At 57.8% G+C, this 57,141-nt stretch carries 52 protein-coding genes and 1 pseudogene (1 of these 53 only partly in view); 25 read left to right on the top strand and 28 right to left on the bottom strand.

Features of this window, described 5'->3' with window-relative positions; all coding sequences use genetic code 11:
• The 5 genes from F8562_RS00745 to F8562_RS00720 all read right to left on the bottom strand — a co-directional run.
• On the bottom strand, positions 1-219 hold the 5' portion of the coding sequence (locus F8562_RS00745) for an ABC transporter permease (protein ID WP_014838385.1). 588 nt of this gene lie to the left of the window's left edge; 219 of the gene's 807 nt are visible here — the first part of the coding sequence; it begins with the start codon at positions 217-219; the stop codon falls past the left edge of the window.
• Entirely contained in the window at positions 209-1,138 is a 930-nt protein-coding gene (locus F8562_RS00740; RefSeq protein ID WP_014838384.1) for an ABC transporter permease, read from the bottom strand. The genes F8562_RS00745 and F8562_RS00740 overlap by 11 nt, the downstream gene beginning before the upstream one ends.
• Before the next feature lies 1 nt (position 1,139).
• Entirely contained in the window at positions 1,140-2,150 is a 1,011-nt protein-coding gene (locus F8562_RS00735; RefSeq protein ID WP_014229231.1) for an ABC transporter ATP-binding protein, read from the bottom strand.
• 19 nt (positions 2,151-2,169) lie between these two features.
• Positions 2,170-3,315 carry a putative ABC transporter substrate-binding protein YdcS gene (gene ydcS / locus F8562_RS00730; RefSeq protein ID WP_014838383.1) on the bottom strand — a complete coding sequence of 382 codons (1,146 nt, stop codon included), beginning with the start codon at positions 3,313-3,315 and terminating at the stop codon, positions 2,170-2,172.
• A 440-nt stretch (positions 3,316-3,755) separates the two neighbouring features.
• Entirely contained in the window at positions 3,756-5,168 is a 1,413-nt protein-coding gene (locus F8562_RS00720) for a PLP-dependent aminotransferase family protein (protein WP_004850592.1), read from the bottom strand.
• A 784-nt stretch (positions 5,169-5,952) separates the two neighbouring features.
• On the opposite strand from F8562_RS00720, the gene F8562_RS00715 reads away from it, so the two are divergent.
• From F8562_RS00715 to F8562_RS00700, 4 genes are all read left to right on the top strand, one after another.
• Positions 5,953-7,350 carry a cytochrome ubiquinol oxidase subunit I gene (locus F8562_RS00715; RefSeq protein ID WP_014838381.1) on the top strand — a complete coding sequence of 466 codons (1,398 nt, stop codon included), beginning with the start codon at positions 5,953-5,955 and terminating at the stop codon, positions 7,348-7,350.
• On the top strand, positions 7,350-8,360 hold the full coding sequence (cydB, locus tag F8562_RS00710) for a cytochrome d ubiquinol oxidase subunit II (protein ID WP_014838380.1): 1,011 nt from the start codon (positions 7,350-7,352) through the stop codon (positions 8,358-8,360). The genes F8562_RS00715 and cydB overlap by 1 nt, the downstream gene beginning before the upstream one ends.
• The gene (locus tag F8562_RS00705) at positions 8,360-8,485 is read left to right on the top strand and encodes a DUF2474 domain-containing protein (RefSeq protein ID WP_004850587.1); all 126 of its coding nucleotides are present in this window, start codon (positions 8,360-8,362) and stop codon (positions 8,483-8,485) included. The genes cydB and F8562_RS00705 overlap by 1 nt, the downstream gene beginning before the upstream one ends.
• A 169-nt stretch (positions 8,486-8,654) precedes the next feature.
• Positions 8,655-8,888, top strand: coding sequence for a DUF2554 family protein (locus F8562_RS00700; RefSeq protein WP_014229225.1), 234 nt, complete (start codon positions 8,655-8,657; stop codon positions 8,886-8,888).
• 11 nt (positions 8,889-8,899) lie between these two features.
• Here F8562_RS00700 and F8562_RS00695 read toward each other — a convergent pair whose 3' ends face one another.
• Positions 8,900-10,864, bottom strand: coding sequence for a peptidase U32 family protein (locus tag F8562_RS00695; RefSeq protein ID WP_094909387.1), 1,965 nt, complete (start codon positions 10,862-10,864; stop codon positions 8,900-8,902).
• A gap of 166 nt (positions 10,865-11,030) precedes the next feature.
• Positions 11,031-11,643: pseudogene (locus tag F8562_RS00690) on the bottom strand (helix-turn-helix domain-containing protein).
• Between the two features lie 179 nt (positions 11,644-11,822).
• Between F8562_RS00690 and F8562_RS00685 the strand changes: the two are divergent.
• Complete coding sequence (locus tag F8562_RS00685; RefSeq protein ID WP_014838376.1) at positions 11,823-12,989, top strand: benzoate/H(+) symporter BenE family transporter; 1,167 nt, start codon at positions 11,823-11,825, stop codon at positions 12,987-12,989.
• Here F8562_RS00685 and F8562_RS00680 read toward each other — a convergent pair.
• On the bottom strand, positions 12,969-13,835 hold the full coding sequence (locus tag F8562_RS00680; protein ID WP_014229221.1) for an AraC family transcriptional regulator: 867 nt from the start codon (positions 13,833-13,835) through the stop codon (positions 12,969-12,971). The genes F8562_RS00685 and F8562_RS00680 overlap by 21 nt on opposite strands.
• A gap of 182 nt (positions 13,836-14,017) precedes the next feature.
• Between F8562_RS00680 and F8562_RS00675 the strand changes: the two genes are divergently transcribed.
• Positions 14,018-14,935 (top strand): DMT family transporter, encoded by a 918-nt coding sequence (locus F8562_RS00675; RefSeq protein WP_014838374.1) that lies wholly within the window; start codon positions 14,018-14,020, stop codon positions 14,933-14,935.
• A 75-nt stretch (positions 14,936-15,010) separates the two neighbouring features.
• On the opposite strand, the gene F8562_RS00670 is transcribed toward F8562_RS00675, so the two are convergent.
• Both F8562_RS00670 and F8562_RS00665 read right to left on the bottom strand, forming a co-directional pair.
• Positions 15,011-15,679, bottom strand: a complete 669-nt coding sequence (locus F8562_RS00670; protein WP_089046362.1) for a DUF3313 domain-containing protein — start codon at positions 15,677-15,679, stop codon at positions 15,011-15,013.
• A 139-nt stretch (positions 15,680-15,818) separates the two neighbouring features.
• A complete protein-coding gene (locus tag F8562_RS00665) occupies positions 15,819-17,411 on the bottom strand; it encodes an ABC transporter substrate-binding protein (RefSeq protein WP_014229218.1) in 1,593 nt (530 codons plus the stop codon).
• A gap of 113 nt (positions 17,412-17,524) precedes the next feature.
• On the opposite strand from F8562_RS00665, the gene pepT reads away from it, so the two are divergent.
• Complete coding sequence (gene pepT / locus F8562_RS00660; RefSeq protein WP_094909376.1) at positions 17,525-18,754, top strand: peptidase T; 1,230 nt, start codon at positions 17,525-17,527, stop codon at positions 18,752-18,754.
• On the opposite strand, the gene tehB is transcribed toward pepT, so the two are convergent.
• The gene (gene tehB, locus F8562_RS00655; RefSeq protein WP_014838371.1) at positions 18,751-19,347 is read right to left on the bottom strand and encodes a tellurite resistance methyltransferase TehB; all 597 of its coding nucleotides are present in this window, start codon (positions 19,345-19,347) and stop codon (positions 18,751-18,753) included. The two genes, pepT and tehB, sit on opposite strands and share 4 nt — an antisense overlap.
• Positions 19,348-19,349: 2 nt before the next feature.
• Positions 19,350-20,348: a dicarboxylate transporter/tellurite-resistance protein TehA gene (gene tehA, locus F8562_RS00650; protein WP_014838370.1), complete on the bottom strand. Its 999-nt coding sequence runs from the start codon at positions 20,346-20,348 to the stop codon at positions 19,350-19,352.
• A gap of 110 nt (positions 20,349-20,458) precedes the next feature.
• On the opposite strand from tehA, the gene ydcK reads away from it, so the two are divergent.
• Entirely contained in the window at positions 20,459-21,439 is a 981-nt protein-coding gene (ydcK, locus tag F8562_RS00645) for a YdcK family protein (protein ID WP_014838369.1), read from the top strand.
• A 122-nt stretch (positions 21,440-21,561) separates the two neighbouring features.
• Here ydcK and rimL read toward each other — a convergent pair whose 3' ends face one another.
• The 4 genes from rimL to F8562_RS00625 form a co-directional block, all read right to left on the bottom strand.
• Positions 21,562-22,146 (bottom strand): 50S ribosomal protein L7/L12-serine acetyltransferase, encoded by a 585-nt coding sequence (rimL, locus tag F8562_RS00640; RefSeq protein WP_014838368.1) that lies wholly within the window; start codon positions 22,144-22,146, stop codon positions 21,562-21,564.
• A 75-nt stretch (positions 22,147-22,221) separates the two neighbouring features.
• Positions 22,222-23,877 carry a glucan biosynthesis protein D gene (locus F8562_RS00635; RefSeq protein ID WP_004850560.1) on the bottom strand — a complete coding sequence of 552 codons (1,656 nt, stop codon included), beginning with the start codon at positions 23,875-23,877 and terminating at the stop codon, positions 22,222-22,224.
• Between the two features lie 330 nt (positions 23,878-24,207).
• The gene (locus F8562_RS00630) at positions 24,208-25,716 is read right to left on the bottom strand and encodes a carboxylesterase/lipase family protein (protein WP_014229212.1); all 1,509 of its coding nucleotides are present in this window, start codon (positions 25,714-25,716) and stop codon (positions 24,208-24,210) included.
• Positions 25,717-25,758: 42 nt separating this feature from the next.
• Positions 25,759-27,102, bottom strand: coding sequence for a VOC family protein (locus F8562_RS00625; RefSeq protein WP_004850554.1), 1,344 nt, complete (start codon positions 27,100-27,102; stop codon positions 25,759-25,761).
• A 239-nt stretch (positions 27,103-27,341) separates the two neighbouring features.
• On the opposite strand from F8562_RS00625, the gene pcaH reads away from it, so the two are divergent.
• From pcaH to F8562_RS00600, 5 genes are all read left to right on the top strand, one after another.
• Positions 27,342-28,082: a protocatechuate 3,4-dioxygenase subunit beta gene (gene pcaH, locus F8562_RS00620; protein ID WP_004850552.1), complete on the top strand. Its 741-nt coding sequence runs from the start codon at positions 27,342-27,344 to the stop codon at positions 28,080-28,082.
• The gene (pcaG, locus tag F8562_RS00615; RefSeq protein ID WP_004850549.1) at positions 28,079-28,699 is read left to right on the top strand and encodes a protocatechuate 3,4-dioxygenase subunit alpha; all 621 of its coding nucleotides are present in this window, start codon (positions 28,079-28,081) and stop codon (positions 28,697-28,699) included. The genes pcaH and pcaG overlap by 4 nt, the downstream gene beginning before the upstream one ends.
• Positions 28,700-28,871: 172 nt before the next feature.
• The gene (locus F8562_RS00610; RefSeq protein WP_004850547.1) at positions 28,872-29,795 is read left to right on the top strand and encodes a LysR substrate-binding domain-containing protein; all 924 of its coding nucleotides are present in this window, start codon (positions 28,872-28,874) and stop codon (positions 29,793-29,795) included.
• 292 nt (positions 29,796-30,087) lie between these two features.
• Positions 30,088-32,460 (top strand): membrane-bound PQQ-dependent dehydrogenase, glucose/quinate/shikimate family, encoded by a 2,373-nt coding sequence (locus F8562_RS00605; RefSeq protein WP_014838367.1) that lies wholly within the window; start codon positions 30,088-30,090, stop codon positions 32,458-32,460.
• Positions 32,461-32,624: 164 nt separating this feature from the next.
• Positions 32,625-32,900: a hypothetical protein gene (locus tag F8562_RS00600; protein WP_014229210.1), complete on the top strand. Its 276-nt coding sequence runs from the start codon at positions 32,625-32,627 to the stop codon at positions 32,898-32,900.
• Between the two features lie 52 nt (positions 32,901-32,952).
• Here F8562_RS00600 and F8562_RS00595 read toward each other — a convergent pair whose 3' ends face one another.
• The 3 genes from F8562_RS00595 to cybB all read right to left on the bottom strand — a co-directional run bounded on the left by F8562_RS00595 (position 32,953) and on the right by cybB (position 35,066).
• Entirely contained in the window at positions 32,953-34,071 is a 1,119-nt protein-coding gene (locus F8562_RS00595) for an S-(hydroxymethyl)glutathione dehydrogenase/class III alcohol dehydrogenase (RefSeq protein ID WP_014229209.1), read from the bottom strand.
• A gap of 22 nt (positions 34,072-34,093) precedes the next feature.
• Complete coding sequence (locus F8562_RS00590) at positions 34,094-34,369, bottom strand: metal/formaldehyde-sensitive transcriptional repressor (protein WP_004101746.1); 276 nt, start codon at positions 34,367-34,369, stop codon at positions 34,094-34,096.
• A 169-nt stretch (positions 34,370-34,538) separates the two neighbouring features.
• A complete protein-coding gene (gene cybB, locus F8562_RS00585; protein WP_014838366.1) occupies positions 34,539-35,066 on the bottom strand; it encodes a cytochrome b561 in 528 nt (175 codons plus the stop codon).
• A gap of 225 nt (positions 35,067-35,291) precedes the next feature.
• Here cybB and F8562_RS00580 point away from each other — a divergent pair, with 225 nt between their 5' ends.
• Both F8562_RS00580 and F8562_RS29205 read left to right on the top strand, forming a co-directional pair.
• A complete protein-coding gene (locus F8562_RS00580) occupies positions 35,292-35,534 on the top strand; it encodes a DinI family protein (RefSeq protein WP_151891880.1) in 243 nt (80 codons plus the stop codon).
• Positions 35,535-35,555: 21 nt separating this feature from the next.
• A complete protein-coding gene (locus F8562_RS29205; RefSeq protein WP_004850538.1) occupies positions 35,556-35,720 on the top strand; it encodes a hypothetical protein in 165 nt (54 codons plus the stop codon).
• A gap of 120 nt (positions 35,721-35,840) precedes the next feature.
• Here F8562_RS29205 and F8562_RS00575 read toward each other — a convergent pair whose 3' ends face one another.
• A complete protein-coding gene (locus F8562_RS00575) occupies positions 35,841-36,038 on the bottom strand; it encodes a hypothetical protein (RefSeq protein WP_014838364.1) in 198 nt (65 codons plus the stop codon).
• Between the two features lie 291 nt (positions 36,039-36,329).
• Between F8562_RS00575 and ydfZ the strand changes: the two genes are divergently transcribed.
• The gene (gene ydfZ / locus F8562_RS00570; protein WP_004850536.1) at positions 36,330-36,533 is read left to right on the top strand and encodes a putative selenium delivery protein YdfZ; all 204 of its coding nucleotides are present in this window, start codon (positions 36,330-36,332) and stop codon (positions 36,531-36,533) included.
• 65 nt (positions 36,534-36,598) lie between these two features.
• Here the strand turns inward: ydfZ and F8562_RS00565 are convergent, their stop codons facing one another.
• Together F8562_RS00565 and F8562_RS00560 are read right to left on the bottom strand one after the other, a co-directional pair.
• The gene (locus tag F8562_RS00565; RefSeq protein WP_151891879.1) at positions 36,599-37,570 is read right to left on the bottom strand and encodes a sensor domain-containing diguanylate cyclase; all 972 of its coding nucleotides are present in this window, start codon (positions 37,568-37,570) and stop codon (positions 36,599-36,601) included.
• Between the two features lie 132 nt (positions 37,571-37,702).
• Complete coding sequence (locus F8562_RS00560) at positions 37,703-38,626, bottom strand: LysR family transcriptional regulator (protein ID WP_162140808.1); 924 nt, start codon at positions 38,624-38,626, stop codon at positions 37,703-37,705.
• An 89-nt stretch (positions 38,627-38,715) separates the two neighbouring features.
• Between F8562_RS00560 and F8562_RS00555 the strand changes: the two genes are divergently transcribed.
• A complete protein-coding gene (locus F8562_RS00555) occupies positions 38,716-39,210 on the top strand; it encodes a GNAT family N-acetyltransferase (RefSeq protein WP_014838362.1) in 495 nt (164 codons plus the stop codon).
• 255 nt (positions 39,211-39,465) lie between these two features.
• Positions 39,466-40,464, top strand: coding sequence for a type I glyceraldehyde-3-phosphate dehydrogenase (gene gap, locus F8562_RS00550; protein WP_004850532.1), 999 nt, complete (start codon positions 39,466-39,468; stop codon positions 40,462-40,464).
• 169 nt (positions 40,465-40,633) lie between these two features.
• On the opposite strand, the gene aldA is transcribed toward gap, so the two are convergent.
• Entirely contained in the window at positions 40,634-42,073 is a 1,440-nt protein-coding gene (aldA, locus tag F8562_RS00545) for an aldehyde dehydrogenase (protein ID WP_094909374.1), read from the bottom strand.
• Between the two features lie 271 nt (positions 42,074-42,344).
• On the bottom strand, positions 42,345-43,136 hold the full coding sequence (locus tag F8562_RS00540; protein ID WP_089046361.1) for a YdcF family protein: 792 nt from the start codon (positions 43,134-43,136) through the stop codon (positions 42,345-42,347).
• A gap of 411 nt (positions 43,137-43,547) precedes the next feature.
• Between F8562_RS00540 and F8562_RS00530 the strand changes: the two genes are divergently transcribed.
• From F8562_RS00530 to F8562_RS00505, 6 genes are all read left to right on the top strand, one after another.
• Positions 43,548-44,822 carry a Glu/Leu/Phe/Val family dehydrogenase gene (locus F8562_RS00530; protein WP_014229200.1) on the top strand — a complete coding sequence of 425 codons (1,275 nt, stop codon included), beginning with the start codon at positions 43,548-43,550 and terminating at the stop codon, positions 44,820-44,822.
• Positions 44,823-44,997: 175 nt separating this feature from the next.
• Positions 44,998-45,429 carry a MarR family winged helix-turn-helix transcriptional regulator gene (locus F8562_RS00525; RefSeq protein ID WP_014229199.1) on the top strand — a complete coding sequence of 144 codons (432 nt, stop codon included), beginning with the start codon at positions 44,998-45,000 and terminating at the stop codon, positions 45,427-45,429.
• Complete coding sequence (locus F8562_RS00520) at positions 45,429-47,081, top strand: MFS transporter (RefSeq protein ID WP_014229198.1); 1,653 nt, start codon at positions 45,429-45,431, stop codon at positions 47,079-47,081. The genes F8562_RS00525 and F8562_RS00520 overlap by 1 nt, the downstream gene beginning before the upstream one ends.
• A gap of 22 nt (positions 47,082-47,103) precedes the next feature.
• Positions 47,104-48,189, top strand: a complete 1,086-nt coding sequence (locus F8562_RS00515) for an HlyD family secretion protein (RefSeq protein ID WP_014229197.1) — start codon at positions 47,104-47,106, stop codon at positions 48,187-48,189.
• The gene (locus F8562_RS00510; RefSeq protein WP_014838359.1) at positions 48,186-49,565 is read left to right on the top strand and encodes an efflux transporter outer membrane subunit; all 1,380 of its coding nucleotides are present in this window, start codon (positions 48,186-48,188) and stop codon (positions 49,563-49,565) included. Before F8562_RS00515 ends, F8562_RS00510 begins: the two co-directional genes overlap by 4 nt.
• Before the next feature lie 15 nt (positions 49,566-49,580).
• Positions 49,581-50,240, top strand: coding sequence for an O-methyltransferase (locus tag F8562_RS00505; protein ID WP_014838358.1), 660 nt, complete (start codon positions 49,581-49,583; stop codon positions 50,238-50,240).
• Positions 50,241-50,288: 48 nt separating this feature from the next.
• On the opposite strand, the gene hrpA is transcribed toward F8562_RS00505, so the two are convergent.
• On the bottom strand, positions 50,289-54,191 hold the full coding sequence (gene hrpA / locus F8562_RS00500) for an ATP-dependent RNA helicase HrpA (RefSeq protein WP_014838357.1): 3,903 nt from the start codon (positions 54,189-54,191) through the stop codon (positions 50,289-50,291).
• Between the two features lie 204 nt (positions 54,192-54,395).
• On the opposite strand from hrpA, the gene azoR reads away from it, so the two are divergent.
• The gene (azoR, locus tag F8562_RS00495; RefSeq protein ID WP_014229193.1) at positions 54,396-55,001 is read left to right on the top strand and encodes an FMN-dependent NADH-azoreductase; all 606 of its coding nucleotides are present in this window, start codon (positions 54,396-54,398) and stop codon (positions 54,999-55,001) included.
• A gap of 37 nt (positions 55,002-55,038) precedes the next feature.
• Here azoR and F8562_RS00490 read toward each other — a convergent pair whose 3' ends face one another.
• Genes F8562_RS00490 through paaX form a run of 3 tightly spaced genes read right to left on the bottom strand, consistent with a single transcriptional unit; the run spans position 55,039 to position 56,989 of the window.
• The gene (locus F8562_RS00490) at positions 55,039-55,449 is read right to left on the bottom strand and encodes a GFA family protein (RefSeq protein ID WP_086074107.1); all 411 of its coding nucleotides are present in this window, start codon (positions 55,447-55,449) and stop codon (positions 55,039-55,041) included.
• Between the two features lie 7 nt (positions 55,450-55,456).
• Positions 55,457-56,053 carry a phenylacetic acid degradation protein PaaY gene (gene paaY / locus F8562_RS00485; protein ID WP_014838356.1) on the bottom strand — a complete coding sequence of 199 codons (597 nt, stop codon included), beginning with the start codon at positions 56,051-56,053 and terminating at the stop codon, positions 55,457-55,459.
• A 9-nt stretch (positions 56,054-56,062) separates the two neighbouring features.
• The gene (gene paaX / locus F8562_RS00480; protein WP_014229190.1) at positions 56,063-56,989 is read right to left on the bottom strand and encodes a phenylacetic acid degradation operon negative regulatory protein PaaX; all 927 of its coding nucleotides are present in this window, start codon (positions 56,987-56,989) and stop codon (positions 56,063-56,065) included.
• Positions 56,990-57,141 lie beyond the last annotated feature (152 nt).

The raw sequence follows: 57,141 nt of genomic DNA, 5'->3' as shown, positions 1-57,141 counted from the left end.
CGCGGCAATTTTAAGTGACAACGTCACGGAATCGATAATATCCCCGCGCCCCGCCGCTTCGCTAAACCAGCGTAACGTCAGGCCCTGTGGCGGAAAGCTGAAGGCGGCATCTTCTGTATTAAACGCATAGAGCGCGATAATCAGCAGCGGGAAATGGAGAAAGATCACCCCTCCCCAGGTTGCCACTTTCAGGAGCAGCGGTGCGCGTTCAGAGTGCATCAAACGCTCCCAGACGTTTCACAAACGCCAGATAAAGGGCAATCAGCACGATGGGCACCAGGGTAAACGCCGCCGCCATGGGCATATTGCCAATCGCCCCCTGCTGGGAATAGACCATATTGCCGATAAAGAACCCCGGCGGCCCCACCAGCTGCGGCACGATAAAATCGCCGAGCGTCAGGGAGAAGGTAAAAATCGAGCCTGCGGCAATGCCGGGAATCGCCAGCGGCAGCACCACGTAGCGGAAGGTCTGGCGCGGACGAGCGCCCAGATCGGCGGAGGCCTGAAGCAATGATGACGGCAGGCGTTCCAGCGCGGCCTGCACCGGCAGGATCATAAACGGCAGCCAGATATAGACGAACACCAGGAAGCGCCCCAGTCCGGACGTCGATAACGTATTGCCGCCGACCGCCGGGATCGTCAGCACCATGCTCAGTACGCTTTCCAGGCCAAGATGGCGCAGGAACCACTGCGCAACGCCATCTTTCGCCAACAGCAGCGTCCATGCATAGGCTTTGACGATATAGCTTGCCCACATCGGCAGCATCACGGCGATGTAGAAAAACGCCTTCATCTTGCCCCGGGTATAGCGGGCCATGTACCAGGCCATAGGCAAGGCCAGAATCGCGCTGGCGACGGTCACCGACAGCGCCATCGTCAGGGTACGGATAATGATGTCGTAGTTCGCCGGGTTAAACAGCGCCTGCAGATTGGCCAGCGTCAGGTCGTGAGTGACCGACATGGTGAAATCGTCGAAGGTGTAGAAGCTTTGCCATAGCAGGGTCAGCAACGATCCCAGATAGACAATGCCAAACCACATGAGCGGGCCAAGCAGAAGCAAAAACAGGGCCAGCGAGGGTTTACGCCAGAACAGCGCGGATACGCGCCCGGTGGTGGCGGACGGAATCGCCATCGTCATATCAGCCTCCGCTCTCCAGCGGCACCATCGCCGCTCGCGACCACGAAGCCAGCACCGTTTGCCCTACCGGCGGCGCGTTTAGTGCGGCATGACCATCACTATTCGCCTGGCTCACCAACAGCTTCTCGCCATTCGCCAGCTTGAGTTCGACGCGGGTCGCGGCCCCCTGATACTGCACCGCCTGCACAACGCCCTCCGTCTGGATCTCCCCGGCAACGTTCAGCCGGATATGTTCCGGGCGCAGCGACCACGTTCCCGCCATCGCGCACAGCTTGTGCGCCTGCTCGCTGCTGAATACGTTGGCGGTGCCGACAAAGCCGGCCACAAACGCCGTTTTAGGCCGCAAATAGAGGTCCTGGGGCGCATCAACCTGTTCGATTCGCCCATTATTAAACACCGCCACGCGATCGGACATCGACAGGGCTTCGCCCTGATCGTGGGTCACAAAAATAAAGGTAATGCCCAGCGCCTGCTGCAGTTTCTTTAACTCCAGCTGCATCTGTTCACGCAGTTTTAAATCCAGCGCCCCGAGCGGCTCATCCAGCAGCAGGACGCGCGGCTGATTCACCAGCGCGCGGGCGATCGCCACCCGCTGGCGCTGGCCGCCGGAAAGCTGCGATGGCCTGCGCGCGTGGACAAACGCGAGCGCGACCTTCTCCAGCGCCTCCAGCGCGCGGGCATGCCGCGCTTTCTTACCGACGCCTTTGACCATCAGCCCGTAGGCGACGTTATCGAGGACCGACATATGAGGAAACAGCGCGTAATCCTGGAACACCGTATTCACGTCGCGCTGCCACGGCGGCAGTTCACTGGCCGCTTTACCAAAAATGCGAATGGCGCCGCCCGAAAGCTGTTCAAACCCTGCAATCAGGCGCAGGCAGGTGGTTTTGCCGGAGCCGGAGGGCCCCAGCATGGAGAAAAATTCGCCATCGCGAATGGCGATGCTGACGCCGTCCACCGCCCGCACGTCGCCGTACAGCCGCGAAACATTATCGAACTCTACCGCGTGCATGTTCTTCGCCTCCGGCGACTTAACGACCGCCCATAATCGCAATGTAATCCTGGGTCCAGCGGCTATAGGGAACAAATTTCCCGCCTTCCGCTACCGGCGTTTTCCAGAACGCGATTTTGGCAAATTCGTTGTAACCATTGGTCTCGCAGCCTTTGTCCCCCAGCAGCGCGCTGGCTTTGCACCCCTCGGGTACCACCGGTAGCGAACCAAACCAGGCCGCGACATCCCCCTGCACTTTCGGCGTCAGCGACCAGTTCATCCATTTATAGGCGCAAACCGGGTGTTTCGCGTCGCTATGCAGCATGGTGGTATCCGCCCAGCCGGTGACGCCCTCTTTCGGGAAAACGGTCGCAATCGGCTGACCTTCCGCCTTCAGACCGTTGGCCTGATAGGGCCAGGCGCTGGAGGCCACGACGCCTTCGTTTTTAAAATCGCTCATCTGTACGGTGGTATCGTGCCAGTAGCGATGAATCAGGGCGTGCTGATCGCGCAGCACCTTGAGTACCGCCTGATATTGCGCTTCGGTAAGCTGATAGGGGTCACTGATACCCAGCTGCGGCTGGGTGGCTTTGACGAACAGCGCGGCATCGGCAATATAAATCGGCCCGTCATAGGCCTGCACGCGGCCCAGGTTGGTTTTACCGTCCGGCAGGTTTTGTTTGACGAACACCACGCTCCAGCTGTCCGGCGGCGTCGGGAAGGTTTTCGTGTTGTACATTAGCAGGTTCGGCCCCCACTGGTAGGGAGTGCCGTAAACCTTACCGTTGACGTTGAACCACGCGCCATTTTCCACGCGCGGGTCGAGGGATTTCCAGTTGGCGATCAGCGCGGTGTCAATCGGCTGCACGCGCTTGCCCATAATCAGGCGCAGCGAGGCGTCGCCGGACGCGGTGACCAGGTCATAACCGCCTTTCGCCATCAGGCTGACCATCTCGTCGGACGTGGCGGCGGTTTTGACGTTGACCTGACAGCCGGATTCTTTTTCAAACTGGGTTACCCAGTCGTAGCTTTTATCGGTCTGTCCCCGTTCGATATATCCCGGCCAGGCGATAATATCGAGACGGCCTTCGCCTTTATCGAGAGATGTCGGCGGCTCGGCGGCCTGCGCCGTCAGGCATACCATACCCAGCACGCAAAGGCTGCCACGGGCAATTTTTTTGCTCATCAGGTCTTACTCCTGTCACAAGAAAATGAGCGGCAGCCATGCCGTAAAAATATCTCCCTTAATAACAGTAGACGGCGCGCTATGGCCTCCCGGGGAAATTTATTCAGGTTGTGACAAGGGGCGCATTACGCACAAAACGTGCGACACGGGCTAACTTTGCGGATTATAGACAAGCGGTTAGCGAGTTAATATGACTATGCAAATTTCATATGGTTTACCGCGGAACAATAATAACGGGCATGATATTCAGCCTGCGTCAGCGGCATATTTTTAAGGAAAGGGATAACCGCTGGATATAAAAAAACCGGATAAATGAAAAAAACGTTTTCTCTGCCGCCGCGGTTTTTTGCCGGGTGGCGGCCGGACCGGTCAGGGATATTCTGCGCTTGCCCGGGCGCCACTAAACTTCCCCTGCCCGGGCAAGCGGACCGCCATCCCAGCTACGCCAGCATCTCGCGAATCAGTTCGCCCAGCCGCTTAACCCCCTGCTCCTCTCTTTCTCCCCAGCCCCACGCGGTATTAAAGCGAAAAAATGCGGTCCAGCTGGCGGAGGTGGAGAACATTTTCCCCGGCGCAATGCTGATATTATACGCCAGCGCGCGGGCGCTCAGCTCCCCCGCGTCGCTCCCGGCGGGGAGCTCAAGCCAGAGAAAATAGCCGCTGTCGCTATGATGGATTTTCACCTCCGCGGGCAGATGGCGCAGCAGCGCCTGCCAGGCCAGCTGCTTGCGCTCGGCAAGCTGGCGGCGCAAACGCCGCAAATGGGCGTCATAGCGCTTGGTCGAAAGGTAATCCACCAGCGCCAGCTGCATGGGTGAACTGGTTGAGAGCGTGCTCATCAGCTGTAGCTGCTGAATGCGTCGGGCGTGCCTGCCCGCCGCCACCCAGCCAATACGGAACCCGGGGACCAGGCACTTGGAAAAAGAGCTGCAGTGCAGCGTCATATCGTCGCGATCCCAGTACTTTGCCGGCAGCGGTTTCTCGCGGCCGAAATAGAGCTCGCTGTAAACATCATCTTCAATCAGCATCACCTTGTAGCGCGCCAGCAGCGCGACCAGCTGCGTTTTTTTCTCCGCGCTAAGGGTAAAGCCGAGCGGGTTTTGCCCGTTGGTCATCAGCCAGCAGGCTTTAACCGGGTAATTCTGCAACGCCTGCTCCAGCGCGTCGAGGTCAATGCCCTCTTTGACATCGGTCGCCACCGACAGCGCCTTCAGGCGCAGCCTTTCCAGCGCCTGCAGCGCCCCGTAGAAGCAGGGGTTTTCCACAACGACCCAATCGCCCGGTTCAGTGACGGCCTGCAGGCTAAGGTTCAACGCCTCCAGCGCTCCGGCGGTGATGACGATTTCATCCGGCGAGATATTCATTCCCTGCAGCGCGTAGCGGCGGGCAATGGCATGGCGGAGTTCATCATTCCCCGGCGGCAGGTTTTCAATCACGCTCATGGCGGTGGCGGTTTTGCTGACCTGCGCCAGAGAGCGGTTAAGCTGCGGCAGTGGAAACAGGCGCGGATCGGGAAAAGCGGAGGCAAAGGGCAGCATGGACGCCTGACGGCTGGCCTGCAGCACCTCGAAAATGTAGGTGTTGATATCAACGGACTCATCGCGCGTCACCTGGGCGGGCGGCTCAGGCTGGCGCTGTTTGATCGGCTGCGGCGCGACATAATAGCCGGACTGCGGGCGGGCAATGATCCGGCCCTGGCTTTCCAGCAGCTGGTAGGCGTGACTGACGGTCATGAAACTCATCCCGCTGCTGACCACCTGTTCCCGCAGTGAGGGCAGCCGGTCGCCGGGTAACCACACCCCAAGGCCAATCTGTTCGGTAATCTGCTGCGCCAGCTGCTGGTACTTTTTCATATAACAATCCGCAAGAAAATGTCAGCACAATTGTATATCAGTTTATAAAATAGGCCAGTATTTATATACTGACCTATTTACAAAGATTGGCATTGGCGATAGCACGAATTACTTACAGCTAAGCCATTCGTTTATTGCTCATATATCCACCTGATGCAGAATAAACTCAAGTGATTAAACGATAAGCTATTATTTAAAATAGCATAACCATCCCACTAACAACCAGTATCCAGAAAAAAGTCATAATTAACAAAACAGTACACAAACTACGAAGTCCATTAGTCGACACAATCACATCCTCTGTAAAATATAATCAATAAATACACTATCCAATAACAACCCATAAGATTACGGGTATGTATTAAACATATCCTTAACTCAGCGCTCAAATCACGCTGAGTTAAAATCCCAGATTAAAATCCACAGCACACGAAACCAGCGTTAATGAAGGCGTACGTGCGCGCGGTAAAAACGGTCAATTATTTTATTATAGGATTGATACACAACTTATGAATTATTCAGGATATTTATACTTAAATTTAAAATATAAACATCGCTTACCCAAAGGAACGTTTAATTACTGGCTTGCAGCGCTAACGTCAAATTAAAATAACATACTATCTGCGGGTGTGAAATAGCTTGATTTTAGAAAAATAGGATTTATCACAAAAAACAGAAGCTCAAATCGACAACTGTTATAGATAAAAACAGGGTTTCTGTTCCTGCTATCCGCCATGGTGGAGGCCTAGAATTGCGCTGAATCAATTTTATTGCGGAGTTTTGCATGTTCGGTCTTGATGCATTCCACCTGGCGCGGATCCAGTTCGCCTTCACCGTGTCATTTCATATCATCTTCCCCGCCATTACCATCGGGTTAGCCAGCTACCTTGCGGTTCTCGAAGGCTTATGGTTAAAAACCAAAAACCCGACCTGGCGCTCGCTCTACCACTTCTGGTCGAAGATCTTCGCCGTCAACTTCGGCATGGGGGTGGTCTCAGGTCTGGTCATGGCCTATCAGTTTGGTACCAACTGGAGCGGATTCTCCGAGTTTGCCGGGAGCATTACCGGCCCGCTGCTGACCTACGAAGTTCTGACCGCCTTCTTCCTTGAAGCCGGATTCCTCGGCGTCATGCTGTTCGGCTGGAACCGCGTCGGGCCGGGCCTGCACTTCTTCGCCACCTGCATGGTGGCGCTGGGGACGATAATCTCCACCTTCTGGATCCTCGCGTCCAATAGCTGGATGCAAACGCCGCAGGGGGTTGAGATCGTCAATGGCCAGGTGGTGCCGGTGGACTGGTTCGCGGTTATCTTTAACCCGTCGTTTCCCTACCGCCTGCTGCATATGTCGGTGGCGGCCTTTCTCAGCAGCGCGCTGTTCGTCGGCGCATCGGCAGCCTGGCACCTGCTGCGCGGCAACAACACGCCCGCCGTTCGCGCGATGTTCTCCATGGCCCTGTGGATGACGCTGATTGTCGCCCCGGTTCAGGCCATGATTGGCGATATGCACGGGCTGAATACGCTCAAGCACCAGCCGGCGAAAATCGCCGCTATCGAGGGTCACTGGGAGAATATCCCCGGAGAACCCACCCCGCTGCTGCTGTTCGGCTGGCCGGATATGCAGCAGGAACGGACGCGCTATGGTCTGGAAATCCCGGCCCTCGGCAGCCTGATCCTCACCCACAGCCTGGATAAACAGGTTCCCGCGCTGAAAGAGTTCGCGGCGGAAGATCGCCCTAACGCCACCATCGTGTTCTGGTCCTTCCGTCTGATGGCCGGTCTCGGCATGCTGATGATCCTGCTCGGCGCGCTGGCCCTGTGGCTGCGCTATCGCGGTCGCCTCTATCACTCCCGACCCTTTTTACGCTTTGCGCTATGGATGGGGCCATCAGGGCTTATCGCTATCCTCGCGGGCTGGGTGACCACCGAGGTGGGCCGCCAGCCGTGGGTCGTCTACGGCGTACAGCGTACCGCAGATGCCGTCTCCGCTCACGGTGACCTGCATATGTCCATCAGTCTGCTGACGTTTATCGTCGTCTACGCTTCGGTATTCGGCGTCGGTTATAGCTATATGCTGCGTCTGATTCGCAAAGGGCCGCAGGACGCTCAGCCGCCTGGCGCCGGTACGCCTGCCCGCCCGCTTTCCGCCGCAACGGACCATGTACAGCAGAAGGAGTCCTGGTAATGGGTATCGATTTATCGGTTATTTGGTTTGTCATCATCGTCTTCGCCACCCTGATGTATATCGTGATGGACGGCTTCGACCTGGGCATTGGCATTTTATTCAGTACCACGCGGGACGCGGCGGATCGCGACGTCATGGTGAACAGCGTCGCGCCGGTCTGGGATGGCAATGAGACCTGGCTGGTACTCGGCGGCGCGGGCCTGTTTGGCGCTTTTCCGCTGGCCTATGCGGTCATTATCGACGCGCTGGCGATCCCCCTTACCCTGATGCTGATCGGGCTTATTTTCCGCGGCGTCGCTTTTGAATTCCGCTTTAACGCGACGCCATCGCACCGCCCGTTCTGGGATCGCGCCTTTATGGGTGGTTCGATTCTGGCCACCTTCACCCAGGGGATGGTCGTCGGCGCGGTGATCAACGGCTTCGCGGTCAGCGGCCGCAGCTTCAGCGGCGGGGTGTTTGACTGGTTTACGCCGTTTACCCTGTTCTGCGGCCTGGGACTGTGCATTGCGTATGCGCTGCTGGGCGCCAGCTGGCTGGTGATGAAGAGCGAGAATGCGCTCCACCGCAATATGCGCGTGACCGCGCGCGGTTTGCTGCTGGCGCTGCTGGCGGTAATTGTCGCCATCAGCATCTGGACCCCGCTGGCGCAGACGGCCGTCGCCGAGCGCTGGTTTAGTTTGCCAAATCTCTTCTTCCTGCTGCCGGTACCGCTGCTGGTCGCGGCGATAAGCGCCTGGCTGTGGCGAGCGCTGCGCAACAGCGCCAGCCACCTGCTGCCGTTTGTCCTCACGCTGGGGCTGATCTTTCTCGGCTTTAGCGGGCTGGGAATCAGTATCTGGCCGTATATTATTCCACCGGGCATCACCCTCTGGCAGGCCGCCGCGCCGCCGCAAAGCCAGGGCTTTATGCTGGTTGGCGCGCTGCTTATTCTGCCGGTGATCCTCGGCTACACCTTCTGGAGCTACTACGTTTTTCGCGGCAAAGTTCAACACGGCGAGGGGTATCACTGATGCAACGAGTATGGCTTAAGCGCACATTATGGATGGTGGTCCTGTGGGGAGGCAGCGTGCTGGCGCTGGCGGCGGTAAGCATGGGATTTCGGCTGCTGATGACGGCCGCCGGGCTGAAGGCCTGATCCGCCCGTCACGTTATGTTATTCGGCCCGATGGCGACACCATCGGGCTTTTTTTCGCCATCCGTCAGGCGATGCTGACAAAGCCTTTTCTCTTCTTTGACAACCGACGTAATAAGCTCACCCAGCCCCTGGCATAGTAGCCTCATTCGCCGATAGCATGGAAAAAGAGATGTTCAGAAGAAGCATTTCAACATTACTGCTGGCGTGCGCCCTGTTTTCCGGGCACGTGCTGGCCCGCCAGCACGGACACGATTTCTTCCCGGTACAGAGTCTCGAACAGCAGTTACAGCACGAAGCCGATAGCGACGAGCTGCGCAGCCAGGCGGAAGACGCCGCCTCCGACCTGCGCGAGCAGCACCACTGGCAGAATGCGCGGAAACCAAAAATGCATCACTACCAGTAGCGATTTCGTTATCAGGCGCCCTTGCGTTTCGGCAGGGTTTTCATCAGCTCATCGGGACTCACGGACGCCACGATACTGCCCGGCAGCGGCATTTTCAGGATATGGTTTTTTATCTTACCGACCACGTGCATTTCGCATGGGCGGCAGTCAAATTTCAGCGTCAGCACTTCATCGCCGTGGATCAGCTGCATTGGCGTCGCTTTCCAGCTTTTAATCGAACCTTTGGCCTGTTTCGGACACAGGTTGAAGGCAAAGCGCAGGCAGTGCTTGGTAATCATGACCGGCACGTCGCCCTTCTCTTCATGAGCTTCATAGGCGGCGTCGATCAGCTGCACGCCGTAGCGTTGATAAAACTCGCGCGCTTTGTGGTTGTAGACGTTAGCCAGAAACGACAGATGCGTTTCCGGATAGACCGGCGGCGGCACCGAAACCGGCTTGCGGCTGCCGCGCACCACGGCCTTCAGACGCGCATCATCAAGCATTTCCGCCGTTTCACGGCGCAGCTGGTTCAGCAGGCTGTTTGGCACGAACAGCGCGCCGGGCAGGTTAATCTCAACGTTGCGCGAATAGTAAAGGGTCTGGCCGAGCTTCGCCACGCCATCGCGCAGGTTCGCCAGCGCTTTCTCCGCCTGGGTCGCCTCGGCAAACTCGCCGTCCAGCGTGTGGGTGACGCTCACGCCCTCTTCGCTGGTCATCGTCAGGACCAGCTGCTCCTGCCAGCCGCTCAGTTCGATATCGACGGCGATGCGGCGCTCGCTGGAGGTTTTCAGCAGCGCCTGCTGCCAGTTATGATCGAGGTTGCGGTTTAACGGCTGATGCGGACGCACTTTGTGTAAATCCGCGGGCATCTCGTTCGGCCATACGCGATAGCGGTTTTCGCCGGTTTTCTCCACCGTGTTGGCGCGAAAGCCGACGATTTCACGTTTGATCATCACGTTGAGGCCGTCGCCGTTGGTCAGCGTTTCGCTCACCTCAACGTCGAGAAAATCTTTACTGACTTTCAGGACTTCCCCCACCGGCAGACCAATAAACTTTGGCGAGTCAAACGCGCCAATATCGCCTTTGCGCGCGTTGACAAAATAGTCGGTGCTGCCGCGATGGAAGGTCTTATCCGTTGACGGAACAAAGAAGTGTTCGGTACGCCCCGCCGAGGCGCGGGCCAGGTCGCCGCGATCGTCAATAATGGCGTCGAGCATCTGGCGATAGTGCGCGGTGATGTTCTTCACATAGCTCATATCTTTGTAGCGGCCTTCAATCTTGAAGGAACGTACCCCGGCATCGATCAGCGCGGCCAGGTTGGCGGTCTGATCGTTGTCTTTCATCGACAGCAGGTGCTTTTCATACGCCACCACGCGGCCCTGATCATCTTTCAGGGTATAGGGCAGACGGCAGGCCTGCGAGCAGTCGCCGCGGTTGGCGCTGCGCCCGGTCTGAGCATGGGAAATATTGCACTGGCCGGAATAGGCCACGCACAGCGCGCCGTGGATGAAAAACTCAATGGTCGCGTCGGTGTTATCGTAAATCGCTTTGATCTGCTGAAGATTCAGCTCGCGGGCGAGCACGATTTGGCTGAAGCCGACGTCGGAGAGAAACTTCGCTTTCTCAACGCTGCGGATATCGCACTGGGTGCTGGCGTGCAGCTCAATCGGCGGAATATCCAGCTCCATGACCCCCATATCCTGGACAATCAGCGCGTCCACGCCGGTTTCATAGAGGTCGGTTATCAGGCGCTGCGCCGGCTCCAGCTCATCATCATGAAGAATGGTGTTCAGGGTCACGAACACTTTCGCCCCGTAGCGATGGGCAAACGGTACCAGACCGGCGATATCGCTCAGGCTGTTGCTGGCGTTGTGGCGCGCGCCAAAGCCCGGCCCGCCGATGTAGACCGCATCCGCGCCGTGTAAAATCGCTTCACGGGCGATCCCGGCATCGCGGGCAGGACTCAGTAGTTCAAGATGATGGTTTTGCAGGCGCATACGCTCGTCGTTATCCATTATAGGGGGTCGAAATGGCGGCTATTGTAGTCAGAACCTGGCGCAGACCAAAACATTTTCCATCGCCGCCGCGGAAGGAATTTTCATTTTTTAGCAAAGCATTGAAGGAAAAGATATTTCCCAGAAAAAGTGCCTGAGGATAGAGTCATCACGTATTCCGGATTTTCCTCGTCACGTTGTGATTTGTTGTCTCAGACATTTGCCTGGCCGCGAGTTTACTCGCGGCTTTTTTATTTCGGGTAGTGGATCAGCGAATGAAAATGGGCAGTCTGCCCACCGCTATTGCGATAGGAGTGCGCTAAATCGCCGGCGAAACGCCGCCCTTCCCCTGGCTGCAGCGATTGCCAGCAGTCCTGCAGGCAAAGATCCAGCACGCCGCTAATCACCACCACATGTTCGATAACCCCTTGCTCATGCGGCGTTGACTCACTCAGCGCGCCCGGGGCCAGGGTGATGGAGAAGTGATCGAAGCGCAGCACCGGGTCCCAAGGGAATAGCGGCGTGACCACCATGGCCTGCTGCTGGGGATCAAATGCCGTCGGTTCACCGGCCTCATCGGCAACGATAAAGGCGGAAAACGGCACGTTAAGCCCGGTGGCGATTTTCCATAACGTCGCTACCGTCGGGCTGGATTCGTTGCGTTCAATCTGGCCCAGCATGGCCTTCGACACGCCGGTCTCTTCCGCCAGGCGCGACAGGCTCCAGCCGCGCTGCTGGCGCAGCGTTTTTAACGTTGCCGACAGGTGTTGCGCAATATCCATTCAACCTCCCAATAATATCTGAAGGAATTATACGCCCATTCACCTGATTCTACAGGGAATTGACGTATAGCGCTCGCCCGGGCTCCGCTATCCGGGTCTGGCGTTGCCGAAAAGCCAGTTGTGCGCTATAACGCACAATGCTACATTATATCGACCGTTATAACGCACAAGGCACACCCATGCGCTCTTTCTCTCTCCCTTTTCCGAGTCTGCTCGCCGGCTTCGTCGCCGTGCTGGTCGGCTATGCCAGCTCTGCCGCCATTATCTGGCAGGCAGCGGCGGCGGCAGGCGCCGATGCTGCGCAAATCGCCGGCTGGATGACCGCCTTAGGTCTGGGAATGGGCATCAGCACCCTGGCCCTCACCGTCTGGCGAAAGGTGCCCATCCTGACGGCCTGGTCAACGCCCGGCGCGGCGCTGCTGGTCAGCGGTCTGCAGGGGGTCACGCTCTCCCAGGCGGTTGGCGTCTTTATTTTTGCCAACGCCTTAATCGTGCTTTGCGGCATCACCGGCATATTTGCCCGGCTCATGAAGATTATTCCCCATTCGCTGGCGGCGGCGATGCTGGCCGGCATATTGCTGCGCTTTGGCATGCAGGCTTTCGCCAGCCTGCAGGCTAATCTGCTGCTATGCGGCAGTATGTTAGCCGTATGGTTACTGTGCAAAGCCTGGCTTCCCCGCTTCGCGGTTGTCGCCGCCCTGCTGACAGGAAGCGCGGTGGCCGGATTGAGTGGAGAAGTGACAACGTCACAAATAAACTTCAGCATTGTCGCCCCTTCCTGGATCGCCCCTGAATTCACGCCGGCGCTGTTGATCAGCGTCGGTATACCGTTTTTCCTCGTCACCATGGCGTCGCAAAACGCCCCCGGCTTCGCCACCCTCCAGGCCTCAGGCTATCGGGTCCCCGCTTCAACGCTTATTGTCGTCACCGGCGGCCTGGCGCTGCTGCTGTCGCCTTTCGGGGTCTACTCGATCTGCATCGCCGCCATTACGGCCGCGATTTGCCAGAGCCCGGAAGCCCATCCGGACCCGCAAAAACGCTGGCTCGCGGCGGCGGCGGCGGGCGTGTTTTATCTGCTGGCGGGGATATTTGGCGGCTCAATCACCTCGTTGATGTCGGCGCTGCCGATAGCGTGGGTCCAGATGCTTGCCGGGCTGGCGCTGCTCGGTACCATCGGCGGCAGCCTGTTTCAGGCATTGAATCATGAGAGTGAGCGCGATGCGGCGGTAGTAACGTTTCTGGTCACCGCCAGCGGCGTGACGCTGGCCGGTATCGGCTCAGCGTTTTGGGGGCTGGTTCTCGGCGGCGTCAGCTACGTTTTGCTGTCAACGCTGCGCCGCGCGTAGCTGCGAGGGCGTCAGGCCGGTGGCGCTTTTCACCCGGTTGCTGAAGTGGCTGGCGCTGCTAAAACCGCAGGCCATGGCGATATCGGTTAACGGCAGCCGACTCTGGCTAATCAGCGCCTGCGCTTTAACCATCCGGCGCTGCATAACGTACTGATGCGGCGCCATCTTCATCGACTGGCGAAACATCCGCGCAAAATGGTATTCGCTTAACGCCGCTTCCTGCGCCAGATCGGCAAGAGTGAGCGGCTGGTCGAGGTTCTCCTCAATCCATGCCAGCAGATTGCGCAAGACGTGCGGCGCCAGCCCGCCGGTCACGGTCGGTAAACGCCACTGAACGTTCGAATAGTGCTGAATCAGGTGGGTGAGCAGCAGCGTGCTGGCCGAACTCAACGTCAGCTGATTCGCCTGCTGCTGCCAGTCGTTGTCGAGGAGAAACTGGCGGTAGACGGCGGTGATTTTGTCATCGCTGGAAAACGTTTTCTCCTGCAGCGTGAACGAGGCCGGGCTGCGGTCCCAAATCTGCTCGCCTACCCGGCGCAGGTGTTCATCGGTGCAGTAAAGATGCACAAAAGAGAGATCGCCGCGGATATCCCAGGTGCTCTCATCGCCTTTCGGCATCAGGCAAAAACGATCCGGCCCGCCGCCGTTTTTCCAGCCGTGGGGAGTTTTTTGGTAGCTTTCGTAGCCATCGGCAATATAGAGGCTCAGGGTATGGTGGTCGCTTTGTACCGTGATGGTATCAAGATTGTTATACCACGCCGCCAGCTGAATACCGGAGTTGAGGTTCACCGTCCCCCGCAGCACGGCATTTTTTTGACGCAATGTTTCGAAAGTCCCGTAAGCCATAGCCTTCACAGTTCAGATTCCGCAGATCGCTAGTCTAAGAAGAGTCGCCGGCAGATACCAGCATTCCCCCGCCGCTAATGAAAAATAAGCGCAAGAATTTGCAAGTCGGCGACAAGCTGATGACAGCGCCGAATTCGCCCAGGCCGCACAATGACCGGTACAACACTCACAGGAGAGACATTTTGAACGCATTACTCTACGGGTTGGTCGTGGTTATCTGGGGCACCACCTGGATTGCTATCTTTTTGCAGCAGGGGCCGGTTGCCGCGCCGGTGTCTATTTTCTGGCGCTTCGCCGTCGCCAGCGTCGCGATGTTGACCATTCTGCTGGTTACCCGCCGCCTGCGGCCGCTTGCCGCGCGCGACCATCTCTTTTGCCTGCTACAGGGCTGCTGCGTTTTCTGCTTTAATTTCTGGTGTTTCTATACCGCCGCCGCGTATATCAATACCGGGCTGGAGTCGGTGATCTTCTCCATGGCGGTGTTGTTTAACGCGATCAATAGCTTTCTCTTCTATCGCCAGCAGCCTCCGGGCCGTTTCTGGCTGGCCGCCGCGCTGGGGCTGGCGGGGATCGTGACGCTATTCTGGGATGATTTATGGGCCAGCGGCCTGAACGCCTCGCTCCTGCTGGGTATTGCCCTCAGCGCATTGGGCACCTATGGATTTTCGCTCGGCAATATGCTCAGCATCCGCCACCAGCGCCGCGGTCTGGAGACGTTGACCACCAACAGCTGGGCCATGCTTTACGGCACCCTGGTCATGGGCGCGATCGCGCTGGTTCGCGGTGATAATTTCGCGCCGCAGTGGACCCTCAGCTATATGGGCGCGCTACTGTATCTCGCCGTGTTTGGCTCGGTGATTGCCTTTGGCGCCTATTTTACGCTGGTGGGGCGAATCGGCGCGGGTAAAGCGGCATACAGCACCCTGCTGTTTCCACTCGTCGCGCTGACTATTTCGACTTTTTATGAAGGTTACGTCTGGCACAGTAGCGCCGTGGCCGGACTGGCGCTGATCCTGGTCGGAAATCTGGTAATGTTCGCTCGCCCGGAGCAGTGGCTGCTGCGGCGCAGGCTGGCCTGGGTTCGCTCGGATCGCTGCTGACGCTCGCGCTGCCGTCGAGGGGAAATGAAAAAGGCGCTATCAACCACTAGCGCCTTGATTAACGGATACGCCTGATTAACGGTTATTGGGGTCGAATTTCACCGCGTCAATCGCCATATCATCAATGACCTGCTTCAGGGTCTCGACGGTGAGCGGCGTATTTTCGTTGGACAGGTTTTTACCTTCGCCCTTACGGACCACTTTGATAACCGGCTTTTTGGTCGCCGCATCAATCAGCTCCCCTTCAAAAAACAGGTTGGTGTCCATGGTACGGTGGCCCGTTGCCGCCTGCGTACCGGCAATAATCATCGCGACCGGAATCACTTCGTAGAACTGCAGCCCTTCTTTGCTGGAATCCACGCCGGTGATGGCGCCGCGGAAGATCAGGCTGCGCTTGCCCGGGGTGGTTGCCAGCGGTTTACGCTCGGAAATAGCCTGTTTCATCTCTTTATTGGTGTAATTCAGGATATCCCTGAGCGCCTTCTCGCCCACCTGGGTGGTGGGTTTTGGTACCGGGTAATAGGTGATCGGGTTATAGACGATATTGTCATAGTTGCTCGGATTGTAATTCGGCGAAATCCAGCGCAGTTCCGGTTTGCCGGACGCCGAGGTGGTTTCTTTTAAGTTAGAGTAATCTTTTAAAAATCCCGAATATTGTTCCGGCTTAGCGATTTTGGATGAGCAACCGGCCAATGCTAACAGGCCAGCAAGCGCAGCGACTTTAAAAAATAACGGAGTACGCATATAGGTTAATCCCTGTGAATACCATTTATCGGCAAGAGTTATAGCAAATAACAGGGGTAAGTTTTGTGGCAAAAGCGGTGCTACGTCAAGTAGCTGGAAAAAATAAACCCGCCGTTGCCGGCGGGCCGTGATTGGCTGTTTATCTGATATCAACCTGATAAAAAATATGCTTGCCAAAGGGGTCTATTTCGTAGCCTGACACGTTTTTACGCACCGGTTCAAATATTGTCGAGTGGGCAATCATGACTGCCGGCATCTGGTCATGCATCATCTGCTGCGCCTGGCGATAGAGCGCTTCGCGTTTTTGGCGATCGGTTATCGATTTTGCCTCGGCGATAATTTTATCAAACGGCTGATAGCACCATTTTGCCGAGTTTGACCCGCCGTTCGCCGACTGGCAGGTAAAGAGTGGGCCGAAGAAGTTATCCGGATCGCCGGTCGCGGTCGTCCAGCCCATCAGCGCCGCCTGATGTTCGCCATCCTTCACCCGCTTTAAGTATTCACCCCACTCATAGGTTGTGATTTTCGTTTGCACGCCAATTTTCGCCCAGTCGGCCTGGATCATTTCGGCCATGCGTTTGGCGTTCGGGTTATAGGGTCGCTGCACCGGCATCGCCCACAGATCGATGGTAATTGGCCCCGCAACCCCCGATTCCGCCAGCAGCGCTTTGGCTTTCTGCGGGTCGTAGTCATAATCCTTCAGCTGGCTATCCGCGCTCCATACGCCCGGCGGCAGCAGGTTTTTCGCCGCCGTACCGGTACCGTGGAACACCGCTTCAATGATCGCCGGTTTATTGATCGCCATCGCTAAGGCCTGACGCACCTTAACGTTGTCCAGCGGCGCTTTTTGGGTGTTAAACGCCAGGAAACCGGTGTTAAGGCCCGCTTTGCTCATCAGGTTGATCGCGTTGTTCTCTTTCATTCGCGGCAGGTCGGCCGGATTGGGGAACGGCATCACCTGGCACTCGTTTTTCTCCAGCTTGGCGTAGCGCACCGAGGCGTCCGGCGTGATACTAAAAATGAGACGATCGATATGCGCCTTCCCCTGCCAGTATTCCGGGAACGCGGTGAAAAGAATTCGGGAATCTTTTTGATATTGCGCGAGTTTGAAAGGTCCGGTACCAATCGGGTCCATATCCACGCGCTCTGGCGTGCCGGCTTTTAGCATCGCATCGGCATATTCCGCCGATAAAATAGAAGCGAAATACCAGGCAAGATCGGCCACAAAGGGCGCTTCGGCATGGGCCAGCGTGAAACGCACCGTATATTCATCAGGCTTATCAATCGCGGTAATTAACTGGCCAAATTCGAGGCTTTCAAAATTGGAGTAATTGCCGCTGGAGATATTATGATAAGGATGGTGAGGATCTTTTTGCCGCATAAACGAAAAAATAACGTCGTCGGCATTAAAATCGCGGCTGGGTTTAAAATATTTATTACTCTGGAATTTAACGCCTTTGCGTAAATGAAAAGTATAAACTTTCCCATCTTCGCTGACTTCCCAGCTTTCGGCGAGGCTCGGCACCAGTTCTGTGGTGCCGGCTTTGAAATCGACCAGTCGGTTATAGACCGGCACCGCGCTGGCGTCCACGCTGGTCCCGGAGGTGTAGAGTTGCGGGTTAAAGTTTTCCGGCGATCCTTCTGAACAGTAGACCAGCGTTTTTGCGCTAATGGCCGAGCTGGCCGTCAGGGCCGCTAACGCCAGAGCAAGCGTCGTGAATCTGCGTTGCATAGGTTTTCCTTTTTAATTTGTCAGCTAATGAATAGCTTGTTGTTTTCCCTTTCATACATAACACTAAAGCCTGATTGCAAACACCTGAAAATTCGAATAAAGAAGGAATCACTATGTCATCAGCCCTGGCCAGTCAATTAACCCAACGCTTCTTTCGCTACCTGGCGATAACCAGCCAAAGCGACCCGCGAGCCACGACGCTGCCTACCACCGCCGGGCAACACGCGATGGCGCAGGCCCTTGCGGATGAGCTACGCCAGCTGGGGCTGGATGAGATTGTGATTGACGAGCACGCCACCGTCACGGCGGTGAAAAAAGGCAACGTCGCAGGCGCGCCGCGGATTGGCTTTATTACCCACATCGATACCGTTGACGTCGGTTTGTCGCCGGATATTCATCCACAAATTCTGCGTTTTACTGGTGAAGATCTCTGTTTGAACAGGGATAAAGATATCTGGCTGCGCGTTGCGGAACATCCGGAAATCCTCGCTTATCCCAATGAAGAGATTATTTTCAGCGACGGCACCAGCGTGCTCGGGGCGGATAACAAGTCCGCCGTTACGGTGGTGATGACGGTGCTGGAAAACCTGACGGCGGAACACCGCCACGGCGACATCGTGGTCGCGTTTGTGCCGGATGAAGAAGTGGGCCTGCGCGGCGCGAAGGCGCTGAATCTCGCGCGCTTTGCCGTCGATTTTGCCTGGACCATCGACTGCTGCGAGCTCGGCGAAATCGTCTATGAAAACTTTAACGCCGCCGCGGCAGAGATTCGCTTTACCGGCGTGACCGCTCACCCCATGTCATCAAAGGGCGTGCTGGTGAACCCGCTGCTGATGGCCACCGATTACATGAGCCATTTCGATCGCCAGCAAACGCCGGAGCATACCGCCGGACGCGAGGGCTACGTTTGGTTTAACGGTATCCAGGGCGATCAGAACAGCACCCTGCTGCAGGCCAGCATTCGCGATTTCGACCTCGAAAGTTTTCATCGCCGTAAGCAGCAAATTAGCGAGGTGGCGCAGAAAATCGCCGCGCAGTATCCGACCGGAAAGGTGGAATTTCACATCAGCGATACCTATAGCAACATCAGCAATGCCATCGGCGAAGACCGCCGCGCCGTTGATCTGATGTTCGAAGCGATGGAAAGCTTAGGCATTACGCCGAAACCGACGCCGATGCGCGGCGGCACCGACGGTGCGGCCCTGTCGGCAAAAGGCGTATTAACGCCCAACTTCTTTACCGGCGCGCACAACTTCCACTCGAAATTTGAGTTTCTGCCGCTGCGCGCCTTTGAGGCCTCTTATCAGACCGCATTACAGCTCTGCCTGTTAGCGGCGCGTTAAGCCGGTTTGCGCGCCAGCATCGTGGCGAAACGCAGCTTAATCCGGTTCCCGCTGGCGTCGGTGCGGTGGAGTTCACCGACGTCTTCGTTATATTTGAGTAACGTCCAGCATTCATAATTATTGCGCAGCTCTCCCGGTTTAAACGCGAACGGGAAGCCGACGCTGCACGGATAATCGTCGGTATCCATAGCCGCAACAATCAGATTGTAGCCGCCGGGTCTGGTGCAGCGCTGCATGTTAGCAATCAGACCCGGGATGGTCTTCGCGTCGAGGAACATCATCACCACGGTCGAAAGAATAAAGTCATACTCGCCGTCAAAGCTGAGGGCGTTAAGGTCCTTAATCGCCGTCCGCAGATTCTCCAGCCCTTCCGCCTGACGAATGCGCTCAAGATTTCCGATGCTGGCCGGATTTTTATCCCACGCGGTGACATCAAACCCGTTGGCCGCGAGGTAGAGGCTATTGCGCCCGTTGCCGCAGCCCAGATCCAGCGCCTTGCCCGGCGCGATCAGGGTGGCGGCGTGCAGCACCTCGGAGTGGGTGCGGGTCATCCCGTATTTATCGGTGAAGTAATTTTCGTCACGAAGCGTCATGGTTAATCCTTATTTTTTAATAATGTGTCGCGCTCAACGCGAATCAGCAGTTTACCGCGCATCAGCAGCAGGAAGGTACGAATCAGCAGCAGCCCGACGATCAGATTGGTGAAGAGAAACAGCGGGAGCGCGAGGGTATGGAAAAAGCCGTCCGGATGCTGATGACCGAGATGCAGGCCGGTGGTCGCCAGCGCGGAGATGCCGAACGAGAAGCTCCAGAACGAGGCGTTAAACGGCTGGCGCAGGTACCACGGCATCAGGCGCAGCATGAACAGCAGCTGCAGCAGACCATAGCCGAACAGCAGCTTAGCGAAGGTATCCGCCTCGCCGCCGTTCACGCTCAGCCAGGCGCTGCACGCCACCAGCGCCGGCGCCAGCTGAATGCCGAGGGCGGTGCGCATGGCCATCGGCAGTTCGCCGTCGCTGCGCAGGCGCTGCAGAATCACCGGTTCAAGGCTAAGCCAGGAGAATAAGCCGGCGCCCAGAAACACAAGACCGGCGTCGGTAAAGCCCAGCGCGCCGCAGGCCATGGCGCTGATAAAGTTATTCGCCACCGTCGGCAGATAGAGACCCGGGGTGGTCGCCTCATTGGGATGCTTCCCCCGCCATAGCCCGGCGCTCTGCCAGGCCGCATAGCTTAGCTGCAGCACTACGCCAATCGCGAATAACACCAGCGAGAGTGGCCGCAGCCAGGGAACAAAGCCGATGGCCACCAGCATGGTCGTCGCCGGAAACAGGCTGACAAAACTGCTGGCCACCGGATGGCGCATCTCCTGCAGTACGCTGTGCGGGAAACGGACTGCACGGCTGATAAACGCCAGCGCCAGCAGCGCCCAGACGAGGGTGGCCACGATAACCAGACCGTCGCCGATTGTCCGGCTCACCGGCCAGATCGTGCTGGCGTAGCGCCAGGCGAAGCCCATGCCGATAATGCCCAGAACCATACCAAAATAGCCCGCCGGGAGATTCAGCACCCGGCTCACGCGCTGCTCTTTATTCATTTTGTTTAAATTTTCAATTTATCTTAAGTTGCATTCTAAAGGAACCTTCAAAAACGCGCTACGGCGTTTTTTGCTATGTTTATGTTAACCATACGTAATGAGAAAGGCAGATGCGCAAATATTACCTCAGCGAGAAGGTTCGCCAGTTTCACTATGAAGCCGACGGAAACAAACATAGCGTCAATCTGCGGCAAATTGTCGCCTTACGCGATTTCGCTGACGTGAAGCGCGGCGATGAAGGCGGCTGGCTGGACAATGAAGCAGCCCTGAGCCACGAAGGCGAGTGCTGGATTTATGACCCGAATAGCGCGGTGTTTGCCGGTGCGAAAATCGAGGGCAATGCCCGCTTAACCGGCGAGTGCATTATCAGCCATGGCGCCATCGTCAGCGATAACGCGCGACTGGACAGCGTACAGGCAAGCCACTGCGCGCGCATAAGTGACAACGTCACCGTTTCGCATTCGCAGATTCGGGGTTATTGTCACCTGGCCGACAATGCGCAGATCCTCCCCCACTCGCTTATTATCGCCGCCCAGGGTCTGACCGCCGACAGCGACAAAATCCTGCGCATTTATCAGCGGGCAACGGTCAGCGCTTCGCGCATCGTTCACCAGGCACAAGTTTACGGCGACGCGTTTGTCGAACACGCGTTTGTTGAGCATCGGGCGGAAATCTTCGATTGCGCGCGGCTGGAGGGTAACGACGAAAACGACGTCTGGGTCTGCGATAACGCGCGAGTTTATGGCCACGCGAGGATTATCGCCGGGCGGGAAGAGGACGCCATCCCCACCCTGCGCTACAGCTCGCAGGTGGCGGAGCACGCGGTGGTCGAAGGCAACTGCCTGCTGAAGCATCGGGTGATGGTCGGCGGGCATGCGCACCTGCGCGGCGGGCCGATTCTGCTGGACGATAGCGTGTTAATTGAAGGCCATGCGGTGATTTGCGGCGATGTGGTGATTGAACATCAGGTGACGATCGGCGACAGGGCGCGAATTGAAGCCAGCGCGGGCGACGCCATTTCTATCAGAGGGGAGAAAGTGATAAACGGCGACGAACTTTTTACCCGCACGCCCATTGTCGGCTTTCTATAACCTTTGCTCCCGACCGCGTGGTTTATCAGCTTCAGGCCCCTGCGCGCTGTTCCCCGGGGGGCGGCGCTCAACGCGCCTTGCCCGGGCTACATCTCAGCGCGGCCCGTAGCCCGGGCAAGGCGTCAGCCGCGAGCCGGGAATTGCCCGGTGTCACAATCAATAATGCGCCCGTAGATATTCTGGTCATCGTACGAACCGTTCAGATACTCGGCCTGCTTCAGGCACCCTTCGAGGGTGAAACCGTTACGCAGGGCGACCTGATTGCTTCTCTGGTTTGCTACCCGACATTTAATCACGAAGCGGCGAACCGTCCCGCTGCGGGCAAAAGCGTCCATCAGCGCCTGCAGCGCCTGAGAAAGTAGCCCCTGCCCCTGGTGGCTTTCATCAATCCAGTAGCCGATGTATGCGGTCTTATTGATCGGCTCAATTTGGTTAAACGACAGTACGCCGACGATCTCTTCTCGCAGAAAGAGCAAAAACATTTTGGCGTAACCGCGCTGGTGCAGCATCACGTTGCCCTGCACGTGGCGGCGGGTTTCGTCTTCGTGACTGACTTCAGCGGGCCAGCTCAGCGATTGCTGGAGCCAGCGCTGGTTCTTGATCACCAGCTGATGCAGCTCAGCGACGTGGCTTTCATCCACAGCGCGCAGAGAAAGCGACTCGGTGACGGGGATAGTTTCTCTCGCAGGCGCGTTTTCGGCAGTCATAATGGACTCTGATTAATAGTCTGATTAAAAAACAAACGCCCGCTAAGTTACCTTAGCGGGCGGAATCAAGGGCAATTATTTCATTACCCGATCGTCAACATAGTTACGCTTGTCTGGCGCTGGCGGGAAGTACTGATAGAGCCAGGTTTCGCTGATCGCTTCCCCCTGGCAGCGCAGGAACATGCGCATTTCGACCGGGTCGGTCGAATCCGAGGTCGGGTACCAGTCAAACTGGATGCGATAGCCATCAAACGGTTCCACGTAGAGAATTTCTATCTGCTTCGCTTCGCCGCTCGACAGGGTAATCACCGGCTCAATGCCTCTTGGCGCCGCGGCCTTCAGGTCGCCGCCGACAAAATCGATAGCAAAACGACGGGTCCATTTATCCGGGTAGTGCTCACCCGGCGCCCAGCCTTCCGGGAAACCGCCCATTCCGGTACGCGTGGCCAATACCCGCGCCAGCGGCGAACGGACCGGCGGCTGCGCGCTCCAGTAGAGTCGATAGCGGAAGTCCAGCTCATCCCCGGCTTTAACCGGCTTCTCGGGCTGCCAGAAGCAAACGATATTGTCCAGCGTTTCACCGGTCGTCGGGATCTCCATCAGGTTGACGGCCCCTTTACCCCACTGGTTGCGCGGCTCCACCCACAGGCTCGGGCGTTTGTTATACCAGCCCATGATGTCCTGATAGTGGGAGAAGTCGCGATCCAGCTGCAGCAGGCCAAAACCGCGCGGATTTTTATCCTGGAAAGCGTTGAACTGCAGCTTCTGCGGGTTGTTCAGCGGGCGGCACACCCACTCGCCGTTGCCCAGCCACATCGACAGGCGGTCGGAGTCGTGGATCTGCGGATGGATAGTGTCGCACATCCGCCGTTCGTTATTGCCGCAGCTGAACATACTGGTCATCGGCGCGATGCCCAGCTGTTTGATGTCTTTACGCGCGTAGATGTGGTTTTCCACATCCATAATCACCTGCGTCTCCTGACAGTTAACCACGAACTTATAGGCGCCGGTGACGCTTGGGCTGTCGAGCAGCGCATAGACGGTAAATACCGTTGCCCCCGGTTTCACGGTCTCAAACCAGAAGGAGGTGAAGTCCGGGAACTCTTCCGGCGTATCGGTAAAGGTATCGATCGCCAGGCCGCGGGCGGAGAGTCCGTATTGATAAGTGCTGTCTACCGCGCGGAAGTAGCTCGCGCCGAGGAAGGCGACGATATCGCGGCGCGCCAGCTCCGGCGCCTTAAACACGCGGAACCCGGCAAAGCCGAGATCGCTCTGGCCTTCCAGCTGTTTGGTGTCGACGCCGGCGTCATTATATTTAAACAGCTCGGGACGGAAGTGAATTTCCCGCGCCTGCTGGGTTTGTGAATCCAGGGAGAACATCCGTACGCGGCGGCGGAACCCCATCCCGACGTGGAAGAACTGAATATCCAGCTTGCGCTCTTCGATATTACTCCACAGGGAGTGCGCAGCATCGTACTGAATGCTGTTGTAGGCCTGCGGGGTCAGGTTTGCCAGGGTTGGCGGCAGATCGCGCGGCGCGCCGCCCCAGGGCTGACGCGCAAGATCGTGGGCCATCGACTGAAGTACGGAATAGTCAAAGCGACGGGTCTGGCCGTCGGCAATTCCCGAGTCCTCGGCGAAGGCCGCTTTCGAGAATAGAGAGGCAACTCCTGACGTTCCGCATACGGCGGCAACAGCCATGGAAGATTTGAGAAAACGTCTGCGGTTCATGCCTGAGAGAGCATCCTTCTTCATATGTGAATTGAGACGCGACGTAACAAACCCATGCGTCGTGAATGTCGCTCACTCTAGACAAAAATGATTGATAATCCAATTGTTGACGGCAGAAATGCGTGAAAAAAATATGTCCACCGGACCAGACCGAATTACCGATATCCGGGGGGCGGCGATGATTTCACCAACCGGCGGCGTTTCATGCTAAATACCGCGGCGGCAAAGCAAAACAGGAAGCGGCCAGACGAACGCTGGCCGCGCAGGCGATTATTTTTGCTGCAGAAGGTTAAAAACGTCCCGCGGCAGACGGAGATCTTCCGGACAGCGTTAATCCAGCGTCACATGGTGCTTCATCACCCGCCGAAACAGCGCCAGACGCGCGCGCATAAAGCGGTTTTCCACCTTAAAACCGGCCCGCTTGTGCAAACCGATGCGCAACAGACGGTCCCGTCCGCGCACGCTGGCGGGCCAGCGCACCGGCCCGGAGAGCTCGTGGCAGCCGTTACCCGCTACACGGGCAAAGCTAGCCCAATAGTCGGCAACCCGGGCGGCAAAGGTCCGGTCGCGATCGTTCGCATACTGTCGCACCGGCTCGGCAAGGTCGAGATTGTCAAAAACGTACGCCACTTCATTACCGTGCCACGCGCCGTGCGGATAGGTTTGGTGTTCCGCCTCGGCAACGTAGTCAAACCAGTAGCGCCAGCACGGTTGCCCTACCCGCTGCTGCGCCTGCATCACCACGTAACCCAGGGTGGTAAAGGCCATATCGCGGCAGACTTCACGCCCTAATGCTTCATCGCCCTTGACGCCGGGATAGAGCAGCTTAATCAAACCGAGACCAAAACGGCGTTCGCGGCGAAGCTTCTGGATCTGCCCGGCGATATCGACGCCAAACACCGCCATGACGCTGGCCTCATCGCTGTTCGAGCCAATCATCACCGGCAGCGGGTGCTGACGCCCGCTAAAAAAAGTCTCCAGCATCGGCTGCGGCAGTACGGCATCGCCAACAATGGGCGCCGGGCCGATGGTAAGCGGTGCGGTCAGCGACCAGAACGCGTCCGCCGGAATCGCCCGCAGCTGTTCGGCGCTGGCCTGCGGTAAAGAGAAGTGCTCCGCGATGAGCTGCCCTTTGGCCAGCGCCTTTTCCCGCGGCAGATCCGGCAAGGTATAGCCGCTCTGAATAATCGCCTTATGGAACAGCCCTCTTGATTTTGGCGAAACCATGAGCGACAGCACGCTGCGCGCCCCGGCGGACTCGCCGAACAGCGTCACGTTGGCCGCATCGCCGCCGAAGGCATGAATGTTTTCCTGAACCCACTGCAGGGCGGCGATCTGATCGAGCAGCGCGAAATTATAGATGCGCTCCCCCTCTTCTTCCTCCAGCGCCGGATGGGCAAAAAAGCCCAGATGCCCCAGCCGGTAGTTAACCGTCACCACCACCACGTCACGGGACGCTAAGGCTTTACCGTCATAGGGCGGTAAGCTTCCCGCGCCGATGGTATAGCCGCCGCCGTGCAGCCAGACCATCACCGGCAGCGGCTGCGCGCGCGAAGCGGGTGACCAGACGTTAAGGTAGAGGCAATCCTCGGAAAAGCGGCCGGGATCGCCGCCGCCGAGCTCACGACAGTACTCAATATCCTGCCAGCTGGAGGCCGAGAAACTCTCCGCCCGGCGCACGCCCTGCCAGCGGGCGGCAGGCTGCGGCGCGCGCCAGCGGAGATCGCCGACGGGCGGCGCGGCATAGGGTATACCGCGCCAGATATGCATGTTCTCTTCAGCGGTGCCGGATAGGGTGCCCTGCCGGGTTTTCACCAGCGGGGTAGACGGATTCTGCATGACCTGCTTCCTTTAACGACTCATGCCAGCAGAGTACTGATTTTACAGCAGACCGCAACGTCGTTTACTGCGCTCTTCCGCCTGTTGATAAAGGGCAAACTCATCATAGACCGGACAGCCCAGCGCCTCCTCAAAGGCCTGGCGGCTGGCGTTGCCGTGGCTGCGGGTCTGTATCTCGTTGCCCAGGTTAGACTGAAAAATCCCGGCGGCGCTGACCGGCAAAAAGTCTTCATAAATAATCGGTTGTGCGATGACCCAGCCGCGTTCAATCAGCGGCTGCGGATCGTCGCCCGGACGAAACGCCTGACGGTGCGCTTCGCCGGCGGGCGTCAGGCGATAGCGAAAGTACGCCAGCCCCTGCTGACGCAGCAGGAATTCGCTGTCCGGGAACGGGCTAAACACCTCCTGCAGATGACGCTGATGGGTGAGATTATCTTTGCCCACCCCCGCCTCGCCAAGCAGTCGGTCGTACAGGGCGCGGCCCTTCGGCGTTAAGGCGATACCGCGCTGCTCGATTTCGCCAAAGCGAGCCGTATGCGTGCCTCTATGCTCTCCGGCAAACATCACCGGTTCCTCAAGGGCCTTAAAGCTGGTCTGGCGCAGTAAAATGGGCACATCGCGGCGCGGCGGCCCTTCTATCAACGCTTTTGGCGCGATACCGCACTCGGGCATTAACGCCTGCACCCGGTCAATATCCAGGGTGCGCGGCGTCAGATGATTAATGTGGCAGCCGGGGAAACAGACCACATCGGCAATCAGCCGGTGCTCTTCATGCAGCGCGTGATAGGTTTCCTCATCGACGGTGGCGTGTCGATGCCAGCGAAAGGTTTCCAGCGCCTGTTGCACAAACTCGCGCGCCTCTGCGGCGGTAAACTCCCCTTTCTGTTCATGTAACGCGATCAGTTCACGACAGCGCGGCGTGAAGATATCGCGTCGGGAAAGGATATCCGCCGCCCGCTGACGCAAAGCTTCATTGGCGATAAGTTCAAGTCGCAGAAGCGAGGTAAAAACGCGAAACGGATTGCGCGCCAGCGCGGCGTCATCAATGGGGCGAAACGCGGTGGAGTGAACCGGTACGCCGGCCTGCGACAGATCGTAATAGCTGACGGGATACATTCCCATAATGGCAAACATGCGACGCAAGGTCGCCAGTTCCTCCGCCGTACCGACGCGGATCGCGCCGTGGCGTTCAACGTTCAGCCGCGCCAGTTCATCGGCGTTGGCCAGTTGTTCGTGCAGCGTCGGGTTATTCTCCAGTATGGCCAGGTTAACGTCGGCCACCAGCTCCAGTAGCGTCCCGTACTGCGGAACTTCCTGCTGGTACATCGCCGACATCGCCTGCGAAAAGCTTTCCCGAATCTCATCAGCCGTGATGGTGTTCGCCATGATGTCTTACCTCCAGTGAATTCTCCCTGGAGTGTAGGAAAGCTCTCTGCAGACGGCGGGAAGAATTTACAAACTGTGATGCCGGTAGCTGGCCGGTTTATTTTCAACCGCTCACTTCATAACCGCCGGTTATGTTAAACACCCTTTAATTTCACTTTAAATTAACAAAACATTTACACACACTGCGAGTGGCGACATTACAACAACATGCCTCTCTACCGATAATATGGAGTACCCTCATGAACGACAAATGGTCACCGCGCGAGGTCCTGCACCGCGACTACAGCAGCCATCCTCCCGCTTACGCCCCGGGCTATAAAACCAGCGTGCTGCGCTCGCCGCGCAATGCGCTCATTTCCCTGCAGAATTCCCTTTCTGAAATCACCGGACCGGTTTTCAGCAGCGACGATCTCGGCGCGCTCGATAACGACCTGATCCTCAACTACGCCAAAGACGGCCTGCCGATTGGCGAAAGGATAATCGTCCACGGCTACGTTCGCGATGGATTTGGCCGACCAATGAAAAATACGCTGGTCGAAGTCTGGCAGGCCAACGCGGGCGGACGCTACCGGCATAAGAAAGATCAATACCTGGCGCCTATCGACCCGAACTTTGGCGGCTGCGGACGGGTGCTGACAGACGAAAACGGCTACTATTGTTTCCGCACCATCAAGCCCGGCCCCTATCCGTGGCGCAACCAGGTAAGCGACTGGCGTCCGGCGCATATTCACTTTTCGCTCTCCGGCGACGCCTGGGCACAGCGCCTGATCACGCAGATGTATTTCGAAGGCGATCCGCTGATTAAACAGTGTCCTATTGTTAAAACCATCAATAACGATGATGCCATCAGGACATTAATCGCCGAGCTGGATACCCATGCCGCCGTACCGCTGGACTCTCTGGCTTACCGTTTTGATCTCGTGCTGCGCGGCCATCGCGCAACGCTGTTTGAAAACCGCACGCAGGGGGCCGCCCGATGAAAGATTATTTACCTGAAACCGCGTCACAAACCGCCGGCCCTTATGTGCATATCGGCCTCGCGCCGGACGCCGCCGGTTTCCATATCTTTGAGAAAAATTTTGGCCCGACGCTGACAACGGCAGACACCGAGGGCGAACGCATTACTATCGAAGGCAGAGTCATCGACGGCTCCGGCACGCCGGTGCGCGATGTGCTGCTGGAAATCTGGCAGGCCAACGCCGCCGGGCGCTATAACCATCCCGACGACCGACAGCAGGGCAAGAAGCTGGATGCGGCGTTTCGCGGCTGGGGACGCAGCTGCTCGGACTTCACCAGCGGCGTCTGGCGCTTCGAAACCATTAAACCCGGGGCCGTGGTAGGTCGCGACGGGCGCACCATGGCGCCGCACGTTAATCTGTGGGTGGTCGCCCGCGGGATTAATATTGGCCTCAACACGCGGATGTACTTTTCCGACGAGCAGGATGCCAACCAGGTCGACCCGGTGCTGAATTTGATTGAGTGGGAAGTGCGTCGCCAGACCCTCATCGCGCAGCGCGAGGTCCGCGGCGCGGAGATCGTATATCGCTTCGATATTCACCTGCAGGGCGAAAACGAAACCGTCTTCTTCGATATCTGAGTTTTTTCTTCCTTTTTCCGCCCCTGCCGGTCAGGGGCGACGCTATATGGCAAACTCAATAAAATCAACTTGTAAAATAATAATATAAAATGTTAATAATATTTTGCTATGAAGTTAACAATTTTAATCGCCCTTACTTGTCACTGGGACGCCTCTGTTTTTAACATTGATTATGCAAAAAAATGGTCTTTTCAGTCAGCGCATTCGCTTGCGCCATCTACATACTTTCGTGGCCGTCGCTCAACAGGGAACTCTTGGGCGTGCGGCTGAAACCTTAAATCTGAGTCAACCGGCTTTATCTAAAACGCTAAACGAACTGGAGCAGCTGACCGGTACCCGGCTGTTTGAGCGTGGACGCCTCGGCGCGCAGCTCACGCTGGTCGGCGAACAGTTTCTCACCCACGCGGTTAAAGTGCTCGACGCGCTCAATACCGCGGGACAGGCGCTAAACCGTAAAGAAGGCCTCAACAGCGATATCGTGCGCATCGGGGCGCTCCCCACCGCCGCGCTGGGGATCCTGCCCTCGGTGATCGGCCAGTTCCATCAGCAGCAAAAAGATATCACCCTGCAGGTGGCGACCATGAATAACACCATGCTGCTGGCCGGACTCAAATCGGGAGAAATCGATATCGGTATCGGACGGATGTCCGATCCGGAGTTGATGAGCGGGTTGAACTATGAACTGCTGTTTCTCGAATCCCTGAAGCTGGTGGTTCGTCCGGGGCATCCGCTGCTGCAGGAAACGGTTACGCTGAGTCGGGTCATGGAGTGGCCGGTGGTGGTTTCGCCCAAAGGTACGCTGCCGCGACAGAACGCCGAAACCCTGCTGCAAAGCCAGGGCTGCAAAATTCCGTCTGGCTGCATCGAGACGCTGTCGGCTTCCCTGTCGCGCCAGCTCACCGTCGATTACGACTACGTCTGGTTTGTCCCCTCCGGTGCGGTCAAAGACGACCTGCGCCGTGGGCTGCTGGCCGCGCTGCCGGTGCCCACCCAGGGCGCGGGCGAACCGATAGGTATTCTCACCCGAGTGGACGCCACGCTCACCGCGGGAACACAAACCCTGCTGAGCGCCATTCGTAAATCGATGCCCGTCTGATCGCCCTCTCCCCGACCGTTACCCGCGTCGGGGAGATCTGACCGCCTGATTTCCTTTTCGCACCCACCATATTCACCACAATAATCAATTAGTGCGAAATCATTCATTAACAATTGCGTAAATTTCTTTAACAGATCTATCATAGCCACGATTTCACCAAATGGTTCACTCGAAATCAATAACAGTAAAAAACATGCTTTTATGAAGGTCAACATCGCTTCATTCAAAAGCCTTCACTTGAGAAATTGATTCATCTGGTTCACGCCTGTTCAGGGGTGGTTAAGGAGAAAAAATGGCAACTGGCAACGCGCCGCGAGGATTCCCCCGGGTCCTGCAGTGGCTTCTCGCCGGGCTGATGCTGATCATCGGCCTGGCTATCGGTATTCTTGGTGCAAAGCTCGCCTCCGTTGGCGGGACCTTCTATTTTGCGATTATGGGCCTGGTGATGGTTATCGCCGCGGTGCTCATTTTCCGCAGCCGTCGCGGCGGTATCATACTGTACGCGATAGCGTTTATCGCCTCGATCGTCTGGGCCATTAGCGATGCCGGCTGGACCTACTGGCCGCTGTTCTCGCGCCTGTTCGCGCTCGGCGTACTGGCCTTCCTTGCCGCGCTGGTCTGGCCGTTTCTGTCCCGGGAGCCGGCGAAAAAAGGGCCGGCGTTTGGCCTGGCAGCGGTGCTGGCGGTGGTACTGTTGGTCAGTTTCGGCTGGATGTTTAAATCCCAGCCGCTGGTCAGCGCCAGCGAGGCGGTGCCGGTTAAACCGGTCGCCGCGGGCGAGCAGCAGAAAAACTGGGCGCACTGGGGCAACACCACCCACGGCGACCGTTTCGCCGCCCTCGACCAGATTAACAAACAGAACGTTGACCAGCTGCAGGTTGCCTGGGTCGCCCACACCGGGGATATCCCGCAGAGCAACGGCTCCGGCGCGGAAGACCAGAATACGCCGCTGCAAATTGGCGATACGCTTTACGTCTGTACGCCCTACAGCAAGGTGCTGGCGCTGGATGTCGATAGCGGTAAAGAGAAATGGCGCTATGATTCAAAAGCCACTGCGCCGAACTGGCAGCGCTGCCGCGGCTTAGGCTATTACGAAGAGAGCCAGGCCCAGGTTTCCCCTGCCGCCGACGCGCAGCCGGCCGCCTGCTCCCGCCGCCTGTTCCTGCCAACCTCCGACGCCCGTCTGATCGCTATTGATGCCGATAACGGTAAACTGTGCGACGCCTTCGGCGACCACGGTATTGTGGACCTGAGCGTTGGCATGGGGGAAATCAAAGCGGGTTACTACCAGCAGACCTCCACGCCGCTGGTGGCGGGTAACGTGGTCGTGGTTGGCGGTCGCGTGGCGGATAACTTCTCCACCGGCGAGCCCCCGGGCGTCGTTCGCGCCTATGATGTTCATACCGGCAAACTGGCGTGGGCATGGGATCCGGGCAACCCGAACCTGACCGGCGAACCGCCGGCCGGACAGACCTACACCCGCGGTACGCCGAACGTCTGGTCGGCCATGTCCTATGACGCGAAGCTGAATCTGATTTATCTGCCGACCGGTAACGCAACGCCGGACTTCTTTGGCGGCGAACGTACCGCGCTGGACGATAAATACAGTTCCTCCATCGTGGCCGTTGACGCCACGACCGGCCAGGTACGCTGGCATTATCAGACCACCCATCACGATCTCTGGGATTTCGACCTGCCTTCCCAGCCGCTGCTGTACGATCTGCCTGACGGTAAAGGCGGCACCACGCCGGTGCTGGTGCAAACCAGCAAGCAGGGCATGATCTTTATGCTGAACCGCGCCACCGGTGAACCGGTCGCCAAGGTTGAGGAACGTCCAGTCCCGGCGGGCAACGTCAAGGGCGAGCGCTACTCGCCGACCCAGCCCTACTCCGTCGGCATGCCAATGATCGGCAACGAGACGCTGACCGAGTCGGATATGTGGGGCGCGACGCCTGTCGACCTGCTGCTGTGCCGCATCCAGTTTAAAGAGATGCGTCACCAGGGCGTCTTCACCCCGCCGGGCGAGGATCGTTCGCTGCAGTATCCCGGCTCGCTGGGCGGGATGAACTGGGGCAGCGTGTCGGTTGACCCGAACAACAGCCTGATGTTCGTCAATGATATGCGCCTTGGCCTCGCCAACTATATGGTGCCGCGCGCCAAAGTGGCGAAGGACGCCAGCGGTATCGAAATGGGGATTGTGCCGATGGAGGGCACGCCGTTCGGCGCCATGCGCGAACGTTTCCTGTCGCCGCTGGGCATTCCGTGCCAGAAACCACCGTTCGGCACTATGTCAGCGGTTGATTTGAAAACCGGCAAACTGGTGTGGCAGGTTCCGGTGGGCACCGTTGAGGACACCGGCCCGCTGGGGATCCGCATGCATATGCCAATCCCTATCGGTATGCCGACGCTGGGCGCCTCGTTATCAACCCAGTCCGGCCTGCTGTTCTTCGCGGGCACCCAGGACTTCTACCTGCGCGCGTTTGATACCGCCAACGGGAAAGAGATCTGGAAATCGCGTCTGCCGGTCGGCAGTCAGTCCGGCCCGATGACCTACGTATCGCCGAAAACCGGCAAGCAGTACATCATCATCAACGCGGGCGGCGCTCGCCAGTCGCCGGACCGCGGCGATTATATTATCGCCTACGCGCTTCCGCAGCAGAAGTAACCGCCAGGGCCCCAAACGGGGCCCTTTTTGCGGCCCGGGAACCGCCCGGTGGCGGCTGGCGCGAAGGCAAAATCATCTTCAGCCCCCCTAAGCAAGCCATTTTCATTCAGCTATGTTACTATTGCGAATGGTTATCAATAATAACAACTGAACAAGGATAATGGATGAAAAGTTCACCCTGCCGCCTGCTCGCAGGCACCTTTATGTTAGCCGCCGCCTCGGCTCAGGCGTTAAAAGCCCCGGAAGTGGACCTGCGCGATCCGACGATTTGGGAAGAGAAAGCGGCGTCTCCGCTCACCGCCAACCCACAGCCCTGCGAGGTGTTCAGCGGGCCGCACTGCGCGGTGTGGGAAGATGAGAAATCGGATATTCAGCGTGAACGGGAGCGGCGAGAACAGCGGCGATGGCAGAATGGTTATGAAAACCTGCGGCGGGAGTAATCCCTCTTAAATGATAACCCGGGCATGCCCGGGTTATTTTTCACCAGGAAAATCAATTCTCGCCGAAATGAATGACGGTACGAATGGATTTACCTTCATGCATCAGATCAAACGCTTCGTTGATTTGATCCAGCGGCATACGGTGGGTAATAAACGGATCGAGGCGAATTTTCCCCGCCATCGCCTCTTCAACCATTCCCGGCAGCTGGGTACGCCCTTTCACGCCGCCGAACGCGGAGCCGCGCCAGACGCGCCCGGTGACCAGCTGGAATGGGCGGGTTTTAATCTCCTGGCCCGCGCCGGCAACGCCGATGATGACGCTTTCGCCCCAGCCTTTGTGGCAGCACTCCAGCGCCGCGCGCATCACGTTGACGTTACCGATACACTCGAAGCTAAAGTCGACGCCGCCGTCGGTGAGTTCAACAATCACATCCTGAACCGGCTTATCGTAATCATTCGGGTTGATAAAGTCGGTCGCGCCCATCTCTTTCGCGAGAGTGAATTTTTCCGGGTTGGTATCCACCGCCAGAATGCGCCCGGCTTTCGCCTGTACCGCGCCCTGGATCACCGCCAGGCCGATCCCGCCGAGGCCGAAGACGGCGACGGTATCGCCCTCTTTTACTTTCGCCGTATTGTGCACCGCGCCGATACCGGTAGTGACGCCGCAGCCCAGCAGGCAGACTTTATCCAGCGGCGCCTGCGGGTTCACTTTTGCCAGCGAAATTTCGGCCACTACGGTGTATTCGCTGAAGGTGCTGGTCCCCATATAGTGATAAATCGGTTCACCGTTGTAGGAGAAACGGGTGGTGCCGTCCGGCATCAGGCCTTTACCCTGAGTGGCGCGCACCGCCTGGCAGAGGTTAGTTTTGCCGGATTTACAGAACTTACACTCGCGGCATTCGGCGGTATACAGAGGAATAACGTGGTCGCCCGGCTGCAGGCTGGTCACGCCTTCCCCCACTTCGACGACAATCCCGCCGCCTTCATGGCCCAGTACCGCCGGGAAAACGCCTTCCGGATCGTCGCCTGAGAGGGTAAAGGCATCGGTGTGGCATACGCCGGTATGGGTGATTTTGACCAGCACTTCGCCTTTTTTCGGCGGCGCGACGTCAATCTCAACGATTGAAAGCGGCTGGCCTGGGCCAAACGCGACGGCTGCACGTGATTTCATATCTCTCTTCCTCGTGGTGATTTTATTTTAAATAGGACCGTAGCAGATGCCCGACTTCCGCCATTCTGGCGGCGCGCTGGTCTGGCGTCGTTTCGCCGCTGACCAGTTCATCCTGCAGATGAATTTCAACCATCTCTCCCATCAGGCCGTTGGCGGCGCCGCGAATTGAGGCGATTTGTTGCAGAATGGTCATACAGGGTTCGCCGGATTCCAGCGCCCGCTCGAGCGCTTCAACCTGGCCACGGATGCGCCTTACCCGACTGAGGGCACGCTTTTTATCTTCAGGTGAATGTGGCATGGTGACGCCCTCCATATCATATAGGGGGGTATACTATATTTATTGTTGCCATGAGGCAAATGGCTTCGCCGCTTTAACCGTAGCATAGCGGCGAGAATTTGCGCTTAGCGGAAGTTGAGGCCCCCGAAGAATGAGACAAAAAAACCCGCCGAAGCGGGTTTATCGAGGTTTAGCGCCTGCGCGGCATCATCCTCAGCAGCGTGTTATCTTTCCAGAAGTAGTGGTGCAACAGCGCCGCCAGCGCGTGCAGGCCAATGATAAAGTAGCCGGTATTGGCCAGCAGCTCGTGCCACGCTTTCAGGGTATCCACCAGCTCAAAGTTGCTTTCCACCGCGTGCGGCATGGTCAGGCCAAACGCGAACCACGGGTTACCGCGGTAGTACATCATGACCATGCCGATGGCCGGCAGCGCGATAAACAGCAGATAGATAACCAGATGCCCCAGATGCGCGAAGCCGGTCATCATCGGCGACGGCTTAGGCACAATTGGCGGCGCCGGGGATTTGAGACGCACCAACAGGCGCACCACCATCAGAACAAAAATAGAAATCCCGCAGGAGACGTGAATCATATTGATGACGGGCCGCGCGCTGCGGGGAAAAAAGCCCCGCAGCTCCATCGCCGCGTAAGCGCCTATCACTAAAAGAAACACCAGCCAGTGGATACCAATTTGCAGGCCAGAATATTTATCGCGCATGAGAAACCCTTAATAAAACGGTGATATCGCCAACATAAACACCTTTTATTAAAAATTCATTAACTTTTACGTACTTATAAAAAAACAATTGTCGGTTTCACGCATTTAATGCAAAAGCGGCGAGTTATCCCCGGCGCAGGAATACGGGGAACGTATACCTCGGCCTTGACGCTGTATATAATCACAGTACAATACTCCCTGCTATTATCATCAACGGGATAAAAAATGTTCGTAGAGCTGAGTTATGACAAAAGAAATTTCGAGGGATTGGCCGGCGCTAAAGAGATCATTCTTAATGAACTAACGAAGCGAGTACATCGCATTTTTCCCGATGCCGACGTCCGCGTTAAGCCGATGATGACCCTGGCTTCCATCAATACTGACGCCAGCAAGCACGAGAAGGAGCAGATCAGCCGCGCCGTGCAGGAGATGTTCGAAGAAGCCGATATGTGGATGCAGGAAGATTAACGGACGAGTGTTGAGGAAACGATGAACACTTTCAGCATAATAGCCATCCCCCTCTTTGCCGCAGCGGTGGTGATGTTGACGTTGGGGGCGACCCGGAAAAACCGTGCCTGCGCTATCGTCGGCGGCGTTTTGATGGCCGCGACCGTGGTTAACGCGGTGACCGGCATGGCGCTACAGGGCGGGTAACAGAATGAGCTTTGTCTGGTACATGGCGCTGATATGCATTGTGATAGCGTATCTTATGATGACCTTCCTCCCCGTTTAATCCCGGGTTTTCGCCTACCCGGGCTTCTTCTACCGGCGGGATCATACCCCCTTGCGCACCAGCGTTGCCGCCTGCATAAAAATCTCGTCCTCGATGCCATCCCCCTTCTGTCTACCCAGTCTCACCAGTTCTTCAACAATGCTTTCCCGGTTAATTGGCTTCTGGCCAGAGACCAGGCCAATAACCGCCGCGCCAATGGCAAGACCAATCAGCCCCGTTTGCTCTTCTTTGTTCTTCATCGTTCCGCTCCGTTATGCCCGAAAAAAGTTTAGCAGCCGCATCAGCGACTGCAACCCGGGCCTCCACGGGGGTTGATACCCGCGGAATCGTCTTCAAAAGCAGTACGGATTCCGGGTCAGGCAAAGCCTGTCCCCGGCTCGTTTGCCCGTTGAGGGACGCTAAAAAGTGTGAAGTTGATCAAAAACAACAAAATGACGGGCCGAGAGGCGTATTGGTATTACGTCCGCGCCGGGGGCAGCCCGGCGCGAGAAGCGATTGTTACCACCCGATGATTAAAAGGAGAAATCAGCATGATCACTTACGATCGTAACCGCAATCCTATTACTAACGGCAGCCAGGTGATGATTAACGGGACGGGTAAAACCGGTAAAATTATCGCTATCCACGCGACGGGCTTAACGCCAGCCCAGCTGCGCCGTAATAAGACAGTCGAAGTGGAAGGGACGGAAGGTAAGTTCGAGCCCGTTGAACTGATCCGCCTTGGTCTCCACTAAGGAAGCGCAAGCCGCCGCGGCATCAGCCAGACGCCGAATATCGGCTGGCGACGCCGGGCGGTTCCCTACCGGCGCTCGGCGCCATGGCTGGTCTTCGCCTGATACATGCGCCGGTCCGCCACCGCAACGATCTCATTGAGGCTATGATGCGTTGCAGGGTCGTATTCAACGCAGCCCCAGGAAAACGCCAGCTGCCACGGATTGCCCGCCTGTTGATTATACTCAGCAACGTTATTGCTTAGCTGCGCCATCGCGATGCCCGCCGCCTGCTGGGCAGTATTAGCAAGCAGGATAATAAACTCATCTCCGCCCTGCCTGGCAATGATATCCGACTCCCGGAAGGTGGCTTTCATCAAATCAGCCATCGCCGTCAGGGCTTTATCCCCCTGTTCATGACCCCAGGTATCGTTAATCAGCTTAAAGCGATCGAGATCGATAAATACGAGGCTCGCCGGTTCATTGCGCCGCCTGGCCGTCAGCAGCGCGTACTCCGCTAACGACATAAAACCCCGGCGGTTGAACAGCCCCGTCAGCTCATCGGCGGTCGCCGCGTCGAGCACCTTGAATTCATCTTCAACGATGGCGGCCAGGTCGCTTAATATTTGTATCTCATGCACGGAAAAGGCGCGCGGCTTGTGGTCCATCAGGCAGAACGCGCCGACCGTCGCGCCGTCAGGCAGCTGTACCGGGTATCCGGCATAAAAGCGGATAAAAGGCGCTTCCGTGACCAGCGGGTTATCGTGAAAGCGCAGATCCTGCTGCAGGTCATTAACGATTAAAGGGTCGGTCTGCAGAATAGTATGCGCGCAGAACGTGATATCCCTCGGCAGGGTATCGACTTCAAGTCCGGCGCAGGATTTAACATGCAGAGTATTTTCTCCCACGAGGCTAACCGACGCCACCGGCAGATCGTAGAGCGTACGCGCAAGCCGGGTCAGGCGATCGAAACGCTCTTCTTTTCCGCTATTAAGTAATCCGGATGCCCGCAGCGATTGCAGGCGACGCAGTTTATCGGGATGGAGTCCGGCTAATTTCAATTTTTCTCTCTTACGTTATCAGGATAGATGACGCTGCGCTTACCATTGAAGCGCACATCAGGCTGTTAACAGACGATTCACATTTGTTGTCTCATGAGTTAAGCATATATCGCTGACTCGTCAAACGAGACATCAGGTTCGTTCCGTCGCGGCCCACTCCCTCAGCCTCTCTTTCAGCCACTGGCTCGCGCCGCGCTGCCCGCTCCGCTTGTGGGAATAGATTTTCACTTCAAACGGCGGAACCTCAAACGGTAATTCAAAGACCTTCAGCGTCGCCGCGTCAGTCATTTTTGCCGCGGCAGAGCGCGGTATCGCCATAAGCAGTTCACTTTGCGCAATAATAGCTGGCGCGCTCAGCATAGAGGGGGTTTTGATGGTGATATGCCGCGAGAAGCCCATTTTCGCAAGCTGCACGTCGAGAACGCCCTGGCTTTCATTCCACGGGGTGACTACCAGATGCTGTGCTGCCAGGTAGTCCGTCAGCGTGAGCCGGGATCGCCTGGCGCTGCTTATCGCAACATAATCATCTTTCAGCCAGCAAACCTCATCCAGCTCCGGATGCTCTGCTTCATCCAGCGCGCTAAATCCCAGCGCTAAATCCACCTCGCCGGCCAGCAGTTCCGTCAGCGCCGGGCTGTGCGGCAGATAGCGCAGTTCGAAACGCAGGCCTGGCGCCTGCTGCTGTAGCCTGGGCATCAGCGTCGGGAAAACGCACTGCGCGGTGAAGTCCGTGATCGCTATCTGTAGGCAGTCGGTACTGGCCGAGGCCACAAACTTCGGCTGCGGAGTAAGCTCCTGATCTAAAAACTTGAGCGCCGAAGCGATGGAAGGCGCGAGCTGGGTGGCGTATACGCTGGGGCACATACGATGACCTTCGCGATAGAAAAGCGGGTCATTGAGCGCGGCGCGCAGTCTGGATAGCGCGTGGCTTAACGCCGATGTGCTCATCGCCAGCTCTTCCGCCGCCAGGCGCACCGAACGATAGCGGTAGACCGCCTCAAATACCGGCAGCAGATTCAAATCAAGACGGCGAAGCGCAGGATGCATAATATTCATCATTGGGTGATTTCATTGCACTTAATTCTTCTAACCTTAACGTTTATGCTTGGCGGTATCAAACTCACGATGGCACAACAGGTACTCCAATGAATATGACCATTCGTCAGGCCCGCCCGGCGGACGCAAAAGCAATTTATGACATGATTTACGAGCTTGCGGTTTATGAAAAAGCGCCGGAGCAGGTGGTCACCACGGTAGATGAAATCCAGGCATCGCTTTTCGCCAGCGACAGCAAAACGGAAGCGCTAATCTGCGAGATTGACAATAAGGTTGCCGGGTACGCGGTGTTCTTCACCAGCTATTCCACCTGGCTCGGTCGCAACGGCATCTATATGGAAGATCTGTACGTCACTCCCGAATTTCGCGGCCGCGGCGCTGGAAAAGCGCTATTGCGAACCATCGCTCAGCTGGCGGTAAAAAGAGAGTGCGGTCGCCTGGAGTGGAGCGTGCTCGACTGGAACCAGCCGGCCATTGATTTTTATCTGAGCATTGGCGCCGTTGCGCAAAGTGAGTGGGTTCGCTATCGCCTTGACGGCGCCGCGCTTGCCGCTTTTGCTGAACGGGGCGGGAACGCCGAATAATCGGCCACCCGGCGGGCCCTTCCCGGGCCCACCTTTTCAACCCCTTGCCAATATACCCGCGGCGTATAAAGCTGAAACAAAAAATTATTAACCCTTAACGCCCCGCCCACAACCCGCCGAATTTATTCACTTTTCCGTACGCGTTTTTATCAGCATTTAACGGCGCCGGAAAAATCGTTGGTTGCCCTATCCCGCCAGCTGAACTAAGCCTGGAGAAGTTTTCACCTGACAGTTCAACTGACCTGGAGATTCTTCATGAGTAAACTCGGGATTAATGGATTTGGGCGTATTGGACGTTTAGTACTGCGCCGATTACTGGAGGTTAATAGTCCTTTAGAGGTCGTCGCCATCAACGACCTCACCTCCCCTAAGGTACTGGCCTACCTGCTTAAGCATGATTCTAACTACGGACCTTTCCCGTGGAGCGTCGATTTTACTGAAGATGCGCTTATCGTTGACGGCAAAAAAATTACCGTTTATGCCGAAAAAGAGGCTCAGCATATTCCGTGGAAAGCGGTCGGTGCCGAGCTGATCGTCGAGTGTACGGGTTTTTATACCTCCGCGGAAAAAGCGCAAGCTCATCTGACCGCCGGCGCTAAAAAAGTGCTTATCTCCGCGCCCGCTGGCGATATGAAAACCATTGTCTATAACGTTAACGACGACACGCTGGAGGCAAACGATACGATTATTTCCGTGGCCTCCTGCACCACCAACTGCCTGGCGCCGATGGCGAAAGTGCTGAATGACGCCTTTGGTATTAAGGTGGGGACCATGACCACGATTCACGCCTATACCGGTACGCAATCGCTGGTTGACGGCCCCCGCGGCAAAGATCTACGCGCTTCCCGCGCGGCGGCGGAAAATATCATTCCGCATACAACCGGGGCGGCGAAAGCCATCGGGCTGGTTATTCCAGCGCTTAGCGGCAAGCTGAAGGGCCACGCCCAGCGCGTACCGACGAAAACCGGGTCGGTGACTGAGCTGGTGTCGGTGCTGGAGAAAAAGGTCTCCGCTGAAGAAGTCAATCAGGCGATGAAAAACGCGGCGACGAACAACGAATCATTCGGTTACACCGAAGAGGAGATCGTCTCGTCGGACGTGATTGGCAGCCATTTCGGTTCCATTTATGACGCCACGCAGCTGGAGATTGCCGAGGTTGGCGATCTCCAGCTGGTGAAAACCGTCTCCTGGTACGATAACGAGTATGGCTTCGTTACCCAGCTTATCCGCGTGCTGGATAAGTTCGCCAAATAAATCCCGGGGGCGGCGCAACGCGCCTTGCCCGGGCTACAGGTACGTGCGGCATGCGTTTGGGTAGCCCGGGTAAGGCGTCAGCCGCGACCCGGGAGGCGGTCTGCGGGCTGGGTTAGCCCGGACAGATGCGCAGCATCGCCTCCGGGAAGCCCACCGGTTCTCTGCTGACTCAGGCCTGCAGATAGACCACCTGGGTTTGCAGATACTCATTCAGACCATGACGCCCGTCGGCGCCGCCGATGCCCGATTTACGCCATCCGGCATGGAAACCCTGCATCGCTTCGAAATTCTCGCGGTTAATATAGGTTTCACCAAACTTCAACCCTTTGATCGCCTTCATCGCGACGTTCAAATCGCGGGTATAGATTGACGACGTCAGCCCGTAATCGCAGTCGTTGGCCATCGCCAGCGCTTCTTCAAGGGTATCAAACGCCACCACCGGCAGCACCGGGCCGAACGTCTCTTCATGCACGATATCCATCTCCTGGCGCACGTCCAGCAGCAGCGTCGGCGGATAGAAATAGCCCTTACCCGTCACCGCTTTCCCACCCAGGACAACGCGCGCGCCCTGGGCCACCGCTTTCGCCACCTTCTGCTCCACGCGCTCCAGCGCGGCGGCGTTAATCAACGGTCCCATTGCGATATCGTCGCGAGACGCCGGATCGCCAAACTGCACCGCCTTCAGCGCTTCACCCAGACGGTTAACGAAGCGATCGTAAATGCCCTTTTGCACATAGACGCGCTCAACGCAGTTACACACCTGCCCGCTATTAATGACGCGAGAATCCACCACTGCCTTAACCGCCAGCTCAAGATCCGCATCGTCCATCACGATAGCGGGCGCTTTACCGCCCAGCTCCAGACACACTTTGGTGATGTTTTTCGCCGCCGCGGCCATAATCTTCTCGCCCGCGGCGACGCTGCCGGTCATGCTGACCATCGCCACTTTCGGATTGCTCGCCAGCTCCTGGCCCACGGTTTCGCCGCGCCCCAGCACCAGGTTAAAGACCCCTTTCGGCAGGCCGATATCATGGACGATTTGCGCAAAAGCGATGGCGTTATTCGGCGTAAATTCACTCGGTTTAATCACGATGGTATTACCGGTAATGAGCGCCGGCGCCAGCTTGCGGGCAATCAGGAAGAACGGAAAATTCCACGGCAGAATGCCGGTGGTCACGCCCAGCGCGCGCTTGAATACCAGAATATTTTCCCCCGGCCGGTCGCTCTGTACAATTTCACCTTCATAACGGCGCGCCCATTCGGCCATATAATCCAGATAATCGGCGGTAAAGGAGACCTCCACCGCGGCCAGCTGCTGTATTTTTCCGCCCTCGGCGACGATCAGCGCGGCGATCTCCTCGGCCCGCTCGCGGATACCGGCAGCGATTTTGCGCAGCCACCTCGCTCGCTCAATTGCCGGCAGGGCTTCCCAGCCCGGCTGCGCGCGCTCAGCGGCCAGAATCGCGCGCCGGGCATCTTCCGCGCTGCCGTCGGGAATACGCGAAAGCAGCGCTTCCGTCGCCGGATTGCTCACATCAATCCATGCATCACCGCGGCCGGGTTCAAACTGGCCGTCAATATACATAGGGTGTTGAACGGGTGCTGTCATGGTCTGCTCCTCAGGATTATTGTTTTTAACAGGTGAACTAGATGTTAAAAATTATCGTCCATCAGGCAAAGGGACAGCATGAGCGCTTGTTTTTGTGAGATATTTCATAAAAACAGAGCAACCCGGGGCGTAAAGAATCACAATTCAATAACAGATGATGCCCGTTTGCGATATCGCTAACGCAAACGGGCAAGATGAGAGTTACCGGCTAATAGGTCCTGCGTTCGAAGGGGAAACGCGGGCTGGCTATCATGGCATGCCGCGCCATCTTCTAAGCCAGCTGACGCGCGCTTAGCGCATCGGAGAGCAGGCGGTCGTCGCGCAGCGTCTGCCACGCCTGAGCGATGTACGGCGGAATATCCACATGAGCGATAAATCCCTTACCCTGGGGGCCGTAGCCCTGCGGGTTATCCGCCAGCCGCGGCAGTTCACCGAGGATCAGCGCCAGATAGCGATCCACCGGCCACAGCCCCGCCTCTTTCCCGCTGAACGTGACGCCGTCACGCCCGTTACACAACACCGGTGAACAGCCCGGCGCGCTGTACCACGTCGGCGCACGCGGGTCGTCTTGCCAGACGCGGGCAAATGTCGCCATCGTTCGCCGCTGCATGGTCGGGTCCTGAACCACCACCCCCGTACGGTGCGCAATGCCGTTGTGCTCCAGCATCTGCCGGGTAAAACGCGCGTTCTCGCCGCAGTTGGTGGAGCGGTCTTCCACCACGATTCGTTGGCGCGGAATCGCCCAGAACTGATGGGCAATGTCGGCCAGAATATGCGCCTCGGCGCGATCGTCTACCGGAATGGTGCGATAGCGCGGGTCATTCAGCACCGACTGGTATAAAAACGAGGTGGAGTGGCCGATACCGCCGCTGATCAGCAGAGGAACGGCGTGATGCGCCGCCAGCCGGCAGGCGAAATCAATGGTCGGGATCACCGCATTGCCTGCCAGCACCACCAGCTCTATTTGCGGATCCTGCGGTAAATCATCCTGCGCCAGCCAGGCCCCCAGCTGGTTCGCCGCGGCCAGTACCGCCTCCGGCAGCGATGGAAAATGCTCTGACATGTTCTCTCCTTTTAGCGTTCTTAGCCTGACATTACCGGCCACCATCTTAGACGGTACAGCGTACTTTGGGGTAATAAAGTGCGAACAGAGCACCCACGCCTGTTAAGCAACAAAGTCAACACATATACATAGCGTTTTATTCACTTTTTGAAGAGGGTCAAGATTCTGATAAATAGAGATAAAGGGTCACAACTACGGCTTTAATGCACAAAGATGCATATTCACCCATTGATGACCTTGTTTTCCGTTTTTTTATTCATAAAAAGCCGAACCCCAGCCGCAACGACAGCATATTCTGCATTTTTGCCAAATACCGTCCCATTAAATTGGTGATAACATTCTCGTTACAGAGTTTATAGCTGTACCTTTCCACGGTTAACAAAATAATTATCACTGCGAAACAGGACTCTTATGGAAAAGTTATCTTACGCTTCTGAAAGTAGTACATCTCCATGGACCACCTACCTGCGTCAAATCGATCGCGTTGCGCCCTATCTCGGCGATCTCGCCTACTGGATTGAAACCCTGCGCCATCCGAAACGCGCGCTGATCGTTGATATTCCGGTACAAATGGATGATGGCACTATCCGCCACTTCGAAGGCTACCGCGTCCAGCACAACCTCTCGCGTGGACCGGGTAAAGGCGGCGTGCGCTACCATCCGGATGTCGATTTGAATGAAGTGATGGCGCTTTCAGCCTGGATGACCATCAAGTGTGCGGCAGTCAATATTCCCTACGGCGGCGCCAAGGGCGGTATCCGCGTCGACCCGTTCTCACTATCAGAGGGTGAACTGGAACGTTTGACCCGTCGTTATACCAGCGAGATCGGCATTATCATCGGGCCGCAAAAAGATATTCCGGCGCCGGACGTTGGTACCAACGGTAAAGTGATGGCCTGGATGATGGATACTTACTCCATGAACCACGGCACCACCATCACCGGCGTGGTCACCGGCAAGCCTATTCACCTCGGCGGTTCGCTGGGCCGTGAAAAAGCCACCGGCCGCGGCGTATTCGTCACCGGTCGCGAAGTGGCTCGCCGCAGCGGTATCGAAATCGAGGGTGCCAAAGTCGCGCTGCAGGGTTTTGGTAACGTGGGCAGCGAAGCGGCCCGCCTGTTCGCAGGCGTCGGCGCGCGGATTGTGGTGATTCAGGACCACACCGCCACGCTGTATAACGAGGGCGGCATTGATATGGCCGCGCTGACCGCATGGCAGGCGGAGAACAAGCAAATTGCCGGCTTCCCGGGCGCCCGCGAAATTGACAAAGAAGCGTTCTGGACGACGCCGATGGATATTCTGATCCCGGCGGCGCTGGAAGGTCAGATTACGCGCGAGCGCGCGGAAACCCTCAGCTGCAAACTGGTGCTTGAAGGCGCTAACGGCCCGACCTATCCGGAAGCGGACGACGTGCTGGCCGAGCGCGGCATCGTGGTGGTGCCGGACGTTATTTGTAATGCCGGCGGCGTCACCGTGAGCTACTTCGAATGGGTGCAGGATATGGCCAGCTTCTTCTGGAGCGAAGAAGAGATCAACGCCAAAATGGACCGTATCATGACCGATGCGATCGTTCACGTTTACGAAAAAGCGGTGGAAAAAGCGTGCTCTTTACGTACCGCCGCCTATATCGTGGCCTGTGAGCGAATTCTGATGGCGCGTAAAGATCGCGGTATTTATCCGGGATAATCCCCCTTCTCAGCCCGGTTAATGCCGGGCTGAGATCAGAACTCTCTTCCCCCCTCCCAAAGCTTCTTCCACAATAAACGCACATACCGTTAACCTGTTTTTATCAATCAGGCTTGAATTCTCGTTCTGGTCAGGCAAAAATCATTAGAGCTCTAACGATATTGCAGACTGACCTATGGATAACCGACAGCTTAACTTTTCCCATCTTTTATATCTGACCGCCCACCACTGGCGCCTGGCGGTCAACCGTCGGCTCAAGGACCTCGGCATGAGCCAGGCCAGCTGGGTCGCCGTTTCCGCCATCGCGCGCAACGAAAAGCCGCTATCGCAAAGCGAGCTGGCCCAGGAGCTCGGCGTCGAAAGCGCAACCCTCGTACCGCTGCTCAACCGGCTGGTCGATCTCGGTCTGGTCGAGCGGGTGAAAACCGAACGCGACAAGCGTAAACGACTGCTGATCGCTACCGCCAAAGGCCTTGAGGTGTATCAGCAGGTGAAAACGGTGGCCGATGATTTGCGGGAGGAGATCCTTACCGCCATTACCCCCGAAGAGCAGCGGCAGACGCAGCGGGTACTGGAGAAGCTGCTGCGCGAGGTTGAGAAAAAATAATGCCGCGTCGTCACGCTAATCCCTATGTTCCTCACGACTGGGCCCCGCACGAAAAACCGGCGATCCTCGGCTCGCCGTCGACCCCCATTCACAGTACGCCAAAACGTATTGCCTACGGGATCGTCGGGCTGCTGGTCTGCCTGACGGGCGCGCTCGGCAACGCGGTGGTAACCGCCAATCTGCAGCTGTTGCAGGGTACCTTTGCCGCCTGGTCAACCGAGATTGCCTGGCTCCCGGCGGTCTACGTGATGACCAACGTCTCCATCAACCTGCTGCTGGTGAAGTTTCGCCAGCAGTTCGGCCTGCGCGCTTTTACCGAGGGTTTTCTCGTTCTCTACGTGCTGGTGACCTTTTTCCACCTGTTCGTTAACGACCTCAGTTCAGCGCTGATGGTGCGCGCCGCCCACGGAATGGTAGCCGCAGCGCTAAGCTCGCTGGGGATTTATTATCAGGTGCAGGCCTGGCCCGCCCGCCATCGGCTCAAAGCGCTGACCATCGGCATCACCGGTTCATCCCTGGCGATCCCGCTGGCGCGCCTGTTCTCAACCGAGCTGCTGCAAATCGACGAGTGGCGCGGGCTGTACTTCTTTGAGCTGGGGCTGGCGCTGGTGTCGCTGGCCTGCGTGATCGCCCTCAAGCTGCCGCCAAGCGATCGTAAAAAGGTGTTTGAGAAGAAAGACTTCATCACCTTCTTCCTGCTGGCGCCGGGGATGGCGCTGGTCACCGCGGTGCTGTCGCTGGGACGACTGGACTGGTGGTTTGAAGCGCCGTGGATCGGCTGGGCGCTGGCGGGCGCGGTGGTGCTGATTGTCTCCGCGATTGCCTTTGAGCATAACCGCAGCAACCCGCTGCTCAATATCAAATGGCTCTCCAGCGGCAGTATTCTGCGCCTCGGGCTGATTATGCTGCTGATCCGCATCGTGCTGGCGGAGCAGAATACCGGCGTTATCGGCTGGCTGCAGTACGTCGGTTTGCAGAATGAACAGATGACCAACCTGGCATGGTCAATTTTTGCCGGGATCGTCTGCGGCATCGTCGCCAGCTGCCTGACGCTCAACCCGCAGCGCCTCTACTGGCCCACCGCCACGGCGCTGGCGTTGATTATGGTTGCCTCGCTGCTCGACAGCCAGTCGACGATCCTCACGCGACCGGAGCAGCTGATGTTCAGCCAGTTTCTGCTGGGCTTCGGCAGCGCCTTTTTCCTCGCCCCGGCGATGCTGGCGGGGATTGGCGGCGTCATTGCCGACCAGCGCAACCTGGTGAGCTTCTCGGTGCTGTTCGGCATGAGCCAGAATATCGGCGGCCTGCTGGGTTCCGCTATTCTCGGCACCTTTCAGACCTGGCGGGAGAAGTTTCACTCCAGCCAGCTCGCCGACCAGCTCACCACGCTCAATCCGCTGATTACCGAGCGTTTGCAGCAGTACAGTCAGATGTATCAAAGCCAGATTGGCGACAGCACGTTGCTCAACGTTCAGGCCACCACGCTGCTGCAAAACGCCGCCACCCTGCAGGCCAATATTCTCGCTTACAATGATACCTATCTGCTGACGGCGGCGATTTCAGCCGCCACGCTGGTATGGGTTTTCTGGCGCTTAATAAGATTACGTATTACCGCTCGTATCGCGCTGAAGCGCGCGACGGGAAGCAAATAAAAATTTTCACTCTGGAGTTATTATGAGTCAGCAGGATGCGGCCAAACAGCAGGCCAATACCCGAAATAATATTCGCATCGTCTCTATTTTTACCGCCGCCGCCATTGGCATCGTTGGCGTACTGGTTATTCTCTACGCCTGGCAGCTGCCGCCGTTTACCCGAGAAAGCCAGTTTACCGATAACGCCTACGTTCGCGGGCAAACCACGTTTATCAGCCCGCAGGTCAACGGTTATATCACCGAGGTTAAGGTCCAGGATTTTAATCAGGTAAAAGCCGGCGACGTGCTGTTTCAAATCGACGACCGCATCTATAAGCAGCGCGTCCATCAGGCGGAAGCTCAGCTGGCGATGAAAGAGGCGGCGCTGAAGAACAATCAGCAGCAGCGTAAAAGCGCCGAAGCGGTCATCACCCGTAACGAAGCGGCGCTGCAAAACGCCCGCGCGCAGAATCTGAAAACCCAGGCGGATTTAAAACGCGTTCAGGAGCTGACCGCCGACGGCTCGCTATCGATTCGCGAACGCGATTCCGCCCGCGCCAGCGCGGCGCAGGGCACCGCGGATATCGAGCAGGCCAAAGCAACGCTGGAAATGTCGCGCCAGGATTTGCAATCAACCATCGTTAATCGTGACTCGCTGCTCGCCGACGTCGCCAATGCGAAAGCCGCGCTGGAGCTGGCGCAGATAGACCTGCAAAACACCCGTATTATCGCGCCGACGGACGGTCAGCTTGGGCAAATCTCCGTTCGCCTTGGCGCATACGTGACCGCCGGGACGCATTTGACCTCGCTGGTGCCGCCGCAGCACTGGCTGATCGCTAACCTGAAAGAGACCCAGCTGGCCCAGGTGCGCGTCGGACAGCCGGTGACCTTTACCGTGGATGCGCTGAACAGCGAGAAATTCACCGGTACGGTACAGAGCATCTCCCCGGCGACCGGCGTGGAGTTCAGCGCTATTTCGCCGGATAACGCCACCGGTAACTTTGTCAAAATCGCCCAGCGCATTCCGGTACGCATCGCCGTTGATGAGGGGCAGAAAAACGGCCAGCGCCTGCGGCCGGGCATGTCGGTGCAGGTCACCATCGATACCCGCGCGGAGGAGCAGCAATGATCCGTCCGCTCGCTCTCGCCGTTATGCTTGCGCTGGCCGGCTGCCAGTCCGCCGACGTTCAACGGGCCGCGCCCGGGCTGCAGATCCCCGCCGCCTGGCGGGCGGATGTCGGCCCCTCCAGCCCGGTTGAGGGCGTGTGGTGGCGCAACTTCCACGACAGTACGCTCAATCTCTACGTTGACCAGGCGCTGCGCTACAACAGCGACGTGCTGATAGCCCGCGAACGGGTCAACGAGTACCAGGCGCGGGCTTACGCCGCCGATAGCAGCCTGTTTCCCTCCCTTGACGCCGGATTGACCGGCACCCGCGCGCGGTCCCAGTCGGCCGCTACCGGCCTGCCTGTCCACAGTACGGTGTATAAAGGCGCGCTAACCGCCAGCTACGATGTTGATCTCTGGGGCGCAAACCGCAGCGCCGCCAGCGCGGCGCAAGCCAGCCTGGAGGCGCAAAAGGCGGCTGCCGCAGCGGCGAATCTGACCGTCGCCTCTTCGGTGGCGGCCGGCTATATCACCCTGCTCTCGCTGGATGAACAGCTGCGGGTGACGCAGCAAACGTTAAAATCGCGCGAAGATGCCTTCAACCTGGCGAAGCACCAGTTTGAGACGGGCTATACCTCACGCCTGGAGCTGATGCAGGCGGACTCCGAACTGCGCTCCACGCGCGCGCAAATTCCGCCGCTGCGCCACCAAATCGCCCAGCAGGAAAATGCGCTCAGCCTTCTGCTCGGCGCCAATCCGGACGCCGTTAAGCGCAACGCGTTCGCGCAGCTGTCGCCGCTATCGCTACCTTCCCAGCTGCCGTCAACCCTGCTCAACCGCCGACCGGATATCGTTCAGGCCCAGCGTCAGCTGGTGGCCGCCGACGCCACCCTGGCGTCATCGCAGGCGCAGCTGCTGCCGTCCATTAACCTTACCGCCACCGGCAGCCTGCAGGATCGCACCCTGCCCGACCTGCTGGATAATCCGCTACGCTTATGGAGCCTCGGCGGCAGCATTCTGGCGCCGCTGCTCAACCGCCAGGCGCTGAATGCCCAGGTGGACGTTTCGATGGCCCAGCGCAATCAGGCGCTGTTTAGCTATGAGAAAACGGTACGCGGCGCGTTTAAAGAGGTGAATGACAGTCTCGATGCCATCGGCCGCTACGGCGAGCAGCTGGCGGAGCTGCAGGCGCAGGAGAAGGTGGCCCAGGAGACGCTGCGCATCGCGCAAAACCGCTATCGCAACGGCTACTCCTCCTATCTGGACGTGCTGGACGCCCAGCGCACGCTGTTTTCCACCCAGCTCAGCGTGGTACAGGTGAAAAACAACCTGCTGCTGGCGCAAGTTGATTTGTACCGGTCGCTGGGAGGCGGCTGGTCTGATTCATCAGGGATGTAATACGGGAAATCTGACATGCAACAACAGTGGTCGGCAGTAGATAATTATCTCGTGACAGCGTTAATCCCCACCGATCCGCTACTCAGCCAGGTTCTGGAGAATAACCAGCGCGCCGGGCTTCCGGCTATCGACGTTGCCGCTAATCAGGGGCAGTTTCTGGCCCTGCTGGTGCGCATGACGGGCGCCAGACGCATCCTCGAGATTGGCACGCTCGGCGGCTACAGCACCATCTGGATGGCCAGAGAATTGCCCGCCGATGGCGAATTACTTACCCTGGAGGCCGACGCGCACCATGCCGCCGTCGCCCGCGAGAACCTGCGCCTGGCGGGCGTGGACGATCGCGTTGCGGTGCTGGAAGGTCCGGCGCTGGCCAGCCTCGAAACGCTGGGAGAGCGCCCGCCGTTCGATCTCATTTTTATCGATGCGGATAAGCCCAATAATCCCTACTATCTGCGCTGGGCGTTACGCTATTCCCGTCCGGGGACAGTGATTGTGGGCGATAACGTGGTGCGCGATGGCGAAGTGACGAATCCGGATAGCGCGGATGAGCGGGTGCAGGGTGTCAGAGCGTTTATCGACATGATGGGCAGCGACCCGCGACTGACGGTCACGGCCCTGCAAACCGTGGGCAGCAAAGGCTGGGATGGGTTCACCCTCGCGTGGGTGAACGCCTGACGCTATCCACCTTCCCCGGCAGCCTGCGCCACCGGGGAAAGCTGCGGCCTAGGCCGTAATCTGCTCCATTGCCTGCAGTACCCGCTTGTCGGAAATCGGATACGGCGTGCCGAGCTGCTGGGCGAACAGGCTGACGCGTAGCTCTTCAATCATCCAGCGGATCTCCTGCACGTCGTCATCCTGACGGCGCTGAGGCGGCAGCTTATTCAGCCACTGCTGCCACGCCTGCTGGATGCTCTCCACTTTAAGCATCTGCGCGCGGTCGCGGTGCGGATCGATGGCCATTTTCTCCAGCCGTTTTTCAATCGCCTGCAGATAGCGCAGCGTGTCCCCAAGGCGGCGGAAGCCGTTACCGGTGACGAAACCGCGATACACCAGCCCGCTCATCTGCGATTTGATATCCGACAGCCCCAGCGCCATGGTCATATCCACGCGCCCTTTCAGGCGTTTGTTGACGTTAAAGACCGCAGTCAGGATCTGTTCGACCTGTTTGGCAATGTCCACTACCGTCTCGTTCAGCTCGGCGCGCACCTTTTCATGCAGCGCGGCAAAGCCCTCTTCGCTCCATACCGGGCCGCCCGCTTCGTCAATCAGCTTATCCACGCCGCAGGCGATGCAGTCATCGATCAGATCCAGCACTTTACCGTAGGGGTTGAAATAGAGCCCCAGCTTGGCTTTATTCGGCAGCTTTTCGTGCAGATACTTTATCGGCGACGGGATATTCAGCAGCAGCAGGCGGCGCAGGCCGCGCCACATCTCCTGCTGCTGCTCCAGCGGATTATCAAACAGCTTGATGGCCACGCTGTCGCGTTCGTCCACCAGCGCCGGCCAGGCCTTAACTTTGTAGTTGCCGCGCTTCTGCTCGTAGCTCTCCGGAAGCTGGCCAAAGCTCCAGATATGCAGCCCGCTCTGCTCGATACCGTCATCGGCGACCGCGGACAGCGTCTCCTGCACCTTACCTTTCAGCGCATCTTTCAGATCCTGCAGCGAACGCCCTTCCTGCAGCTTCTTGTTTTTCTCGTCCACCACCCGGAAAGTGATTTTCAGGTGATCGGGCACCTGATCCCATTGCCAGGCCTCGCGGTCGATAGTCACGCCGGTCATCCGCCGCAGCTCGCGCTCCAGTGAATCCAGCAGCGGCAGCTCCAGCGGCGTCGCGCGGCCGAGAAACGCTTCCGCGTAGTTTGGCGCCGGGACAAAATTGCGGCGCACCGGCTTCGGCAGCGATTTAATCAGGGCGATAACCAGCTCCCGGCGCAGCCCCGGGATCTGCCACTCAAACCCGGCCTCTTCCACCTGGTTGAGCAGCGGCAGCGGAATATGCACCGTCACGCCGTCGGCGTCGGCGCCCGGCTCGAACTGATAGGTCAGACGCAGCTTGAGGTTGCCCTGATGCCAGAAGTTCGGATAGTCGAGCTTGCTGACCTGCTCCGCGCCTTCCTTAATCAGCATGCTCTTTTCAAAGTTGAGCAGATCCGGCGTCTCGCGGCTGGCCTGCTTCCACCATTTATCAAAGTGGCGCGCGGAGATGACGTCATGGCTGATGCGCTGGTCGTAGAACTCAAACAGCGTTTCGTCATCGACGAGAATGTCGCGACGGCGCGATTTATGCTCCAGCTCTTCAATTTCGTTGCGCAGCTTCAGGTTTTCGCGGAAGAAAGCGTGGCGAGTCTGCCAGTCGCCCTCCACCAGCGCGTGGCGGATAAACAGTTCGCGGCACAGCGCCGGGTCAATCTGGCTGTAGTTGACCTTGCGGGCAGCGACAATCGGCAGGCCGTAAACGGTCACCTTCTCCGTCGCCATCACCGCGCCCTGCCCGCGCTCCCAGTGGGGTTCGCTGTACGAGCGTTTGATCAGATGCTGCGCCACCGGCTCGACCCACTCCGGCTCAATGCGCGCGGCGATGCGCCCCCACAGGCGGCTGGTTTCCACCAGTTCGGCGACCATCGTCCATTTCGGCGGCTTTTTAAACAGCCCCGATCCGGGGAAGATGGAGAAGCGGGCGTTGCGCGCGCCGGTAAACTCCTGCTTGTCGGCGTCTTTCATACCGATGTGCGACAGCAGACCGGTCAGCAGCGCGGTATGAATTTCGCGATACTCCGCCGGCTCGCTATTGACCGGCAGGCCGAGCTCTTTGACCACCTGACGCAGCTGGGTGTAGATATCCTGCCACTCGCGCACGCGCAGGTAGTTGAGAAAATCAACCCGGCACTGGCGGCGGAACTGATTCGAGGAGAGCGCTTTTTGCTGCTCGCCCAGGTAGTTCCACAGGTTGACGAACGCCAGGAAGTCGGACTCTTTGTCGTGGAAGCGGCGGTGTTTCTCGTCGGACGCCTGCTGCTTGTCCATTGGCCGCTCGCGCGGATCCTGAATAGAGAGCGCCGAGGTGATAATCATCGCCTCGCGCACGCAGCCGTGTTTTTGCGCTTCCAGCACCATGCGCGCCAGACGCGGGTCCACCGGTAGCTGGCTCAGCTGGCGGCCCATCGGCGTCAGCTTATAGGCGGTCTGCTGTTCGTCAGTGGTAATCGCTCCCAGCTCTTCCAGCAGGCGCACGCCGTCCTGAATATTGCGTTTGTCCGGCGCTTCAACGAACGGGAACGCGGCAATATCGCCGAGCCCGAGCGCGGTCATTTGCAGAATAACCGACGCCAGGTTGGTGCGCAGAATCTCCGGGTCGGTAAACTCCGGACGCGACAGGAAGTCGTCTTCAGAATAAAGACGAATACAGATCCCTTCGGAGACGCGGCCGCAGCGGCCCTTACGCTGGTTAGCCGACGCCTGGGAAACCGGCTCAATCGGCAGGCGCTGTACTTTAGTCCGGAAGCTGTAGCGGCTGATACGCGCGGTGCCTGGATCGATAACGTACTTGATGCCCGGCACGGTCAGCGAAGTTTCCGCGACGTTGGTGGCCAGCACGATCCGCCGCCCGCTGTGGGCCTGGAACACGCGATTCTGTTCGCTGTTGGACAGTCGCGCATACAGCGGCAGTACTTCGGTATGGCGCAGATTCAGCTTATTGAGCGCATCGGCGGTATCGCGAATTTCGCGCTCGCCGCTCATAAAAATGAGGATATCGCCGGGGCTTTCACGCCCGAGCTCATCAACGGCGTCGAAAATCGCCTGCAGCTGATCGCGCTCGGTGTCGTCGGCGTCTTCAACGATGGGTCGATAGCGCACTTCTACCGGGTAGGTGCGCCCGGACACTTCGATAATCGGCGCGTTGTTAAAGTGGCGCGAGAAGCGTTCCGGATCGATGGTCGCCGAGGTGATAATAATTTTCAGATCCGGGCGACGGGGCAGCAGTTCCCGCAAATAACCCAGCAGGAAGTCGATATTGAGGCTGCGTTCGTGCGCTTCATCGATGATGATGGTGTCATACTGCATCAGCAGCCGGTCCTGCTGGATTTCCGCCAGCAGAATACCGTCGGTCATCAGCTTAACCATGGTGTTATCGCTGACGTGGTCGCTAAAGCGAACTTTATAGCCGATGCAGCCGCCCGGCTCCGTTTGCAGCTCTTCGGCGATGCGGTTGGCGACGGTACGCGCGGCCAGGCGACGCGGCTGCGTATGGCCAATTAAGCCTTTAACGCCGCGCCCCAGCTCCATACAAATTTTTGGCAGCTGGGTGGTTTTCCCCGACCCGGTTTCCCCCGCCACAATCACCACCTGGTGATCGCGAACGGCTTCGAGAATCTCCTGTTTTTTCTGGCTAACCGGCAGGTTTTCCGGATAAGCGATCGCCGGCCGCGCGGCTTCGCGCAGCAGGACTCTCCCTGCCGCCTGTTCAATTTCTTGCGCCATCTCCTGAAGAATGGCCTGTTGGGCATCAGGATTTTTAACCTTCTTCACGCCGTGCAGGCGACGGGAGAAGCGCGACTTATCGCGCAGCATCAGGCCATCAAGCCGTTCAAAGAGCGATGAGAAGGTTATTTTTTGTTGTTCTGTCATAGCGTTATCGGGCAGCGCACTGCCGGGAAAAATCTCTTTTGAAGTATTGCGTTAGAGTACCACATCCGCGCATTTCGTGCCTTGTTCAAAAAAACTGAATACAGAGTTCGATTTATTGCGCTTTCTCTGTGGCATGATTGTGAATAGAGTGTCAACAAGCACCAGGGCATCGGCCCGTCAATCACATTAAAAAAGGAAACACCCATGAGCAAAGTATTAGTTCTGAAATCCAGTATTCTGGCAGGGTACTCGCAATCTGGTCAGCTGTCCGACTATTTTGTTGAACAATGGCGTGAAAAGCACGCGGAAGACGTTATCACCGTGCGCGACCTGGCTGCAAACCCAATTCCGGTACTGGACGGTGAGCTGGTTGGCGCTCTGCGTCCGAGCGACGCGCCGCTGACGCCGCGTCAGCAGGAAGCGCTGGCGCTTTCTGACGAACTGATCGCTGAACTGCAGGCGAACGATGTGATTGTTATCGCGGCGCCGATGTACAACTTCAACATCCCGACCCAGCTGAAAAACTACTTCGACCTGGTGGCGCGCGCTGGCGTGACCTTCCGCTACACCGAGAAAGGGCCGGAAGGTCTGGTGAAAGGTAAACGTGCGGTTGTCGTCACCAGCCGCGGCGGTATCCATAAAGATACCCCGACCGATCTGGTGACCCCTTACCTCTCCACCTTCCTCGGCTTTATCGGCATTACCGATGTGAACTTCGTGTTTGCTGAAGGCATCGCCTACGGCCCGGAAGTCGCAGCGAAAGCGCAGTCTGATGCGAAAGCCGCTATCGACAGCGTTGTAGCCGCATAAGAGTTGACTCCTCCCGCTTCCCGGCGGGAGGAGAGTTTCACTTTTTCTCGTAGCGCAAATATCCCACTACGCCACCGCCGCCATCTTTCGGATGATTCACGCCGTCGTTGACCTCCACGCAGGGAAAATCGAAGGGCGACACGCCGTCAATGCAGGCCACATTCACGCCGTACTGCTGCGGGTTTGAACGCCGCTGATGAAAAGTGTAAATCCCGCATACCGAGCAGAAAAAGTGCACGGCTTGACCGGTATTAAAACGATACTCCGTGAGCTTATCCCGTCCGCGCACCACCTCTATTCCTGAAAGCGGCGCGGAGACCGCAACCGCCCCACGCATCCGGCAATATGAACAGTTACAGCGGCGAACGGTGTTGAAGCCATCGCTAAGCTCAACGGTAAACGCCACCGCGCCGCAGTGGCACTGAGCGGATAATTTCTCTGCCATGATTTTCCCCTCAGGATGATGATTTCGGCCGCAAATTCTCGTCAAAGATCAGCCGCTTTCTGTCCGACTCTGCTTCTTTGAGCGGTTCCACCTGATGCAGCGTCTGTTTGCAGCGCTCCACCAGCACCTGATACTCCCGCGTCCCCTGCTTCTTCCAGGCCAGCTCCTGTTCACTTAATGTACGAATGGCTTTTGCCGGACTGCCGACAATCAGATGGTTGGCGGGCATTTCAGCGTTGGCTTTCACAAAGGCCGAAGCGCCGACGATGCTGTTTTCCCCAATCCTGGCCCCGTCAATAATCACCGCGCTCATCCCCACCAGCGCGTTGCGGCCGATGGTGCAGCCGTGCAGAATCGCGCCGTGGCCGATATGTCCCTCTTCTTCCACCACCGTGTCCTGGCCGGGAAAGCCGTGCATCACGCAGTTATCCTGGATATTAGCGCCATCTTTCACCACGATACGGCCAAAATCGCCGCGCAGGCTGGCGTTAGGGCCGACGTAGACCCCTTTGCCGAGGATCACGTCGCCAATCAGCACGGCGGTGGGATGAACATAGCTTTCGTCCGGTACAACCGGCGTCATACCGTCAATCTGATAAATGGGCATGGTGCCTCCTTATACGCCCGACAGCCCGCCGAAGCGCTGGAAATAGAGCGGCCCCGGCGCGGGAAGTTCCCCCACCGAGCTTTCGCCCTTCTCGCCGACAAACGCCAGCGCGCCGGGCGCAACGCGTTGATAAATATTGATGCACAGCTGGCGCGCGGTTTGTCCGGCCCAGTGCGCGGGGAGCAGTTCTTCGGGCAGCAGCGGATCTTTCAGCACCACCCGGCGATAGAAGTGAATCAGCAGGAGCTGAATTTGAAAGCAGCGTTCAGGCGTCAGCTCCGCGGGCTCGCAGTCGCGAAGCAGCGGCAGCAGCGGTCGAAACAGGGAGATAAACGCGTCATACATCGCGTTCTGCTCGGTGAGATGCCAACACTCTTCAACGCGAGCGCGCAGCGCCGCCCGGGAGAGCGCCAGCGGGGAATGCGCTTCGAAGCAGATAACATTCTCCGCTACGCCCGCTTCGTGCAGCAGAGATTGCACGTCCGCCAGCTTCTGCGATGGCGAAGCCAGCAGACTCGGCGCCAGCGCGCCAAATCCCTGCCACAGCAGCTGTTTTTTGACTTCCGCCAGAGTGCTCTTCTCCAGCCCTTCCGACAGCAGCAGCAGCCAGGTACCGTCCCACTCCGGGGCGCTGGCGCGATAGATTTTATGCTCCGCCCGGCGGGTCAGGCGCAGGCCTTTGTCGCTGAGGCGGTAGAAGCTGCGGCGGCCAATGCGCACCACATCGAGCCACTCTTCTTTATTCAGGCGGAACAGCGCGGTACGCACGAATCGTTCGCCGAATCCCAGCCCTTCCAGCAGCGCCGCCACGCTGCCGAGCCAGACCTCTCCGCCGCGCTGGAGCAAGGCGTCGCCGTATAAAGAAGCAATAAGCGAGGTCCCGCTGATGGGCATCGCGGCGACGGCCTGTTGAATAAAGGTGTCGAGTTTACTCATCTGATTCATTCTGTTGTGATTTTTGTCCTTTTTGAATCATAGCACAGGAAATCCCGGAGGCGGTGCTGCGCACCTGTCCGGGCTACCGCCCCGCAGACGACGGTGAATTCGTAGCCCGGCTAAGCGCAGCGCGAGCCGGGAAGAGGCCGAGC

Source organism: Klebsiella sp. RCJ4, assembly GCF_009025755.1.
Lineage (GTDB): Bacteria > Pseudomonadota > Gammaproteobacteria > Enterobacterales > Enterobacteriaceae > Klebsiella > Klebsiella michiganensis.
This window is presented reverse-complemented; position numbering and strand designations above follow the sequence as displayed.

Excerpts from the sequence above, each read along its gene's own strand:
- F8562_RS00740 (WP_014838384.1), bottom strand. The coding sequence starts at position 1,138 with ATGACGATGGCGATTCCGTCCGCCACCACCGGGCGCGTATCCGCGCTG.
- F8562_RS00735 (WP_014229231.1), bottom strand. The coding sequence starts at position 2,150 with ATGCACGCGGTAGAGTTCGATAATGTTTCGCGGCTGTACGGCGACGTG.
- ydcS (WP_014838383.1), bottom strand. The coding sequence starts at position 3,315 with ATGAGCAAAAAAATTGCCCGTGGCAGCCTTTGCGTGCTGGGTATGGTA.
- F8562_RS00720 (WP_004850592.1), bottom strand. The coding sequence starts at position 5,168 with ATGAAAAAGTACCAGCAGCTGGCGCAGCAGATTACCGAACAGATTGGC.
- F8562_RS00715 (WP_014838381.1), top strand. The coding sequence starts at position 5,953 with ATGTTCGGTCTTGATGCATTCCACCTGGCGCGGATCCAGTTCGCCTTC.
- cydB (WP_014838380.1), top strand. The coding sequence starts at position 7,350 with ATGGGTATCGATTTATCGGTTATTTGGTTTGTCATCATCGTCTTCGCC.
- F8562_RS00705 (WP_004850587.1), top strand. The coding sequence starts at position 8,360 with ATGCAACGAGTATGGCTTAAGCGCACATTATGGATGGTGGTCCTGTGG.
- F8562_RS00700 (WP_014229225.1), top strand. The coding sequence starts at position 8,655 with ATGTTCAGAAGAAGCATTTCAACATTACTGCTGGCGTGCGCCCTGTTT.
- F8562_RS00695 (WP_094909387.1), bottom strand. The coding sequence starts at position 10,864 with ATGCGCCTGCAAAACCATCATCTTGAACTACTGAGTCCTGCCCGCGAT.
- F8562_RS00685 (WP_014838376.1), top strand. The coding sequence starts at position 11,823 with ATGCGCTCTTTCTCTCTCCCTTTTCCGAGTCTGCTCGCCGGCTTCGTC.
- F8562_RS00680 (WP_014229221.1), bottom strand. The coding sequence starts at position 13,835 with ATGGCTTACGGGACTTTCGAAACATTGCGTCAAAAAAATGCCGTGCTG.
- F8562_RS00670 (WP_089046362.1), bottom strand. The coding sequence starts at position 15,679 with ATGCGTACTCCGTTATTTTTTAAAGTCGCTGCGCTTGCTGGCCTGTTA.
- F8562_RS00665 (WP_014229218.1), bottom strand. The coding sequence starts at position 17,411 with ATGCAACGCAGATTCACGACGCTTGCTCTGGCGTTAGCGGCCCTGACG.
- pepT (WP_094909376.1), top strand. The coding sequence starts at position 17,525 with ATGTCATCAGCCCTGGCCAGTCAATTAACCCAACGCTTCTTTCGCTAC.
- tehB (WP_014838371.1), bottom strand. The coding sequence starts at position 19,347 with ATGACGCTTCGTGACGAAAATTACTTCACCGATAAATACGGGATGACC.
- tehA (WP_014838370.1), bottom strand. The coding sequence starts at position 20,348 with ATGAATAAAGAGCAGCGCGTGAGCCGGGTGCTGAATCTCCCGGCGGGC.
- ydcK (WP_014838369.1), top strand. The coding sequence starts at position 20,459 with ATGCGCAAATATTACCTCAGCGAGAAGGTTCGCCAGTTTCACTATGAA.
- rimL (WP_014838368.1), bottom strand. The coding sequence starts at position 22,146 with ATGACTGCCGAAAACGCGCCTGCGAGAGAAACTATCCCCGTCACCGAG.
- F8562_RS00635 (WP_004850560.1), bottom strand. The coding sequence starts at position 23,877 with ATGAACCGCAGACGTTTTCTCAAATCTTCCATGGCTGTTGCCGCCGTA.
- F8562_RS00630 (WP_014229212.1), bottom strand. The coding sequence starts at position 25,716 with ATGCAGAATCCGTCTACCCCGCTGGTGAAAACCCGGCAGGGCACCCTA.
- F8562_RS00625 (WP_004850554.1), bottom strand. The coding sequence starts at position 27,102 with ATGGCGAACACCATCACGGCTGATGAGATTCGGGAAAGCTTTTCGCAG.
- pcaH (WP_004850552.1), top strand. The coding sequence starts at position 27,342 with ATGAACGACAAATGGTCACCGCGCGAGGTCCTGCACCGCGACTACAGC.
- pcaG (WP_004850549.1), top strand. The coding sequence starts at position 28,079 with ATGAAAGATTATTTACCTGAAACCGCGTCACAAACCGCCGGCCCTTAT.
- F8562_RS00610 (WP_004850547.1), top strand. The coding sequence starts at position 28,872 with ATGCAAAAAAATGGTCTTTTCAGTCAGCGCATTCGCTTGCGCCATCTA.
- F8562_RS00605 (WP_014838367.1), top strand. The coding sequence starts at position 30,088 with ATGGCAACTGGCAACGCGCCGCGAGGATTCCCCCGGGTCCTGCAGTGG.
- F8562_RS00600 (WP_014229210.1), top strand. The coding sequence starts at position 32,625 with ATGAAAAGTTCACCCTGCCGCCTGCTCGCAGGCACCTTTATGTTAGCC.
- F8562_RS00595 (WP_014229209.1), bottom strand. The coding sequence starts at position 34,071 with ATGAAATCACGTGCAGCCGTCGCGTTTGGCCCAGGCCAGCCGCTTTCA.
- F8562_RS00590 (WP_004101746.1), bottom strand. The coding sequence starts at position 34,369 with ATGCCACATTCACCTGAAGATAAAAAGCGTGCCCTCAGTCGGGTAAGG.
- cybB (WP_014838366.1), bottom strand. The coding sequence starts at position 35,066 with ATGCGCGATAAATATTCTGGCCTGCAAATTGGTATCCACTGGCTGGTG.
- F8562_RS00580 (WP_151891880.1), top strand. The coding sequence starts at position 35,292 with ATGTTCGTAGAGCTGAGTTATGACAAAAGAAATTTCGAGGGATTGGCC.
- F8562_RS29205 (WP_004850538.1), top strand. The coding sequence starts at position 35,556 with ATGAACACTTTCAGCATAATAGCCATCCCCCTCTTTGCCGCAGCGGTG.
- F8562_RS00575 (WP_014838364.1), bottom strand. The coding sequence starts at position 36,038 with ATGAAGAACAAAGAAGAGCAAACGGGGCTGATTGGTCTTGCCATTGGC.
- ydfZ (WP_004850536.1), top strand. The coding sequence starts at position 36,330 with ATGATCACTTACGATCGTAACCGCAATCCTATTACTAACGGCAGCCAG.
- F8562_RS00560 (WP_162140808.1), bottom strand. The coding sequence starts at position 38,626 with ATGAATATTATGCATCCTGCGCTTCGCCGTCTTGATTTGAATCTGCTG.
- F8562_RS00555 (WP_014838362.1), top strand. The coding sequence starts at position 38,716 with ATGAATATGACCATTCGTCAGGCCCGCCCGGCGGACGCAAAAGCAATT.
- gap (WP_004850532.1), top strand. The coding sequence starts at position 39,466 with ATGAGTAAACTCGGGATTAATGGATTTGGGCGTATTGGACGTTTAGTA.
- aldA (WP_094909374.1), bottom strand. The coding sequence starts at position 42,073 with ATGACAGCACCCGTTCAACACCCTATGTATATTGACGGCCAGTTTGAA.
- F8562_RS00540 (WP_089046361.1), bottom strand. The coding sequence starts at position 43,136 with ATGTCAGAGCATTTTCCATCGCTGCCGGAGGCGGTACTGGCCGCGGCG.
- F8562_RS00530 (WP_014229200.1), top strand. The coding sequence starts at position 43,548 with ATGGAAAAGTTATCTTACGCTTCTGAAAGTAGTACATCTCCATGGACC.
- F8562_RS00525 (WP_014229199.1), top strand. The coding sequence starts at position 44,998 with ATGGATAACCGACAGCTTAACTTTTCCCATCTTTTATATCTGACCGCC.
- F8562_RS00520 (WP_014229198.1), top strand. The coding sequence starts at position 45,429 with ATGCCGCGTCGTCACGCTAATCCCTATGTTCCTCACGACTGGGCCCCG.
- F8562_RS00515 (WP_014229197.1), top strand. The coding sequence starts at position 47,104 with ATGAGTCAGCAGGATGCGGCCAAACAGCAGGCCAATACCCGAAATAAT.
- F8562_RS00510 (WP_014838359.1), top strand. The coding sequence starts at position 48,186 with ATGATCCGTCCGCTCGCTCTCGCCGTTATGCTTGCGCTGGCCGGCTGC.
- F8562_RS00505 (WP_014838358.1), top strand. The coding sequence starts at position 49,581 with ATGCAACAACAGTGGTCGGCAGTAGATAATTATCTCGTGACAGCGTTA.
- hrpA (WP_014838357.1), bottom strand. The coding sequence starts at position 54,191 with ATGACAGAACAACAAAAAATAACCTTCTCATCGCTCTTTGAACGGCTT.
- azoR (WP_014229193.1), top strand. The coding sequence starts at position 54,396 with ATGAGCAAAGTATTAGTTCTGAAATCCAGTATTCTGGCAGGGTACTCG.
- paaY (WP_014838356.1), bottom strand. The coding sequence starts at position 56,053 with ATGCCCATTTATCAGATTGACGGTATGACGCCGGTTGTACCGGACGAA.
- paaX (WP_014229190.1), bottom strand. The coding sequence starts at position 56,989 with ATGAGTAAACTCGACACCTTTATTCAACAGGCCGTCGCCGCGATGCCC.